The 57,671-nt window shown below is 69.8% G+C and carries 52 protein-coding genes and 2 pseudogenes (2 of these 54 cut by a window edge); 31 read left to right on the top strand and 23 right to left on the bottom strand.

Annotated features, from left to right (window positions below):
• On the bottom strand, positions 1-321 hold the 5' end (the start) of the coding sequence (locus tag Afe05nite_RS27190; RefSeq protein WP_239118225.1) for a peptide-N4-asparagine amidase. It extends 1,227 nt beyond the left edge of the window; 321 of the gene's 1,548 nt are visible here — the first part of the coding sequence; it begins with the start codon at positions 319-321; the stop codon falls past the left edge of the window.
• 40 nt (positions 322-361) lie between these two features.
• Positions 362-2,338 (bottom strand): threonine--tRNA ligase, encoded by a 1,977-nt coding sequence (gene thrS / locus Afe05nite_RS27185; protein WP_203820040.1) that lies wholly within the window; start codon positions 2,336-2,338, stop codon positions 362-364.
• Positions 2,339-2,587: 249 nt separating this feature from the next.
• Here thrS and Afe05nite_RS27180 point away from each other — a divergent pair, with 249 nt between their 5' ends.
• Complete coding sequence (locus tag Afe05nite_RS27180) at positions 2,588-3,103, top strand: SigE family RNA polymerase sigma factor (RefSeq protein WP_239118224.1); 516 nt, start codon at positions 2,588-2,590, stop codon at positions 3,101-3,103.
• Complete coding sequence (locus tag Afe05nite_RS27175; protein WP_203820038.1) at positions 3,093-3,815, top strand: hypothetical protein; 723 nt, start codon at positions 3,093-3,095, stop codon at positions 3,813-3,815. The genes Afe05nite_RS27180 and Afe05nite_RS27175 overlap by 11 nt, the downstream gene beginning before the upstream one ends.
• 62 nt (positions 3,816-3,877) lie before the next feature.
• Here Afe05nite_RS27175 and Afe05nite_RS27170 read toward each other — a convergent pair whose 3' ends face one another.
• A complete protein-coding gene (locus Afe05nite_RS27170) occupies positions 3,878-5,542 on the bottom strand; it encodes a CocE/NonD family hydrolase (RefSeq protein ID WP_203820037.1) in 1,665 nt (554 codons plus the stop codon).
• 610 nt (positions 5,543-6,152) lie between these two features.
• On the opposite strand from Afe05nite_RS27170, the gene Afe05nite_RS44045 reads away from it, so the two are divergent.
• On the top strand, positions 6,153-7,283 hold the full coding sequence (locus Afe05nite_RS44045) for a hypothetical protein (protein WP_239118223.1): 1,131 nt from the start codon (positions 6,153-6,155) through the stop codon (positions 7,281-7,283).
• 54 nt (positions 7,284-7,337) lie between these two features.
• Here Afe05nite_RS44045 and Afe05nite_RS27160 read toward each other — a convergent pair whose 3' ends face one another.
• From Afe05nite_RS27160 to Afe05nite_RS27150, 3 genes are all read right to left on the bottom strand, one after another.
• Positions 7,338-7,775: an acyl-CoA thioesterase gene (locus Afe05nite_RS27160; protein ID WP_203820036.1), complete on the bottom strand. Its 438-nt coding sequence runs from the start codon at positions 7,773-7,775 to the stop codon at positions 7,338-7,340.
• Positions 7,772-8,407, bottom strand: a complete 636-nt coding sequence (locus Afe05nite_RS27155; RefSeq protein WP_203820035.1) for a TetR/AcrR family transcriptional regulator — start codon at positions 8,405-8,407, stop codon at positions 7,772-7,774. Before Afe05nite_RS27155 ends, Afe05nite_RS27160 begins: the two co-directional genes overlap by 4 nt.
• A gap of 236 nt (positions 8,408-8,643) precedes the next feature.
• A complete protein-coding gene (locus Afe05nite_RS27150) occupies positions 8,644-8,784 on the bottom strand; it encodes a hypothetical protein (protein WP_203820034.1) in 141 nt (46 codons plus the stop codon).
• 266 nt (positions 8,785-9,050) lie between these two features.
• On the opposite strand from Afe05nite_RS27150, the gene Afe05nite_RS27145 reads away from it, so the two are divergent.
• From Afe05nite_RS27145 to Afe05nite_RS27105, 9 genes are all read left to right on the top strand, one after another.
• Positions 9,051-10,811 (top strand): sensor histidine kinase, encoded by a 1,761-nt coding sequence (locus tag Afe05nite_RS27145; RefSeq protein WP_203820033.1) that lies wholly within the window; start codon positions 9,051-9,053, stop codon positions 10,809-10,811.
• Positions 10,802-11,443: a response regulator transcription factor gene (locus Afe05nite_RS27140; RefSeq protein WP_203820032.1), complete on the top strand. Its 642-nt coding sequence runs from the start codon at positions 10,802-10,804 to the stop codon at positions 11,441-11,443. Before Afe05nite_RS27145 ends, Afe05nite_RS27140 begins: the two co-directional genes overlap by 10 nt.
• Before the next feature lie 21 nt (positions 11,444-11,464).
• Positions 11,465-11,677 (top strand): hypothetical protein, encoded by a 213-nt coding sequence (locus tag Afe05nite_RS27135; protein ID WP_203820031.1) that lies wholly within the window; start codon positions 11,465-11,467, stop codon positions 11,675-11,677.
• Between the two features lie 41 nt (positions 11,678-11,718).
• Entirely contained in the window at positions 11,719-12,945 is a 1,227-nt protein-coding gene (locus Afe05nite_RS27130; RefSeq protein WP_203820030.1) for an MFS transporter, read from the top strand.
• Between the two features lie 83 nt (positions 12,946-13,028).
• Positions 13,029-13,856, top strand: a complete 828-nt coding sequence (locus Afe05nite_RS27125) for an aquaporin (protein WP_203820029.1) — start codon at positions 13,029-13,031, stop codon at positions 13,854-13,856.
• Between the two features lie 187 nt (positions 13,857-14,043).
• Positions 14,044-14,382, top strand: coding sequence for an ArsR/SmtB family transcription factor (locus tag Afe05nite_RS27120; RefSeq protein ID WP_203820028.1), 339 nt, complete (start codon positions 14,044-14,046; stop codon positions 14,380-14,382).
• Positions 14,383-14,661 carry a hypothetical protein gene (locus tag Afe05nite_RS27115; RefSeq protein WP_203820027.1) on the top strand — a complete coding sequence of 93 codons (279 nt, stop codon included), beginning with the start codon at positions 14,383-14,385 and terminating at the stop codon, positions 14,659-14,661.
• 125 nt (positions 14,662-14,786) lie between these two features.
• On the top strand, positions 14,787-16,253 hold the full coding sequence (locus tag Afe05nite_RS27110; protein WP_203820026.1) for a serine hydrolase domain-containing protein: 1,467 nt from the start codon (positions 14,787-14,789) through the stop codon (positions 16,251-16,253).
• Between the two features lie 5 nt (positions 16,254-16,258).
• Positions 16,259-16,858, top strand: a complete 600-nt coding sequence (locus Afe05nite_RS27105; RefSeq protein ID WP_203820025.1) for a maleylpyruvate isomerase family mycothiol-dependent enzyme — start codon at positions 16,259-16,261, stop codon at positions 16,856-16,858.
• Positions 16,859-16,885: 27 nt separating this feature from the next.
• Here the strand turns inward: Afe05nite_RS27105 and Afe05nite_RS27100 are convergent, their stop codons facing one another.
• The 3 genes from Afe05nite_RS27100 to Afe05nite_RS27090 form a co-directional block, all read right to left on the bottom strand.
• Positions 16,886-17,842: a M20/M25/M40 family metallo-hydrolase gene (locus tag Afe05nite_RS27100; RefSeq protein WP_239118222.1), complete on the bottom strand. Its 957-nt coding sequence runs from the start codon at positions 17,840-17,842 to the stop codon at positions 16,886-16,888.
• Between the two features lie 76 nt (positions 17,843-17,918).
• The gene (locus Afe05nite_RS27095) at positions 17,919-19,820 is read right to left on the bottom strand and encodes an elongation factor G (protein WP_203820024.1); all 1,902 of its coding nucleotides are present in this window, start codon (positions 19,818-19,820) and stop codon (positions 17,919-17,921) included.
• Positions 19,821-20,069: 249 nt separating this feature from the next.
• Positions 20,070-21,242: a PucR family transcriptional regulator gene (locus Afe05nite_RS27090; protein WP_239118221.1), complete on the bottom strand. Its 1,173-nt coding sequence runs from the start codon at positions 21,240-21,242 to the stop codon at positions 20,070-20,072.
• A gap of 94 nt (positions 21,243-21,336) precedes the next feature.
• Here Afe05nite_RS27090 and Afe05nite_RS27085 point away from each other — a divergent pair, with 94 nt between their 5' ends.
• From Afe05nite_RS27085 to Afe05nite_RS27070, 4 genes are all read left to right on the top strand, one after another.
• Positions 21,337-23,553 carry an aminotransferase class III-fold pyridoxal phosphate-dependent enzyme gene (locus tag Afe05nite_RS27085; protein ID WP_203820023.1) on the top strand — a complete coding sequence of 739 codons (2,217 nt, stop codon included), beginning with the start codon at positions 21,337-21,339 and terminating at the stop codon, positions 23,551-23,553.
• Between the two features lies 1 nt (position 23,554).
• A complete protein-coding gene (locus Afe05nite_RS27080; RefSeq protein ID WP_203820022.1) occupies positions 23,555-25,144 on the top strand; it encodes a xylulokinase in 1,590 nt (529 codons plus the stop codon).
• A 493-nt stretch (positions 25,145-25,637) separates the two neighbouring features.
• On the top strand, positions 25,638-26,192 hold the full coding sequence (locus Afe05nite_RS27075; protein WP_203820067.1) for a pyridoxamine 5'-phosphate oxidase family protein: 555 nt from the start codon (positions 25,638-25,640) through the stop codon (positions 26,190-26,192).
• A gap of 71 nt (positions 26,193-26,263) precedes the next feature.
• Positions 26,264-27,139: an AraC family transcriptional regulator gene (locus Afe05nite_RS27070; RefSeq protein ID WP_203820021.1), complete on the top strand. Its 876-nt coding sequence runs from the start codon at positions 26,264-26,266 to the stop codon at positions 27,137-27,139.
• Positions 27,140-27,169: 30 nt separating this feature from the next.
• Here Afe05nite_RS27070 and Afe05nite_RS27065 read toward each other — a convergent pair whose 3' ends face one another.
• The 7 genes from Afe05nite_RS27065 to Afe05nite_RS27035 all read right to left on the bottom strand — a co-directional run bounded on the left by Afe05nite_RS27065 (position 27,170) and on the right by Afe05nite_RS27035 (position 34,386).
• Entirely contained in the window at positions 27,170-27,373 is a 204-nt protein-coding gene (locus tag Afe05nite_RS27065; RefSeq protein ID WP_239118220.1) for an ATP synthase subunit B family protein, read from the bottom strand.
• 73 nt (positions 27,374-27,446) lie between these two features.
• Positions 27,447-27,809, bottom strand: a complete 363-nt coding sequence (locus tag Afe05nite_RS27060) for a hypothetical protein (RefSeq protein ID WP_203820020.1) — start codon at positions 27,807-27,809, stop codon at positions 27,447-27,449.
• Between the two features lie 434 nt (positions 27,810-28,243).
• Positions 28,244-28,786 carry a hypothetical protein gene (locus tag Afe05nite_RS27055; RefSeq protein ID WP_239118219.1) on the bottom strand — a complete coding sequence of 181 codons (543 nt, stop codon included), beginning with the start codon at positions 28,784-28,786 and terminating at the stop codon, positions 28,244-28,246.
• Positions 28,787-28,897: 111 nt separating this feature from the next.
• Positions 28,898-29,743, bottom strand: coding sequence for an alpha/beta fold hydrolase (locus Afe05nite_RS27050; protein WP_203820019.1), 846 nt, complete (start codon positions 29,741-29,743; stop codon positions 28,898-28,900).
• Positions 29,744-29,796: 53 nt separating this feature from the next.
• A complete protein-coding gene (locus Afe05nite_RS27045; protein WP_203820018.1) occupies positions 29,797-30,630 on the bottom strand; it encodes an alpha/beta fold hydrolase in 834 nt (277 codons plus the stop codon).
• Positions 30,631-30,754: 124 nt separating this feature from the next.
• Positions 30,755-33,472 (bottom strand): ATP-binding protein, encoded by a 2,718-nt coding sequence (locus Afe05nite_RS27040; protein WP_203820017.1) that lies wholly within the window; start codon positions 33,470-33,472, stop codon positions 30,755-30,757.
• An 80-nt stretch (positions 33,473-33,552) separates the two neighbouring features.
• Entirely contained in the window at positions 33,553-34,386 is an 834-nt protein-coding gene (locus Afe05nite_RS27035; protein WP_203820016.1) for an SAM-dependent methyltransferase, read from the bottom strand.
• Between the two features lie 105 nt (positions 34,387-34,491).
• Here Afe05nite_RS27035 and Afe05nite_RS27030 point away from each other — a divergent pair, with 105 nt between their 5' ends.
• Together Afe05nite_RS27030 and Afe05nite_RS27025 are read left to right on the top strand one after the other, a co-directional pair.
• Positions 34,492-35,352 (top strand): NAD-dependent epimerase/dehydratase family protein, encoded by an 861-nt coding sequence (locus tag Afe05nite_RS27030; protein ID WP_203820015.1) that lies wholly within the window; start codon positions 34,492-34,494, stop codon positions 35,350-35,352.
• Between the two features lie 301 nt (positions 35,353-35,653).
• Positions 35,654-36,109, top strand: a complete 456-nt coding sequence (locus Afe05nite_RS27025; RefSeq protein ID WP_203820014.1) for a hypothetical protein — start codon at positions 35,654-35,656, stop codon at positions 36,107-36,109.
• Between the two features lie 26 nt (positions 36,110-36,135).
• Here Afe05nite_RS27025 and Afe05nite_RS27020 read toward each other — a convergent pair whose 3' ends face one another.
• From Afe05nite_RS27020 to fxsT, 4 genes and pseudogenes are all read right to left on the bottom strand, one after another.
• Positions 36,136-36,777 (bottom strand): hypothetical protein, encoded by a 642-nt coding sequence (locus tag Afe05nite_RS27020; protein ID WP_203820013.1) that lies wholly within the window; start codon positions 36,775-36,777, stop codon positions 36,136-36,138.
• 10 nt (positions 36,778-36,787) lie between these two features.
• Entirely contained in the window at positions 36,788-37,357 is a 570-nt protein-coding gene (locus Afe05nite_RS27015; protein WP_239118218.1) for a sigma-70 family RNA polymerase sigma factor, read from the bottom strand.
• 71 nt (positions 37,358-37,428) lie between these two features.
• Positions 37,429-37,928, bottom strand: a pseudogene (locus Afe05nite_RS27010) (IS701 family transposase); the annotation flags it as partial.
• Positions 37,929-38,131: 203 nt separating this feature from the next.
• Positions 38,132-41,125 carry an FxSxx-COOH system tetratricopeptide repeat protein gene (fxsT, locus tag Afe05nite_RS27005; protein WP_203820011.1) on the bottom strand — a complete coding sequence of 998 codons (2,994 nt, stop codon included), beginning with the start codon at positions 41,123-41,125 and terminating at the stop codon, positions 38,132-38,134.
• A 472-nt stretch (positions 41,126-41,597) separates the two neighbouring features.
• Here fxsT and Afe05nite_RS27000 point away from each other — a divergent pair, with 472 nt between their 5' ends.
• The 7 genes and pseudogenes from Afe05nite_RS27000 to Afe05nite_RS26970 form a co-directional block, all read left to right on the top strand.
• A complete protein-coding gene (locus Afe05nite_RS27000) occupies positions 41,598-42,053 on the top strand; it encodes a hypothetical protein (protein ID WP_203820010.1) in 456 nt (151 codons plus the stop codon).
• Positions 42,054-42,208: 155 nt separating this feature from the next.
• Positions 42,209-42,748, top strand: coding sequence for a DUF4240 domain-containing protein (locus tag Afe05nite_RS26995; protein ID WP_203820064.1), 540 nt, complete (start codon positions 42,209-42,211; stop codon positions 42,746-42,748).
• 397 nt (positions 42,749-43,145) lie between these two features.
• Complete coding sequence (locus Afe05nite_RS26990; protein ID WP_203820009.1) at positions 43,146-43,481, top strand: hypothetical protein; 336 nt, start codon at positions 43,146-43,148, stop codon at positions 43,479-43,481.
• Positions 43,482-44,675: 1,194 nt separating this feature from the next.
• On the top strand, positions 44,676-45,200 hold the full coding sequence (locus tag Afe05nite_RS26985; protein ID WP_203820008.1) for a PadR family transcriptional regulator: 525 nt from the start codon (positions 44,676-44,678) through the stop codon (positions 45,198-45,200).
• Complete coding sequence (locus Afe05nite_RS26980) at positions 45,197-45,874, top strand: ABC transporter ATP-binding protein (RefSeq protein ID WP_203820007.1); 678 nt, start codon at positions 45,197-45,199, stop codon at positions 45,872-45,874. The genes Afe05nite_RS26985 and Afe05nite_RS26980 overlap by 4 nt, the downstream gene beginning before the upstream one ends.
• Positions 45,875-45,879: 5 nt before the next feature.
• Entirely contained in the window at positions 45,880-48,129 is a 2,250-nt protein-coding gene (locus tag Afe05nite_RS26975) for an FtsX-like permease family protein (protein ID WP_203820006.1), read from the top strand.
• Positions 48,130-48,269: 140 nt separating this feature from the next.
• Positions 48,270-48,407: pseudogene (locus Afe05nite_RS26970) on the top strand (IS701 family transposase); the annotation flags it as partial.
• A 256-nt stretch (positions 48,408-48,663) separates the two neighbouring features.
• Here Afe05nite_RS26970 and Afe05nite_RS26965 read toward each other — a convergent pair.
• A complete protein-coding gene (locus Afe05nite_RS26965; RefSeq protein WP_203820005.1) occupies positions 48,664-49,881 on the bottom strand; it encodes an ROK family transcriptional regulator in 1,218 nt (405 codons plus the stop codon).
• Between the two features lie 132 nt (positions 49,882-50,013).
• On the opposite strand from Afe05nite_RS26965, the gene Afe05nite_RS26960 reads away from it, so the two are divergent.
• From Afe05nite_RS26960 to Afe05nite_RS26935, 6 genes are all read left to right on the top strand, one after another.
• Positions 50,014-51,027 carry a substrate-binding domain-containing protein gene (locus Afe05nite_RS26960; protein ID WP_203820004.1) on the top strand — a complete coding sequence of 338 codons (1,014 nt, stop codon included), beginning with the start codon at positions 50,014-50,016 and terminating at the stop codon, positions 51,025-51,027.
• Positions 51,024-52,025 carry an ABC transporter permease gene (locus tag Afe05nite_RS26955; protein ID WP_203820003.1) on the top strand — a complete coding sequence of 334 codons (1,002 nt, stop codon included), beginning with the start codon at positions 51,024-51,026 and terminating at the stop codon, positions 52,023-52,025. The genes Afe05nite_RS26960 and Afe05nite_RS26955 overlap by 4 nt, the downstream gene beginning before the upstream one ends.
• The gene (locus tag Afe05nite_RS26950) at positions 52,022-52,810 is read left to right on the top strand and encodes an ATP-binding cassette domain-containing protein (RefSeq protein WP_203820002.1); all 789 of its coding nucleotides are present in this window, start codon (positions 52,022-52,024) and stop codon (positions 52,808-52,810) included. Before Afe05nite_RS26955 ends, Afe05nite_RS26950 begins: the two co-directional genes overlap by 4 nt.
• On the top strand, positions 52,807-53,457 hold the full coding sequence (locus Afe05nite_RS26945) for a nucleoside/nucleotide kinase family protein (RefSeq protein WP_203820001.1): 651 nt from the start codon (positions 52,807-52,809) through the stop codon (positions 53,455-53,457). Before Afe05nite_RS26950 ends, Afe05nite_RS26945 begins: the two co-directional genes overlap by 4 nt.
• Complete coding sequence (locus Afe05nite_RS26940; RefSeq protein WP_203820000.1) at positions 53,454-54,221, top strand: SDR family NAD(P)-dependent oxidoreductase; 768 nt, start codon at positions 53,454-53,456, stop codon at positions 54,219-54,221. The genes Afe05nite_RS26945 and Afe05nite_RS26940 overlap by 4 nt, the downstream gene beginning before the upstream one ends.
• 347 nt (positions 54,222-54,568) lie before the next feature.
• Complete coding sequence (locus Afe05nite_RS26935) at positions 54,569-55,816, top strand: right-handed parallel beta-helix repeat-containing protein (RefSeq protein WP_203819999.1); 1,248 nt, start codon at positions 54,569-54,571, stop codon at positions 55,814-55,816.
• 1,037 nt (positions 55,817-56,853) lie between these two features.
• Here Afe05nite_RS26935 and Afe05nite_RS26930 read toward each other — a convergent pair.
• Together Afe05nite_RS26930 and Afe05nite_RS26925 are read right to left on the bottom strand one after the other, a co-directional pair.
• Entirely contained in the window at positions 56,854-57,321 is a 468-nt protein-coding gene (locus Afe05nite_RS26930) for a hypothetical protein (RefSeq protein WP_203819998.1), read from the bottom strand.
• Between the two features lie 157 nt (positions 57,322-57,478).
• Positions 57,479-57,671: the final stretch of a hypothetical protein gene (locus tag Afe05nite_RS26925; protein ID WP_203819997.1), read on the bottom strand. The gene runs 248 nt beyond the window's last position; only the last 193 of its 441 coding nucleotides appear in the window; the start codon falls outside the window, past its right edge; the stop codon is at positions 57,479-57,481.

The following is a 57,671-nucleotide window of genomic DNA, read 5'->3' as shown; positions in this document are numbered from 1 at the left end:
CCGGCCCTTGACGTTGCCGTCGAGGCGGAGCACCACCTTGCTCCACGGCCCGCGGCAGGTCGGCGCGTAGGAGCTGACGTAGGGGTCGTAGCCGGCGAAGGCGTGCTCGACGACGGTGGTCGTGCAGGAGCGCGTCGCCGGTTTGGCGATGGCCGGCGCGGCGGTGCGCGGATCGTCCCAGTCGGATCCGAACTCCGCGGGCGGCTCGGCGCGTCCCGAGGTGACGGCGGACGGCTCGGCGAGGGACGAGCCGGCGGCCCGCGCCGGGGCGGCGGAGGTGAGCACGAGCCCGGCGGCGGCCAGGATGATCAATTTACGCACATCGATCACCTTGCCACCGCCGGGCATCGGCGGCAATGCATCAGGCCGCGGACGGCCCCACGTTGGTGCGCGAGCGGACGATCTCGGCCACGTGCGCGACGGCCTCGTCGATCGAGACGCCGTTGCGCTGCGACCCGTCGCGGTAGCGGAACGAGACGGTGCCGGCGGCCACGTCGTCGTCACCGGCGATCGCCATGAACGGGATCTTCTGCTGCTGGGCGGTGCGGATCTTCTTCTGCATCCGGTCGGTGGAGTAGTCGACCTCGGCCCGGATGCCCTCCTTCTTCAGGCGCGCGACGAAGTCGGCCAGGTAGTCGGCGTGGTCGTCGCGGATCGGGATGCCGACCACCTGCACCGGCGCCAGCCAGGCCGGGAACGCGCCCGCGTAGTGCTCGACAAGCACGCCGAAGAACCGCTCGATCGACCCGAACTTGGCCGAGTGGATCATCACCGGTTCCTGGCGGGTGCCGTCGGCGGCCTGATACTCGAGGCCGAACCGGGCCGGCTGGTTGAAGTCGTACTGGATCGTCGACATCTGCCAGGTGCGGCCGATCGCGTCCTTGGCCTGCACCGAGATCTTCGGGCCGTAGAAGGCCGCGCCACCCGGGTCGAGCACGAGGTCCAGCCCCGACTCGGTAGCGACGTCCTGCAGAACGCGAGTGGCCTTCTCCCACTGCTCGTCCGAGCCGATGAACTTGTCGCTCTTCGGGTCGCGGGTCGACAGCTCCAGGTAGTAGTCGTCCAGGCCGAAGTCGTCGAGCAGCGAGCGTACGAAGGCAAGAAGGTGTTTGATCTCGCCCGGCGCCTGCTCGGCGGTGACGTAGGAGTGCGAGTCGTCCTGGGTCAGGCCCCGCACGCGGGTGAGGCCGTGCACCACGCCCGACTTCTCGTAGCGGTAGACCGTGCCGAACTCGAACAGGCGCATCGGCAGCTCACGGTAGGACCGCCCACGCGACCTGAAGATCAGGTTGTGCATCGGGCAGTTCATCGCCTTGAGGTAGTAGTTCGCCCCCTCGAGCTCCATCGGGGGGAACATCGTGTCCTTGTAGTAGGGCAGGTGCCCGGAGGTGTGGAACAGCCCCTCCTTGGTGATGTGCGGCGACCCGACGTACTGGAAGCCCTCCTCGATGTGCCGGGCCCGGACGTAGTCCTCCATCTCCCGCTTGATCACCCCACCCTTCGGGTGGAAGACCACCAGACCCGACCCGATCTCGTCGGGGAAGGAGAACAGGTCGAGCTCGGTGCCCAGCTTGCGGTGGTCGCGGCGCTCGGCTTCGGCAAGCCGGTTGAGGTACGCCTTGAGCTCGTCCCGGGACGGCCACGCCGTACCGTAGATGCGCTGCAGTTGGGGGTTCTTCTCGCTTCCGCGCCAGTAGGCGGCGGCCGAGCGCATCAGCTTGAACGCCGGGATGAAGCGGGTCGACGGCAGGTGCGGGCCGCGGCACAGGTCGCCCCAGACGCGCTTGCCGTCCTTGTCGACGTTGTCGTAGTGGGTCAGCTCGCCCGCGCCGGTCGCCTTCGCCTCCTCGTCGACGTCACCCTTGATGTCGACGAGCTCGAGCTTGAACGGCTCGGCCGCCAGCTCGGCCTTGGCCTCGTCCAGCGAGCTGTATTCCCGGCGGCGGAACGTCTGGCCGGCCTTGACGATCTCCTGCATGCGCTTCTCGAGCTTGCCGAGGTCGTCGGGCTGGAACGGCTTCTCGACGTCGAAGTCGTAGTAGAAGCCGTCGGTGATCGGCGGGCCGATGCCGAGCTTGGCCTCCGGGAAAATGTCCTGCACGGCCTGGGCGAGCACGTGCGCGGCCGAGTGGCGCAGCACGTTGAGGCCGTCCGGCTCGTCGATCGCCACCGGCGTCACGTCGGTCTCCGACTCGGGCGCCCAGTCGAGGTCATGGAGCCGGCCGGACGCGTCACGGACGACCACGATCGCTTTCGGGCCCGAGGTCGGCAGGCCGGCCTTGGCCACCGCGTCGGAGGCCGTCGTCCCGGCCGGGAGGACTAGAGGAGCGGCGGACACGGTGGTTCTCCTTCGATGGTGGAACTTGGGCCGCTGCTGATGCTATCCGCCCGAAAAATTCCGCGATGAACGAGCAACCTTTCCCGGCGTGGCGAGCACTGACAGGTTGAGTCCGGTCGCCCCCGATTGATGGACTCCGCCCGGTCGGCCGGTACCCACGAGCCGGCCGACCGGGTGGTCACATCGAACCCGGCCCCGCCGCGTCCCGTATGGAAAGAAAGAGCATGTAGACCTGATGGGAACCACCGCGTGAGCGAATCCGAACGCGTCTTCCGGCGCTTCTTCGAACTGCATCATGCGGATTTGTCCAGACTTGCCTACTTGCTCACCGGGGAATCGGGAGTCGCTGACGACCTCGCCGCGGACGCCTTCGTGGAGGTGTGGCGGCACTGGGCGCGCGTCTCGGCGGCGGACAGTCCACTCGCGTACGCCCGGGGGATCGTCGCCAACCTGGCCCGGCACTGGATCAAGAAGCAGACCCGGGAGCGGCTCGGCCTGCGGGGCCTGAGCCTGCTCCGCCGCCCCGGCGAAGCCGACCCCACAGCGGTGCTCGACGTGCGGGCGGCATTGCGCCGGCTCCCGCCGCGCCGGCGCGAGTGCGTGGTGCTGCGGTACGCGTTCGACGTGCCGGAACGTGAAGTGGCGGAAATCCTCGGCATCTCGGTGGGCGCGGTCAAGAGCCAGGCCTCCCGGGGCGCCGCCCAGCTCAGCGAATATCTGACCGACCTACCGGTAGCGACAGGAGGTGGAACACGTGCCCGATGACCGTGACCTCCGAAGTGCGCTGCACTCCGAGGCCGAGCGGCATCTCCCCGATCGGGACGCGATGCTCGACCGGATCAACAAACGGCGCAATTCCGCCCCGAACCGGCTGAGGTCCTTGTTTCGCCCCGTCGCGCCGGGACCGCGGCGCGTCCTGACCGCGGCCCGCCCGGTGGCGGCCGCCGTCGCGGTGGCCGGGCTGCTGGTGGCCGGCATCACCGGCATCAACCTGGCCGGCCGGACCCCGGCACCCGACCCGCAGGTGGCCGCGTCGCCCGACCCGGCGGCCATCACCGCCGCACCCACGAAACCGCCGCCGAAGTCACCCACGGCGCCCGGCGCCTTCCTCACCGCCATCGGCTCGCCCAACTCCCACTCGATCCCCAACTGGACCCAGAGCGACCTGGTGCTGACCACCACCGGCACGATCACCGCCCTCGACGTCACGGTGCGGATCGCGAAGACCGCCGACGTGAACTCCACCGGCCGCTGGACCTCGGTGCCCGAGAGCATGATGACGATCACCGTGAGCAGCAGCGGCAAGGCACTTGTCTACCGCTTCACGCTGAACGCGGGAGCGACCCTGGCCCCCGGCCACTACACCTTCGCGGCGCAGTACAACCACGCCACCCACCGGTCGGTGGCCGCCGACTCCTACGACGCGACCGCGACCGCCGGCACCACGGTGCACCTGAAGGGCGGTTACACCGGGTAGCCCGGGAGACCTCGCTTGTCATCCAGCACCCCCTCGCCTGTCATCCAGCACCCCCTCGCCTGTCATCCAGCACCCGGAGCCGGGCTCGCCGGCGGCGGCGAAACCGGCGCGGCGGTCGGCAGCACCAGCCTGGACGGGCCCAGGGTGAGGCGATGGCGGGCCGGCACCAGGGTGGTTCCGGTGCCGGGATTCTCGGCCGTGCCCAGATTCCGGGTGAACTGCGGGTAGCAGCCGCCCGCGATCAGCAACCGGATGCGGGAGCCGGCGGCGAAACGGTGCGCGACCGGCATCAACGGGATGCGTACGAGCGTCGACTGGTCACGCGCCGGGTCGAGGCGGCGGTAACCCTCGCACACGTTGCGCGAACGACCGGCCGGGTCGACCTCACTGACCCGCACGAACAGGTCGACGTGCGGGTTGTCGCTGCGATGCGCCAACTCGACCTCGGGCACGCCGTGCACCTCCACGGCGGCGGCCAGCGGTTCGCCGGTGAAGGCGAGCACATCCGGCCGGGCGGCCAGCCCACCGTCGTCGACATAACCGCCGTTCTCGAGCAGCGGCCCGCCGAACGCCGGCGTCGGGCGCGCCGGATCGAAGGTGAAACCGGCCTCCGACCCGGCCGGCGCGTCGCCGAGAGCCGCGCCGGGGCGCGGAAAAAGGACGAGCGGAGTGCATGGTGGCGGCCATTCGTCCAGCTCACGCCACTCGTCGGTGCCGGTCACCCGCAGGTGTACGGGCGTCCGCCGCGCCAGTGGCCGCCCCGCCAGCTTGGCCCCGAGCCAGTCGAGGGTCTCCGGGATCAGCCGGGAGCCGCCGTCCTGAATGACCCCCCGATGCGTCCACGGCCCGACCGTGAGCGCCACATCCAGTCCGCGGGCCGACAGCCGCTGGTACTGCTCGAAGGTCTGCGCCAGAAACAGGTCCTGCCAGCCCGAGTGCAGCAGAATCGGGATCTCCGCCTTCTCCAGGGCGGCCGCGAACCGCATCGGCTCCCAATAGGCGTCGCCGTCGATGTCCGGCCGGGTGACCCGGTCGCGGAACCAGCGCGCCCCGCCCGCATAGTGCCGCTCCCCGGCATCGGCGAGCGGCAGGTCGGTGAAGACCGGTCGCAGCGCCCGCGCCTGGCGGGGGGCCGCGACCGCCTGCTTGAGCTGACCCCGCACCAGCCCCGGCGACCGGTCGCCGCGCGGCTGCCGGTTCATCATGTCGCTCCACCCGACCAGGTCCAGGTTCATCGCCCCGGTCCCCCACGAGTGTTTCGCGAAGTCGTGCGGTCCCACCGTGACCACCGCGGCCGCCATCTCCGGCGGCGGGTCCATCAACAGCGCCCACTGGGTGAACCCGAGGTACGACGGCCCGACCGTGGCGAACCGCCCGGTGAACCACGGCTGCGCCACCATCCAGGCGACCACGTCGCGCCCGTCGGCCAATTCCGTACGCATCGGGTCGAAGTCGCCGCCCGACGCCGCCGTCCCCCGGCTGGCCACGAAAAGCACGTGATAGCCCCGAGCCGCATAGGGTCGCGCATAGAGCAGGTCGAACGGCGCCCCGAGCCCGTACGGCCCCCGGACAAGAATCGTCCCGGCCGGCTCACCTTGCGGCGCATAGTGAGCCGCCGCCAACTCGACGCCGTCGCTCATCGGCACCCGCAGACCCCGGTCGACCCGATAGGGCGCCGGCGCGCTGGGCAGCTTGAGGATCCGGGTGACCAAGCGGTCCAGCAGCATCGGTGGCCTCCACAGCGCCTCGGTCCGTCGATCCCCCACTCTGCCGGTCCCAACCACCACACGCCAGACCGCCCACCCACCAACCACCCGGTCCCCGCTCCGCCTACCTCCCCCGCGCCCTCCTGCCCTGCCCACCTCCGCCCCACACCACGCCGCCCCACGCCGCCCCGCCCCGGGCCGTCCCGCCCCGTCCCGCCCCACGTCGTCCGGCCCGCGCGGTGGCCCGAGATCCGGGCATTTTCCTGGAAAGAGGGGTCTCCGGAGCGGCGGAGGCCCTCTTTCAATGAAGATGTGCCGCTCCGCTCCGCCGGAATTCAGCGGGCTTCGAAACTCCACAAGATCGACCCGTGAATTTCAGGTCTCGGGTACGCGCCGGTTTAGCTGCGGCCTCAGCGGGGACTCGACCTCGGACGTGGCCTCGCCCCACGACCGGAATACGCCTCGCCGAAATGCCGCGAAATGGCCTTTCGGCAGACTCCTTCTATTCCATTGTGCGATTACTTCGCAACCCCTTTCGTCACATTCGCAGCAATTCTGCTGACCTGCCAAAATGATCAGGAACCGCGTGTTCTGCTGACTTCGACGAGCCATCTAGAGAAAAGGCCTGGAAATGAAGAAGGCAGCGCGGAATCTTTTCATCGCCGGCACCGGCCTGATCGCCGGTATGACGCTGGGCGCCGCCCCGGCACTGGCCGACCCGACGCCCCCCGAACCCATCCAACTGACCCTCACCACCTGGGACTGGGGCGAACGGCTCGCGATCCCCACCGCTACCGCGGGCATGCCGATGAACCCTCAGCACGTCCTGATCGTCGCCATGGGCGACGACCCGTGGCTGCTGCGAGTCCTCGACCACATCGCCAAGCCCACCGACGCGGTCCAGCCCAGCACGGACCAGCCCGCGTCCGGCCAGCCCGCGTCCGGCCAGCCCGCGTCCGGCCAGCCCGCGGACGCCGGCACCAGAACCGGCGCGACCGGCACTTCCGCAACCGGCACCGGCAGCACCGGCACGACTGGCACCACCGGGAGCGACACCGACGCTGGTAGCACCGGCACGACCGGACCCGGCACCGCTGATACCGGCACGGGAGCCGGCGGCACCACCGGAACCGATACTGGTGCGACCGGGACCGGTACGACCGACACCACGGGGACCACCGGCATGCCGGACGCCGGCGCTGGATCCACAGGAGCCACCGATTCGGCCGGTGCGGACACCGGAACTACTGGCACGGACGCCGGAGCCACCGGTGCTACCGGCACGACCGCTGGTACGGGGACCGCCGGCGGCGAAACGACCGGCGGGGGAACTACCGGAGCGGGAACGACGGCTACCGGGACGACCGGGGCTGACACCGCGAGCACGACCGGAGCCGGAACTACAGGGACCGGGACTGCGGGTGCGGGCGACACCGGGACCGCAGGTACCGGCACCGCGGACCTCGGGACCGTTGGCACTGGGACTGCAGGTAACGCAACGGCGGACCTCGGGACCGTAGGCACCCCGACCGCAGGCACCGGCAGCGCGGACCTCGGGACCGCAGGGACTCAGACCGCAGGCACCGGCAGCACGGACCTTCTGACCGTCGGCACCGCGACCGCCGGCGCTGGGACCGCCGCCGCTGGGACTGACGGCGCTGGGACTGACGGCGCTGGGACTGACGGCGCTGGGACTGACGGCACCGAGGTGACTGGTGCGGGAGTTGGGGCCGGCGGTGGGGACGCGGTCATCGCGTACTGATCGTGGAAGGACCGGGTCGGGCGTTGCGGGTGGGGCCGCGACGCCCGGCCCGAGTCAGGTGCGCAGGAGGGTTTCGGCCAGGGCGCGGCCCTCGGCGGTCCACGGGGCGGGGCGCATCGTGGCGGGGTCCAGACGGACGTTGACTCGTCTGCCTTCGGCGTGCACCAGGGTGCCGTCGACCGAGGTGACCCGGAAACTGTAGGCGGCGCTGCTCGAACCCAGTTTGTCCAGCCAGAAGTGCACGGCGATGTCGCCGGTGCCACGGACGGGCGCGTGGAAGGTGATGGCGTATTCGCGGACCACGTTGAACGCGTCGGGGGTGGTGGGTGCGCCGCCGGCGAACGAGACGCCACGGTCGGACCACCAGTTCGTCAGGGCCCGTTCGATCAGTACGGCGTAGCGGGCGTTGTGCAGCACACCCAGGGCGTCGAGGTCGTCGAAGTGGACCGGCACGCGCGTGGCATGCCCGTACTCGACAGTGGTGGCAGTCATGGCAGCTCCGGGAGAATCGTCGGGGTGAGGGTGAGCGCCGTCAGGCGCTCGTGCAGGGCGTGCCGGGCGTGTTGGAAGGTCACCGGACCGAGGACGGGGGCCTGCATGACGGCGCAGACGCCCAGTGATTCGATCTCGTAGGCCAGGCCGGCCGGGTCGGTGGCCGGGGGCAGGTCGCCGGTGGTGATCGCGTCGGCGGTGAGGCCGGTCAGGAAGGTCATCCAGTCGGCCAGTTCGGCGGCCAGGCGGTCGCGGATGGGGCCGGGGCGGGCGTTGAACTCGAAGTGGGCGTTGGCGAAGAAGCAGCCGCCGGGCAGCCGGCCCTGTTCGTAGAAAGCGAGCCGGGTGTCGTGCACGGCCCACAGACGGCGTACGCCTCGGGGCGCGGCGGCCATGGCGGGGCGGATCACTTCGTCGGTCCACTGGCGGCGGGCGTGGTCGATGACCGCGAGTTGCAGTGCTTCCTTGGAGCGCCAGTGCGCGAACAGGCCGGACTTGCTGATGCCGAGCGTGTCGGCGAGCCGGCCGAGGGACAGGCCGTCGAGTCCGGTGGTGGTGGCCAGCGGAAGGGCGTGGTCGAGCACGGCGGTACGGGTTCGCTCGCCGCGGCGGAGCCGGCCGTCCTCGGTCATGCCTACGACGCTACAAAACGACCGACCGTTCGTAAATAAATCGTGGCGCCGGTCACGACCGGGTGCGCCACCGGGAGCGGACGAGGCGTTCGAACGGGCCGCTCAGGAACATCAGGAACGCCAGAAATTGGTGGTGCCGGCGAAGACGCAGCCGACGATCGTGGCGAGCACCTGGGTGAGGAAGATGCTCTCGTAGCCGAGCACCTTCTCGCGCGGCATGGGCGGGCGGCCCTCGGTCAGGCCGGGACGCGGCGCGCGAACCAGGCAAGTACGGCCGGCGAGCCCGAGCACAGCACGAGGGTGGCGCCGTAGAACAGGACGGTGCCGGTCGACGGGGAGAACGCCGAGACGACCGCGGTCGGGCTCGGGAGCCGCACGATGCCGGGACACGTGGTGGAACAGGGAGATCATCCGGGAAGGCGGGCGGCTGGCGCGGGTTGCCGCACCCGCACCAGCCGCGAGACCGCTCCGGCCGCCACCGGCTCGGTCCGCCTTCGCCCCGGATCCGCCGGGGCGGATCGGGAGCATCCAGCAATGACCATGAATCGGGATGGTGGCTCCACCTTAAGAGCCGGTTCTCGCCGGGAGTAGCAGGGAAAACCCCCACTCACCGCCTTGGCACACCGCAAAGGTGACTGCCACCATGTCCACCATGACTTCCGCGCTGCCGGTGCCGGGAAGACTGCCGGTTCGGGTGGTGGCGCTCGTGTCGCTGCTCGCGGCGACCACCGCGGTTCTCTCGTGGATCCCGATGTGGTCGCAGGATTTCGCGCTCGGCACGATCTACGTTTTCGTGGTCACCTCGTTCGCGGCCAGCGGCGTCTTCCTGCTCTCCGATCGCAGCACCGGCCGCACCGGCTGGGCGATGATCGTAGCCGCGTTCTGCTACGAGGCGTCCTGGTGGTGGACGTGGCCGCCGGAATGGGAGATCGGGCCGGTCGCGCTGATCTCGTTCCTGTTCGGATACTGGTGGTTCGCGGTCGGCGGCCTGGCCCTGTTGCGTTACCCGGAGCCGGTGCTGAGCCGCCGGTACGAGCGCTGGTATTTCAGCTCCTTCGCGATCTGGGTCGTCGGGGTGAAGCTGTTCATCGCGGCGGTGTCGAGACCCGGGTGGGCCGGCTGGAACCCGGATGCCTGGTGGCTGACCGTGGCCCCGAACCGCCGGCTGTTCGACACCGCGTCCGCCATCTTCAAGATCGGCATCATCGTGCTGGCCCTCGGGCTGATCGTGCTGCTGCTTCTGAAGATCCGCCGGAGCCGGGGCCTGGAACGTGCGGACAGCCTGCCGGCCACGGCGGCCGGCATCGCGATCGGTTTCCTGGGCAGCTTCTACATCGCCGCGCAGCTGCTCCACCTGTCCAAACCGGTCACCGACGCGCTGCGTACGATCACCGCGCTGACCGCCCTGATCGCCCCGATCGCCTTCGTCATCAGCCTCATGCAGCGCCGGCTCGCCCGGTCCAGCGTCGCCGACCTGGTCGTCCGGCTCGCCGACTGCGCCTCCCTCAAGGACGTGCAGTCCGCGCTGCGGGAGGTGCTCGGCGACCCGACCATGGTGCTCGCCGTGCCGGCCGGCCCGTCGCGCTACGTGAGCTGTGAGGGCTACCCGCTGACCGACGGTGAGATGGCCCGCTGGCGGGTGTCGATGCCGTCCGGCACCGGGCGCTCGATCGCGCTGCTGCTCGTCGACCCGGCCCTGCACCGCCGTTCCGACCTGGTCCGCAGCGCCGCCGTCGCGGGTGGACTGGTGCTGGAGAACGGCCTGCTCCGCGACGACCTGGCCACCCAGCTCGAGCAGGTGCAGGCGTCCCGCCGCCGGATCGCCGAGGCCGGCCTGGCCGAGCGGCGCCGCATCGAGCGCAACCTGCACGACGGCGCCCAGCAACTGCTGCTGCGGGTGATGAGCAGCCTGAGCCTGGCCCGGCACCGGGCGCAGCGCGGCCGCGATCCGAGCGATGCCCTCGCCACCGCCGGCAGCGACCTCGACGAGGCCCTCGCCGAGCTGCGCAACCTCGCCCGCGGCATCCACCCGGCGGTGCTCGGCGAGATGGGTCTGCGACCGGCGCTGGAGGGCGTCGCCGACCGGCTGAACATCCCGGTGGCGGTCGACGTCGGCGCCGAACGGCTGCCCGACCCGGTCGAGGAGACCCTCTACTTCGTGATCTGCGAGCTGCTCACCAACGTCATCCGGCACGCCGCGGCGAGCCGGGCCGAGGTGCGGGTGACCCTGCACGACGGCACGGCGGTCGCCCGGGTCACCGACGACGGGCGCGGCGGGGCCGGCTTTCGCGGCGGGTCCGGCCTGGCCGGGCTGCGCGACCGGGTGGAGTCGCTGCGCGGGGACATGACCATCGCCACCGGCGGTAACGGCACGACGGTCACGGTGGTGGTCCCGTGCGGGTAGCGCTCACCGACGACACGGTCCTGTTCCGGGAGGGGCTGGCCGCGCTGCTGCGCGAACTCGGCATCGAGGTCACCCACCAGGCGAGCAACGAGCGCGAGCTGCTCGACGGCATCGTGAACGACCCACCCGACGTGGTGATCATGGACATTCGCCTCTCGGCGCACGGCGCCGAGGGCCTGCACGCGGCCGAGAGCATCCGGCGGCGGCATCCGCGGGTGGGCATCCTGCTGCTCTCGGCGTACGCGGAGACGGCGTACGCGGTACGCCTGCTCGAGGGCGGCGCGTCCGGGGTCGGCTACCTCGTGAAGGACCGGGTGGGCCGGATCGAGGTGCTCGAGGACGCGCTGCGGCGGGTCGCCGAGGGGCAGACCGCGATCGACCCCGAGATCGTCCAGCGCCTGATGGACCGGCCGAGTCGGCAACGCCCCCTCGACCTGCTCAGCGGCCAGGAACGCAAGGTGCTCCAGCACATGGCCGAGGGCCGGTCCAACAACGGCGTGGCCGAGGCGATGTTCCTGGCCCCGAAAACGGTCGAGAAACACATCCTGAGCATCTTCAAGAAACTCGGCCTGGAACAGCAGGAGCAGGACAACCGCCGGGTGCTCGCGGTCCTGCACTGGCTTCAAGGCTGATCTGCGGGGTAATCGGGTGTCATGAGCACTCAGCGCAGCGACTCCGGCGAGTTCGAGGATCGGGCCGTCACCGGCGCCGGCTCCGAGACCGACCAGCACATCACCGGGTCGAAGGAGACCGGCGACTTCCTGACCGACCAGCCGCCCGGCTACACGCCGGCGAACGGCAGCAGCAACGTCGGCATCAACGAGCGGCGCGCGAACCGCGAACAGCCGGACGAGAACGCCGGATAATTCTGTCGCGTGCTGATTGTGGTGGGACATAAAGTCTCGCCGTGCCCACCGTTGCCGAACACGTGCTGCCCGCCCGGCTCGGCAGTTCGTTCCGGTGGTTGCTCGCGTCGTCGTGGGTGTCCAACCTCGGTGACGGCATCGCGGTCGCGGCCGGCCCGCTGCTCGTCGCCGGGCTCACCGACGACCCGTTCCTGATCTCGATGGCGGCCCTGCTCCGCTGGCTGCCGCCGCTGCTGTTCGGCCTGCACGCGGGCGTGCTCTCGGACCGGCACGACCGGCGCCGCATCGTCATGTTCGCCGACGGCAGCCGCGTCGTCGTGCTGGCGGCACTGGTCGCGGCGCTCGCCACCGACCGGCTGACCGCGGCCGGCGCCCTGGTCGCGCTCGGCCTGATCGCCTCCGCCGAGGTCTATGCCGACAACACCGGATCGACGCTCGCGCCGATGCTGGTGCACCGCGACGACCTGGCGCTCGCCAACGCGCGCATGCAGTTCGGCTTCCTCACGCTCAACCAGCTGGCCGGGCCGCCGATCGGGGCGTTCCTGTTCGCGGCCGGATATGTGTGGCCGTTCCTCACCCAGGGCGTGCTGGTCCTCGCCGGGGTGCTCCTGGTCGCCCGGGTGCGCCTGCCCCCGCCGTCGACCGCCGCCGCCGAGCCCGCCGGGGCCTGGCGTGAGGTCCGCGAAGGCGTCGCCTGGACGGTGCGGCACCCCGCCGTGCGTACGCTGGTCCTGACGATCTTGATCTTCAATTTCACCTTCGGCGCCGCCTGGTCCGTGCTCGTGATCTACGCATCCGAACGGCTCGGTCTGGGCCCCACCGGGTTCGGCCTGCTCACCACCGTGTCGGCGGTGGGTGGCCTGCTCGGCACCGGTCTCTACGGCTGGATCACCGCCCGGGTGAGCCTCGGTAACGTGATGCGCGTCGGCCTGATCATCGAGACTGTGACCCATCTGGCCCTGGCCCTGACCACGACGCCGTGGGTGGCGATGCCGGTGTTCTTCGTCTTCGGCGCGCACGCGTTCATCTGGGGCACCACGTCGGTGACGGTGCGGCAACGAGCGGTGCCGACCGCCCTGCAGGGCCGGGTGAGCAGCGTCAACACGATAGGCGTCTTCGGCGGCCTGGTGGTCGGCTCGACCATCGGCGGCACCCTGGCCTCGCACTGGGGCGTGACGGCCCCGTTCTGGTTCGCGTTCGGCGGCTCAGCCGTCTTCCTGGTGCTGCTGTGGCCCCAGCTGACCCGCATCGCCCACGGCGACGCCTGAGCTGACGGCACTGCGCCCCGGCCGGTCGCGGAGGGGGTCCATCGGCCCTGCTCGGCCGCGCGTCGGCAAGACATGATCGGGGCATGAAGATCGACCGGCGCCGGACCGGAGCCGACCTGCAGGCCGCGCTTGTCGAGTTCGTGCTCACCACGTTCTTCTTCTGGACTGTCTTCAGCCTGGTGCGCTGGGGCATCGCGGCGGACCACCAGCGGCTCCGGGTGGTGGTCGTGTCGATGCTCGTCGGCCTGGTGATCGTCGGTTTCGCGAGGTCGCGGCCGGGGCGTTTCACCGGCTGTCACATGAACCCGGCGATCACCGTGGGCCTGTACGCCTTCGGCACCTTCCCGGGCCGCCGGGTGCTGCCCTACCTGGTCGCCCAGTCGGCCGGCTCACTGGCGGCGGCCGCGCTGACCTGGCTGGCGTGGGGGCCGGCGGCGGCGAGTTCGGTGGTCCAGCCGGGGGCCGGCTGGGGTGGCCCGGCGGTGTTCGTGGCCGAGGCGGCGACCCTGGCCGTCATCGTGACGACGATGTGCTGGATGTCGGCACGCCGCCCGGCCTGGACGTGGCCCGGACCGTGGATCGTCGGCATGCAGTTCGGCGTGCAGGGGGCATTGCTCGGCACGCTCACCGGCGGCTCCGCCAACCCGTTGCGGCAGTTCGGCCCGGCCGTCCTCGCCGGCCAGTTCCACCTGCTCGCGGTCTATCTTCTGGCGCCGATCGCCGGGGCGCTGCTCGCCGGCGTCCTCGCCCGACGCGGCCGGCCGGTCCGACCGCCGGCGCAGCAGCCGGGCCGGCAACCGGCGCTCCCCCACCGGGTGGCCCGCTGGGTTCTGCTCGACCGGGCCGCGCAGCGCGGGTCGCGCGCGGTCACCGGCGCCGCTCAGCATCGGCTCGGGAGCCGCATCGGGTAGTCCGGCCGACACCGCCCTGGAACGGGTCGCCGCCGGGGGCACGGCGCTCGACCCCGAGGTCGGCAGCGCCGGGTGGCGAGGGCCGGCGGGCGGGTTGACACCGCGATCACCCCCCTGTCAGACTTCCCTGACATAGGGGGGTGTCATGCTTTTATGACCCCCCCCATCGCGGAGGGTGAGGTCCCAGATGAGCGGCACTCCGCCCACCGGCGACGAGCTGGTTGTCGTGCTGGGCGCGCTGGCCAGTCCGCACCGGCTGCGGATCCTCGGCGCCCTGGCGTCGGGACGCACCTATGTCAGCGAGTTGGCGCGGCGACTGGAGATGAACCGGCCGCTGCTCTACATGCACCTGCAGAAGTTGGAAGCGGCCGGCCTGGTGACCGGCGAACTGGTCACCGCCCGCGACGGCAGCTCGGTGAAGTACATCGAGGCCGTGCCGTTCGCCCTGGCGTTGGACCTGGACGCGATCGCGCTGGCCGCGCACACCCTGACCGGCCCGGCGCCGGCGACCGAACGGGAGAAGTAGATGACGCAACGCCAGTTGGCCGCGGACATGGCCCAGACCTCCACCATCGCGTTCGCGGTGATCCTCGGGGCGGCGATCCTCATGGCGGGCCTCGTCGGGATCGGCATCTATCGCGCCCGCTACGCCGCGGCCCGCGAGGAGGGCTACCGGACGCTGGCCGGGCGCAGCGCCGACGGCTCGCAGGCCACCGCCGAGGAGCTGAAGGGCGTGCGGGCCGAACTCGGCGAGGTGCGACAACGCCTGGCCGCGCTGGAGAAACTGCTCAGCCAGATCGGCTGACTGTCCACAATAGACGGGGGAACGTCATGAAGCTCGCGAACCGGTGGAGATGGGCGCGAATACCAGCCGTGGCGGCGGCCTGCACCGTGGCGGCGGCAATCGGTACAGCCGCGGCTGCACCGGCGGTGGCCGCTCCCGCCGTGGCCGTACCGGCGGTGGCGTCCGCTGATCAGCTCGCCGTCGGCGAGGCCTACATGCGCCGGTACATGGAGCGGACCAAGGCGCCGGGGATGGCGTACGCGGTCGTGCGGGGCGACCAGGTGCTGAGGCAGGGCGCCTGGGGCGTCGACGGCGACGGCCGCTCGATGACCGCGCAGACGCCGTTCCTGCTCGGATCCACCAGCAAGTCGTTCACCGCACTCGCGGTGACGCAGCTCGCCCGGGCCGGCCGGATCGCCTTGGACGACCCGGCGCGCACCTACCTGCCGTGGCTGCGGCTGGGTGCCGAGGACACGGCCCGCACGGTGACGGTGCGGCAGCTGCTGACACATACCAGCGGACTGCCGGCCGTGTCGAACTCCACGCTGACCGACCGCTACGACAACAGTCCCGGCGGGCTCGCCCGGTCGGTGCGCGACCTGGCCGCCGTGCGTCCCGTCGCCGCGGTCGGGCAGGGCTATCGGTACAGCGACGCCAATTACATGATCCTGGGGGCACTTGTCGAGAACGTCACCGGGGAGACGTTCGGCGGGTACCTGCGCCGCCACGTCCTGGACCCGCTTGCGATGACGCGTTCCGCGGCCACCACCGAAGAGGCCGAAGCCGTGGACGTGCCGGCTGGGCACCGCTACTACCTGGGTCGCCCGCAGCGGCACGACACCCCGTTCGACACCGCCGGGGTGCCGTACGGGTTCCTCGCCGCCGGCCTCGACGACCTCACCCACTACGCGAGCGCCCAGCTCGGCGGCGGCCGCTACAAGGACGCGCGGGTCCTCGACGCCGACGCAGTGCGGCAGATGCACACCGGAACCGCGAACACCGGTCACGGCGGCCGCTACGGCCTGGGGTGGAAGAACAACACCCTCGACGGCGCCGGCGTCGGCATCGTCTGGCACTCCGGCGCCACCCCGAACTACTTCAGCCACGTCGTGCTCGTGCCGCGGTCGAACCTGGCGGTGGTCGTGCTGACCAACGTCTACGCGCTGCCCATGGACGCGGCGTTCAACGCCGGAGCGTTCGACCTCGTCCGGATCCTGCACGGCCACGCCCCCGCGGCGGCCGCCGCCGAGGACCCGCTCTTCCCGCGGGTCCTGGCCGGGCTGCTGACCATCGCGGCCGGGCTGCTCGCCCTGCTGGTGACCACATTTGTCGGGTTCCCGCGCGCCCGCCGGCGGGACCCGGCCCGCTCGCGCCGCCGGACCGTCGCCACCACCGCCGCGTGGCTCGGTGGATGCGCCCTCGCCGCGGCCGCCGCCGCCTGGCTGGTACCCACCTTGTGGGGGGCCGGCTTCGCCAAGGTGCACATGTGGGCCCCCGACATCGGCGATGCCATCGTCGCCGTGGTGGCCCTGGCCGGTGTCCTCGCGCTGACCCGAATCGGCATCTGCGCGCACGCCCTGCGCGGAACTCGGAGGTCGAGTTTGCTTAGGTAGTGAGCATGGTCTGGACTGTTGTTCAGCAGGAACGCGCGGCTCTCGCCCGTGACCTGGCCACCCTCTGCGCCGAGCAGTGGTCGGCCCCCACCGCCTGCCCCGGGTGGGACGTCCAGGACGTGGTGGCGCACCTCGTCGACTCGGCCAAGACGACACGGCTCGGCTTCGTCCGCGACATGGTCGCCGCCCGTTTCGACTTCGACCGGCAGAACGCCCGCGGGGTGGCCCGGGAGCGCCGGGCCGACCCGCACGAGGTCCTGGCGGAATTGCGGGCCGTCACCGACCGCACCAGCACACCGCCGGCCCCGCTCGCGACCCGGCTCGTCGAGGCGTTCGTGCACGGCGACGACATCCGGCGGGCGGTCGGTCTGCGCGGCGACTACCCGCCGGAGTCGGTGGTGGAGGCGCTGAAGTTCCAGCTCCGTACCTCGGTGCGGATGGGTGGTGGCAAGGAGCGCGCCGCCGGTCTGCGCCTGACCGCCTCGGACATCGCGTTCGACGCCGGCGCCGGGCCGGTGGTACGCGGCCCGGCCCTGGCACTCCTGCTCGCGGTTTCCGGCCGGCCGGTGGAGCCGGGCGAACTCTCCCGGGACCTCCGGCCGTGAGGCCGGGCCGACGCCTCGACGGGACGGTCAGCCGGCGAGCGACCACACCGCGTTGGCGATGGCGTTCGAGGCCAGCGTGACGCTGTTGCTGTCGACGTCGCTGAGGTTGTCGCACGCCTTGTGGTAACACGCGCCCAGCTCGTTGAGGCTGCGCACGGAGCTCACCCCGGTCACCTTCACCCCGGCGTTCTTGAAGGCGGCGTGGTCGGAACGGTCGTCGGTGTCCAGCGACGCGTTGACGGTGATGCCCTTCGCGCTGAAGTAGGACTTGAACGGCGCGTTCAGGCCGTTCGACTGGCCCTCCACGTACAGGCTCCAGCCGACCGCCTTGCCGTTCTCCGCCTTGTTGCCGACCATGTCGAAGTTCAGGTAGGCGTCGATCTTCTTGGCCTCGCCGCCGGCCAGGTGCGACACGTAGTAGCTGGAGCCGACGTCACCCTGCTCCTCGGCGCCCCAGAAGCCGAAGCGGATGCGCTTGGCCGGCCGCAGGGCGGACTGGGAGATGGCGGCGGCGTTCGCGAGCAGCGCGGCCACCCCGGAGCCGTTGTCGTTGATGCCGGGGCCGGCCGCGACCGAGTCGGAGTGCGCGCCCGCCATGATCACGTGGGTGGCGTCGCCGTACGGCCATTCGGCGATGACGTTGGTGGCCGTCTTGCCGCGGGTGGTGAAACTCTGCGTGGTCACCGTCCAGCCGCTCGCGGTGAGCTGCGACTTGACGTAGTTGACCGTCGACGTGAAGCCGGCACTGCCGATGACACGGGTGTTGTTGCTGGCCGACGCGAAGCTCATCAGCTGGGTCAGATGGGCCATCGGCGCGGTCGAGCTGATGACCGGCGGTGCGACCGCAACCGGCGCGACGGCCGCGCCGGCGTAGGTGGAGCCGCTGACCGTGAGGGTGGCGGTCACGGCGACGGCGACGCCGGCGAGGGCGAACTTGCGAACCCGCATCATTCCTCCTGGGGTGAGGAGGCGAACGTTACGCATCGGCCCACGATGCGGATAGATAGCAACAGGTCTATATCTTGCGTGCCGGGCCCGGCACGAGGCCGGGCCCGGTACTTCAGCCGGCCGGGCGATATCCGGCCGGGCGGGTGGTGAAGGTCGCCCTTCCTTGCGTACGGCTACGCAGTCGCGTCGCGTACCCGAAGAGCTCGGCCAACGGCACCACCGCCGTCACCGACCCGGCACCGGAACCAGTGACCTGGCCGCGCCGGGCCGCCAGGTCGCCGAGCACCGCACCCAGTGCGTCCGCCGGCGCCGAGACCGTGACCTCGGCGACCGGTTCGAGCCGCACCGTCTCGCACGCCGCGAGCGCCGCCCGCAGGCCGAGCCGGCCGGCCCGGCGGAAGGCCAGTTCGGACGAGTCCTTCGGATGGGTCGCCCCGTCGGTGAGCGTGACGCGCAGCCCGACCACCGGATGGACCCCGTCGCCGAGGGCTTCCCGGCAGCCGGCCTCGACCGCCCGTACGTAATCGGCCGGCACCCGCCCGCCGATCACGGTGCAGGCGAACGCGAAGCCGTCGGGCGCGGGGGCGACGTCGAGCACGACGTGCGCGAACTGCCCCGGCCCGCCGTCCTGCTTGACGTGCCGGTAGAGGACCCCGCTGACCCCCCGCACGACGGTCTCCCGATAGGCGACCTGCGGCCGTCCGGTGGTCACCGCCAGGCCGGCCTCCCGCAGCCTGGTCACCGCCACCTCCAGCTGCAGTTCGCCCTGCCCGGACAGCAGGGTCTGGCCGGACTCCGGGTCGACGCGCGTCGACAACGACGGGTGCTGCTCGACCAGCGCACCGAGCGCGGCCGCGAGCCGCTGCCCGTCCGCCCGGGTGCGCGCCTCGACCGCGACCGACACCAGTGGCTCGGCCGGGTGCGGCGCCTCGAGCAGCACCGGATGCGCCCGGCTGCACAGCGTCGTGCCGGCCCGCGCCGCTTTCGGCCCGGCCACCGCGACGATGTCTCCGGCCACCGCGCGCTCGACGTCGGTGTGCCGGTCGGCCTGCACCCGCAGGACGCGCCCGACCCGCTCGGCCCGCTGCGCGACCGGATCCCACACGGTGTCACCGGCGGTGACGCTGCCGTCGTAGACCCGCAGGAACGTCAGCCGCCCGTGGCGGTCGGTGTGCACCTTGAACACCAGTGCGGCGAGCGGTGCCGCCGGATCGCCGGCGGGCGCGGGGAGGTAGTCGACCACCGCGTCCAGCAACGGTTCCACCCCCTTGTCCCGATAGGCCGATCCACCCAGCACCACCACTGCCGTACCGCCGAGGGTCAGGTCGCGCAGGGCCGCCCGCAGCGTCTCGTCGCGCATCGCCCCGAGTTCCTCGAGGGCCGCCGGGTGCAGCTCGGCGACGGCCTCTTCGAGGCGCGCCCGCGCCCGCCTCGCGGCGACACCTTCGGCCGGTCGCTCCTCGCGTTTCCCGTCGGCCCACCCGATCTCCTTCATCGAGACCAGATCGAGTACGCCGTGGAAATGCTCCTGCGTCCCGAGAGGCACCTGCACGACGAGGGGTACGACCCCGAGCCGCTCCCGGATCGAGCGGACCGCCGCGTCGAGGTCGGCCCCGGCCCGGTCGAGCTTGTTGACGAACGCGATCCGCGGCACCCGATAGCGGTCGGCCTGCCGCCACACCGCCTCGCTCTGCGGTTCGACCCCGGCGACCGCGTCGAACACGACCACGGCCCCATCGAGGATGCGCAGCGACCGTTCGACCTCGTCGGCGAAGTCGACGTGCCCCGGCGTGTCGATCAGGCTGAGCCGATGGCCGGCCCACTCGCAGCTGACCGCCGCGGCGAAGATGGTGATGCCGCGCCGGCGTTCCTGCGGGTCGAAATCGGTGACCGTGTTGCCGTCGTGCACCTCACCCTGCTTGTAGGTGGCCCCGGTGCGGAACAGGATGCGTTCGGTCAGAGTGGTCTTGCCGGCGTCGACGTGCGCCAGGATGCCAATGTTGCGTACACGCATGATGGGTTTGTCTTTTCGAGAAGTTCCGACGGTGGACAGCGCCCACCTGACCGCGCGCGATGGCGGTCAGAAACGTCCAGCTCCGGTGGCGCAGCCGAAGCCGGGCACCCCAGACACCAGGATCAACTCGAATCGGGACGAGGGCACGACGACGCGGTAACGCATGACGCCCACCCCTTCCAGCCACGATCGACCAGGCAAAGTTACGTCGCCCCGGGGCCTCGGTAAACCGAATAACCCGGCCGGCGGTCAGGCTGCCGGGCGGTAGGCCAGCACCAGTTGCAGCTCGAAGCGGGCGGTGGGGTCGTCCAGGGCCGGGCCGAGCAGGTCGCGCAGGCGGTTCAGGCGGTAGCTCACGGTCTGCGGGTGCACGAACAGTTCGGCGGCCACCGCGGTGCGCGAGCCCCAGTGGCGCAACCAGGCCTCCAGGGTGACCAGGAGTTGTGCACGCTGGGCCGGGCGGAGGCCGGTCAGCGGGGCGAGCCGGCGGGTGGACAGCGCCGCCAGCGCGCCCGGCTCGCCGCGCAGCGCGAGGGCCGCGAAGTGATCCTCGACGAAGATCGGCGCGACCGGCCCGGGGGTGGCCGCGGGGGTGGGGCGGGACAGCTCGGCGGCTCGTTCGGCCAGGCGCAGGGCGGTCGGCACCTCCGGCCACGGGACCGCGGGGCCGATCACCGCCTCGCCGAACGTGCCGCTCAGAGCCTCGGTCAGGAACGGGCGGCCGGTTCGGGAGCCGGCGCGCAACAGCAGCACGGCGTCCCGGGGGCGCTCGGCCACCACGCCGTCGGCGGCGAACCGGAACTGGGCCTCGCGGGCCAGGTCGGGCGGGAGCAGCACCGGGACTATCCGGTCGAGGGTGGGCCAGCCGATCGCGGTCACCGCCGCCCGTGCGGTCTCCGGCGGGGCGCCGCCGTGCAGCAGCAGATCGGCCGCCCGGCGCCGGCGCCGGTCGCCCTCGCCGGCCTGTTCGCGCAGTTGGCGGGCCAGGCCGTCGGTGCACGCGGCGGCCAGCTCGTCGACGAAGGCGCTGGTGGCGTCGGACAGGTCGATGATCTCCTCGACCGTCACCGGGCGGGAATCGGCGAGCGACTGCGACGCGGTGCGAAGCAGCAGCCGGGCCGCCGTGCGCAGAGCGCCCAGCAGCAGCTCGGGGCCGTGGTTCTCGCGGGCCTCGGCGGCGCCCAGGGCGACGAAGACCTCGCGGATCCGCGGCGGCAGGGCGGGCTCGTCGGTGCCGGCCAGGTCGAGGAAACGGTCCAGGGCCACCTGCACGGCGGTGTGCACGTCGCGCTCGAACTTCGCGCCGGTGATCTCCGGGTTCAGCCCGGCCACCGCACCGGCGATGGCCGGCACGGTGTCGGGCAGGCGAGGGCGCATGGCGGCGGCCAGATCGGAAGGTACGCGCTGCCAAGGGGTTGTCACCCGCCGATTTTGTCACCCCGTGATAACACCCCGGCGGCAGATTGCTGGCCCGGTAATGGTGTCTCATACCCGGGCGATGGGTGACGATGACAACATGAAGCATCTGATGTCCCGTCGCCACGTCGTCGAGATGTGCCGGACGATGCTCGAGCGCGGCTACCTGAAAGCGACCGAGGGCAACGTCTCGGTCCGCATCCCGGGTCACGAGCTCTACGCCGTCACGCCCAGCAACTACGACTACGACAAGATGCGTGCCGAGGACGTCTGCATCGTCGACTTCCAGGGCAAACACGTGCCCGACGAGGGTGGCGCGGGCGGGCTCGTACCGTCGATCGAATGTGGGATGCACGCCAACATCTACCGCGAGCGGCCCGACGTCAACGCGATCGTGCACACCCATCAGCCGTACGCGTCAGCTCTGGCCTTCCTGCGCAAGCCGATCCCCGCGCTCACCGATGAGCAGGTGCGTTTCCTCGGCAAAGAGGTCGCGATCATCGACTACGCGCCCAGCGGCACCGGTTTCCTCGCCAAGAACGTGCAGAAGAAGGTGGCGAGCGGGGACAACGCGTTCATCATCGCCAACCACGGCGTGGTCGCGGTCGGCACCGACCCGACCCGCGCGGTGTTCAACATGGCGCTGCTGGAAAAGGTGTCGATCGCCTATCTGATGGCGCTGACCACCGAGGCCGGCAAGGTCTACACGATCCCGAACACCATTCGCGAGATCGCCTTCAGCAAGCTGCGCAAGGACGAGAAGCGGATCGCCGCGCAGATCACCGAGGCGGTCGAGCCGATCCGGGTGCCCGAGGACGAAGTGCTCCCGGCCGTCGCCAGGACCGACGACGCGGAAGTGTCCGAGGAGCCGAGCGGCTACATGATCGGCGAGTACCTCGACGTCCCGGACACCATGCGCCGCCTGAAGGCCCTGGTCGCCCAGCCGATCCGCGGGCTGCGGCACGACGCCCTGCTGGACACGCTCAACTACTTCGAGACCAAGTGCACGGCCAGCAAGGAGATCACCGAGCGGGCCAAGAAGCGCATCCCCGGCGGCGTGCAGCACAACCTGGCCTTCAACTATCCGTTCCCGCTGGCGATCGACCGGGCGCACGGCGCCCACCTGACCGACCGCGACGGCAACGTCTACATCGACTTCCTGCAGGCCGGCGGCCCGACGATCCTGGGCAGCAACTACGGCCCGGTCAACGAGCAGGTCGCCGCGGTGATCAAAGAGAGCGGTCCGGTGACGGGCCTCTTCCACGAGTACGAGCTGAAGCTCGCCGAGATCATCAACCGCTACATGCCGCACATCGAGATGTACCGCTCGCTCGGCTCCGGCACCGAAGCGGTGATGGCGGCGGTCCGGGCGGCCCGCGCGCACACCGGCAAGAAGATGGTGATCAAGGTCGGCGGCGCCTATCACGGCTGGTCCGACACCATGGTGTACGGCCTGCGCGTCCCCGGGAGCTTCCGGATGAACGCCAAGGGCATCCCGTGGGGCGCCACCGAGCGGACCCGCGAGGCGTTCCCGCACGACCTCGGCACCCTCAAGCGCAAGCTCGTCGAGAACCGCCTCCGGGGCGGCACCGCCGCGGTCATCGTCGAGCCGCTCGGCCCCGAGTCCGGCACCCGCCCGGTGCCCAAGGACTACAACGCGGCCGTCCGCGAGCTGTGCGACGAGTACGGCGCACTGCTGGTCTTCGACGAGGTGGTGACCGGTTTCCGCACCGGCATGGGTGGCGCCGCCGGCTACTTCGGCGTGAAGCCCGACCTGACCGTCTTCGGCAAGGCCGTCTCCGGTGGCTACCCGATGGCCGGCGGCGTCGGCGGCAGCGCCGAGGTGATGAGCGTGTTCGGCTCCGGCCTCGACGGCAAGAGCGGGGCGCACATCCAGGTCGGCGGCACCCTGTCGGCCAACCCGCTGTCGTGCGCGGCCGGCTACTTCGCCATCCAGGAGATGGCGCGCACCAACGCGCCGGTGATCGCGGGCCGGGCCGGCGATCGGCTCACCCGCGGCCTGCAGAAGCTCATCGACAAGTACGGGCTGCCCTACGTGGCGTACAACCAGGGGTCGATCGTGCACCTGGAGAGCAGCGGCGTGATGCTGCTGAGCATGCGGGACCCGATCAAGCTGCTCAAGGAGAACAAGGCCCGCAAGACCCTGATGGAGCAGATGGGCGCGGCGTACGCGGCACACGGCATCATCACGCTCGCCGGCTCCCGGATGTACACGTCGATGGCCGACACCGACGAGGTCATCGACGACGCGCTGTCCCGTTTCGACCAGGTGTTCGCGCTGGTCGAGGGGGTCTGAGTTGGCCCTGCCGCCGCAGATCCTGGCGATCGACCTCGGCACCTCCGGGATGAAGGCCGCCCTGGTGGCCGCGGACGGGACCGTGACCGGCTGGGCCGAGCGCGCGGTGCCGTTGCGCGTGCTGCCCGGCGGGGGTGCCGAGCAGGACCCGGTGGCCTGGTGGGACGCCCTCGCCGAGGTCGTCGCCGACCTCGGGCGGGGCTTCCCCGACCACCTGCGCGCGGTGACCACGATCTGCTCGTCGACGCAGGGCGAGGGCACGATCGCGGTCGACGCCGGGGGCGAGCCGCTCACCCAGTGCATCAGCTGGCTGGACATGCGCGGGGCGGGTCATCTGCGACGTCAGTTCGGCGGCTTCCCGTCGTACTCCGGAATGTCGGTGTGGAAAATCGCTCGATGGCTGCGCCTGACCGGTGGCATGCCGTCGGTCACCGGCAAGGACCCGGCGGCACACATGTTGCTGGTGCGCGACCAGATGCCGGCCGTGTACGCCCGGACGAAGACGTTCCTGAACGTCCTGGACTGGATCAACCTGAAGCTGACCGGGCGCACGGTGGCGACGGTCGACTCGATCCTCACCTCGTGGGTCACCGACAACCGGGTCGCGACCGACATCAAGTACTCCCCCGCCCTGGTCGCCGCGAGCGGCATCGACGCGGACAAGTTCCCGCCGATCGTCAAGTGCACCGAGGTGATCGGCAATCTGTCCCCCCACGCTGCCGATCACCTCGGGCTCCCCTCGTCGGTGCGGGTGGTCGCGGGCGCGGTCGACAACACCGCCGCGGCGATCGGGGCCGGCACGGTCCGCGACAACGAGCCGCACCTCTACCTCGGCACGTCGTCGTGGATCTGCGCCCACGTGCCGGCCAAGAAGACCGACGTGACAAGCGGCATCGCGTCGATTCCGTGCGCGCTGCCGGACCGCTACCTGATGACCGCGCTGCAGGCCACCGCGGGCGCGAACCTGACCTGGCTGCGCGACAAGATCGTCGAGTGGGACGACCCGCTGCTGACGGCCGGGCACATCAGCCGCGACGAGGGCACCATCTTCGACGCCTTCGACAAGATCATCCCGGGCGTGCCGGCCGGCTCCGACGGCGTCCTCTACATGCCCTGGCTCTACGGCGAACGCGCCCCGGTCGACGACCCCCACCTGCGGGCCGGCTTCCTCAACATCTCCCTCGAGACCACCCGCTCCGACCTGCTCCGCGCGGTCTTCGAGGGAGTCGCCCTCAACACCCGGTGGATGACCAAGTCGGTCGACAAGTTCCTGGGCAGCCCGATGCGATCCATGGTGATCACGGGCGGCGCGGCCCGCTCGAACTCGTGGTGCCAGATCTTCGCCGACGTGCTCGGCATCGAGATCCGCCGCGACGCCGACCCGATCGCGGTGAACGCGCGCGGCGCCGGCTGGATCGGTGCGGTCGGCGCCGGCCTGATCGACTTCGCCGACATCTCCGGCCTGGCCCGGGCCGACCACGTCTTCGAGCCCGGCCCGGACCACCGCCTCTACAGCGAGATCTACGAGACCTACACCAGCCTGCACAAACAGCTCGCCCCCATCTACAAGCGACTCAACCAGGGGCGTTGACCACGATCGTCGGCAAAATTCCGCTGAACCGATTCCCGCGGCGTCCGTAGAGAGGTGCACACGCCGACCTAGGGAGCAGGGCATGGCCGCGAACGACAATCTCGACGTACGCACCGAAGTCCTGGCACGGGACTACTTCCACGGCTTCATGGGACAGGTCGGCGAGATCGCGCGAACGCTGAAGGCCGAGCTCGAGGCGCACCCCGCGTTCAAGGCGGGCCGGGTGGCGACCGGCGAGGCCGCGCCACGCACCCTGGAGGCGTTCGACCGGGCCCGCGGCGGGATGCTGCGCATCGACGAGGCCTACCCGCTGGCGCCGCCGAACGCCCGCAACGACTTCGGCCGGGAGGCGATCGACACGCTCGTCAAGCTGATGGAGGACCACCGCGACGAGGCCGTGGTGATATCGCCTGAGCACGCTGACCGCGCCGGTGCGGCGCCCGGAATGGGAAACCACTGGCCTGCCCCGGGGCGACGGGGCAGGCTCGAGGGCATGAAGGTGCATGAACGGATCGACACGCGTCTGCGGGAGTTCATCGCGGCCCAGCCGATGTTCTTCGTGGCCACCGCGCCCAGCGGCCCGGGTGGCCACGTCAACATGTCGCCCAAGGGCATGGCCGGCACGTTCGTGGTGCTCGGTGACCACCGGGTCGCCTACCTCGACTACCACGGCAGCGGCGCCGAGACGATCGCCCACCTCGACGACAACGGCCGGATCACGCTGATGTTCTGCGCGTTCCAGGGCCCGCCGAACATCGTCCGGCTGCACGGTCGAGGCCGCGCGGTCCCGGTCACCGAGCCGGAGTTCGCCGAGCTGCTGCGGCTGTTCCCGGCACCGCCGGACACCCATGGCGTACGGTCGATCATCGAGGTCACCGTCGATCGGGTCAGCGACTCCTGCGGGTACGCGGTACCGCTGATGTCCTACGAAGGCGACCGTGACCTGCTGCTGCGCTCTCACGGCCGGCGCAGCGACGCGGACCTGGCCGAATACCGCCGGGTGAAGAACGCGGTGAGCATCGACGGCCGGCCGATCTTCGCACCCTGACCGATCGCGTCCGATACTGTCGGGCGCCGCCGCGGCCCGGTCGGCCAGGGTTGAGGTCGAAAGGGGGCCACGTGATCTCGGCACTCAACCGGCTCGTCGACCTCGTCGAGGAGCACCTCGCTCGCGGCGCCGAACTCGACCTCGCCGACCTGGCCAAGACGCTCGGCACGACCGAATACCACCTCCGGCGGATGTTCTCCTCACTGGCCGCCATGCCACTGTCGGAATATGTTCGCCGGCGCCGGATGACGGTCGCCGCCGCTGCCGTCGTGCGGGGCGAGAGCGACCTGCTGAGCCTCGCGGTACGGCACGGCTACAGCTCGGTCGAGGCGTTCGGGCGGGCGTTCCGCGCGGTCCACGGCGCCGGCCCGGGAGACGTACGCCGGGACGGTGGCCCCCTTCGATCACAACCGCGGCTCAGGTTCCGCCTGAGCGTCGAAGGGAGCATCCCCATGGACACCCGCATCGTCGACCGCCCCGCGTTCCGCCTGATCGGCCACGCCGCCCGGGTCCCGCTTGTCCACCAGGGCGTGAACACGCACATCCAGCAGCTCATCGCCGCACTGCCGGCCACGGAACACGCTCGCCTGAAATCGTTGAGCGACGGCGAACCGGCCGGCCTCCTGCAGATCTGCGACGACCTCGACCCCGACCGGACCGAGGGCAGCGAGCTCACCTACATGCACGGGGTGGCGGTTCCGCGGACCACCGCGGCGCCCGCCGACCTGGACACCATCGAGGTGGCCCCGGGCCGGTGGGCGGTCTTCCACACGTCCGGCCCGCAGCCTGAGGCCCTGCAGAACGCGTGGGCCGCGACCGCCACCGAGTGGTTCCCGTCGAACCCCTGGCGTCTGCGTCCCGGCCCGGAGATCGTCGCGACCCTCACCCGCTCCCCCGACTTCACCACCGCCACCTGCGAACTGTGGCTGCCCATCGAGCCGGCCTGACCCGGCGGCCCTGACCCCGGCGGCCCCGGCTCAGGCGGCGCGGCGCTCCCGGCGGCGCACCAGGTAGGGCCGGGTGAACAGGTAAAGACCGGTGAAGAACAGCACAGCCAGCGGGAAAAGCGGAACATAGGAGACCCAGACGATCGGGTCCTCCTGGGCGAGCGCGACGAACGTGACGACGACGGTGGCCGTGAAGACCATGGACGTCCAGCGGTGGATCTGCCTGAGGTTCATGCCGATCACGCTAGAAAGGCCCGTGCCTGCCGCGCTTCTCGAAAACTGACCGATCGCCGCCTCGGCGGCGGTCTTACCTGCGAGTACGTCGGGGGCCGGGCCGCCGGCCGCCGCCACCCGTGGGCCCGGAACCGCGGTTTCGGCTGGGCTGCTCGGCCGGCCCGTCGACGGCTCCCGGGCTGGAGAACGACACCGAGGGCACCGCCGGCCGGGAAGACTGGGGTGGGGGCCATTGCGACGCCACGATCTGCGCACCGGTGACCGGCAGCGGGGGCGAGAGCTGGTCCAGCAAACGCTGCGCCACAGCGGCGTCGACCTCGAGGTCGGCACTGATGCGCACATCGGCGGCGGTCGCCAGGTCCACGACGTCGTCGCTGGTGAACGCACCCGCTCCGAGAGAGCTCAGCCGCCGCGCGAACTCTTGCATATTGATCATCCGCAGCCTCATCCTCGAATTGCTAATGATCCACCGTAACCGCTCGGCCGACCGTTCCCGCACCCGTTTCCCGCCGGTCCGCAGCTCCTGGGTGAGCTGATCGAGCGCGGACACCTGCCGGGTACGTACCACCTTATCCCGGCACCAAACGCGGATCTGCCGACGATACCTTCATGCTCCTCGGCGCGCTGCTCCATCACGCCGGTGGCCACGAACGAAGTTCCGCGAAACCGGCCCGCACCCTCCCCCGGTCGACCTCTCGGCGCGCCGCCGACCGCTGCTCGATCCAGCCGCTGCGCCCGGTGTGCTCCGTCCGCGGCCCCGCCGGATCCAGGTCGCCTTCCAGTCCGGATCCAGGTCGCCTTGCAGTTCAGTGACACGCTCGTCCATCGCCGCGCAGAACCGCCGCCACGGGCACCGGCTCGGCCGACCGATCACTCATCACCTCGATCGGCGTCTTCCGCGCGTGCTCGCCGCCACGCCTCCTCGAAATCTCGCGCACTGATTTCCCACTGCGGTAAATCGGGGTCGTGAAGATCGGTCGGCGGGTTGAACAGCCAGTCGTCGGGGCCGGTCCGGATCGCGGTCCCGTCGGCGTACACCTCGACCTGCCGCAACCGTCGCCCGTCCGGCCCGAGGTGCTCGTAATAGATTTGCGGCTCGGTGTCGTCGGCTTCCGCCCACGGGCGCCGCAGAAAGACGGCCTCGCGGCCGACGAGTGCCCCGAAGCCGGGCCGATCGCGGTGCGCCCGCCGTTCGTCACGCAGATCGGCGAGACCGGGCGGCATGGTCTCGTCATCGATGTCGACCTCGTCCAGCTCGCCGTCCGGGAACCGGGCCCACGCCGCCGGATCGACGATGACCTCGACCTCGGCGAACTCCCGCGCGATCTCCCCCTCCGACCGGGCGTGGATCCACCACCACAAACCGCCCATGCCATAGTCGTGCAGCACCAGGAAACGCTTCTTGAGCTGCACGACTATGCGCTCTGGACGTTGATCGCAGGCGTCGGCGATTCGAGCATCAGGAAATCATAATGAACTTCCCGGCGAGACGCCTGTGGACGACGCGGGCGAGGTCGAGCCGGGTCAGTCGGTGGCCCGGGCCGCCGATTCGATCTGGCCGGTGACCACGCCCGGGGCGGTGAGCATGACCAGGTGCGGGCCGTTGACCTCGAGGGTGTGCGCCTTGGCCCGCTTGGCCATGACGACCTGTTCCGCCGGCGGGATGACCGCGTCCTGCTTGCCGATCACCGACCACGAGGGAATGGTGCTCCAGGCCGGCTCGCCGGACGGCTCGAAAAGGGCGTTCGAGGCCAGCGGCCGCTGCCGCGCGGTCAGCACCGCCACGTCCTTGGCGGGAATGCTCTTGTCGGCGAACGCTTTGCCGAAGACCGACGGCTTCACGTAGAAGTTGGCAACCTGGTTCGCCCCCGGAATCGGGACCTGGTCGAACACGGTGGACGGGTCGGCCGCGAACACCGAGCCCGGCAGGGCCGAGGTGAGCGAGAACACGGTGTCATCCTTGGCCGGGAGGTACGCATCGACGTACACCAGGGCCTTGACCTGCTTGTCGCCCAGCGCGGCGGTGGTGATGACCATGCCGCCGTAGGAGTGCCCGACGAGGACGATCGGCCCGCTGATGGTGTCCAGGTAGGCGCGCAGGTTCGCGGCGTCGTTACGCACGCCCGACAGCAGGTTCGGCGGCGTGGCGACCTGATAGCCGTCGCTCTGGAGCTTGGCTGCCACCTTGTCCCAGCTGGAGCCGTCGGCCCACGCGCCGTGCACGAGGACGACGGTCGGCTTGTGCGTTCCGGCGTGCCGGACGTCGGCTCCGGCAACAGCCGGGCCGGCGATCCCGGTCAGGGCGACCAGCGCGCCGAGGCCGGCCGCTCCTAGCACCAGTCGGGAGGCCTTCTTCGACCGAGAGAACATGGTGTTCCTTTCGTCAGTTCTGGGTTCGTTGTCGAGCAGGGGGACGGGCCGGGTCAGCGGGCGAGGAAGTCGAGCAGCGCCGCGTTGAACTGGTCGGCGTGCGAGACGTTGAGGCCGTGCGGGCCGCCCTCGATCAGGACCAGTTCGCTGCCGCTGATCGTTGCGGCCGACCTGCGGCCGCTGACGTGGAAGGGCACGACCGCGTCGGAGTCTCCGTGGAGGACAAGCGTCGGCACGTCGAACTTGGCCAGGTCGGGTCGGAAGTCGGTGCGTCCGAACTGCGAGGGACCCGTGAGAGTGGCCCGCATCGAGGCGAGGTTGGCCAGGTCACGCCCGAAGAGGCGCTGCGCCTCGCTGACCGAGGACGTACCGCCGGCGGAATAGAGAAGCGTGAGGAACTGGTCGACGAAACCCGGCCGGTCGGCTCGGATGCCGGCCTCGAAATGCGCGATCGTGCCGTCGTCGAGCCCGCCCTCCGGGTTGCCCTCGGTGACGTGCAGGAAGGGCGTGACCGAACTGGCGAGGACTGCTTTGGCGACTCGGGCGGTGCCGTGGTTGAGGATGTAGCGCGCGACCGCGCCGCCACCGGCGGAGAAGCCGACCAGCGTCGCACCGGACAGGTCGAGATGAGTGAGGAGGGCGTGCAGGTCCGACGCGATGGTGTCGTAGTCGTGACCGTCCCAGGTCGGGGTCGAGTGCCCGAATCCACGGCGATCGTAGGTGACGGCCTGGTAACCGGCTTCGACCAGAGCGGTCACCTGACTGTCCCAGGACCGGCCGCTCAACGGCCATCCGTGGATCAGCACGACCGGCACGCCACTTCCCTGAACTTCGTAGTGCAGCTCCACCGGTGCGCCGTTCTCGGCGCCAACCGTGATCTTGGGCATCGTCTTCTCGGATCCGTCCCTCGAGGTGATGGCCGGACGGCGCCAGGGACATCAGCGCCGGCCCGGGGCTGTTGCTCACCCCACCCTCGCGACAAAGCGCGCGGTCGCCGTCCGTCGAATGACTTCACCTACTGACGTACGTACTCATCTCGCCGCTCTGCCCGCCGGCCAACGCGTCGCGCAGAGCGGCCCGCGAGGTGACGCCAAGCTTGGGGAAGGTGCGATAGAGGTGGGTCGCCACCGTGCGTGGAGACAGGTACAGCTGAGCGCCGATCTGCCGGTTGGTCAGCCCGGACGCGGCGAGCTCGGCGATGCGCAGCTCCTGCGCGGTCAAGCGGGTGAGGTCGGCGCCGGCTGCTCCCGCCAACGAGAGCTCGTGCGAGGCGCGCTCCGTCCACGGCGGGCTGCCCAGGTCCTCGAAGAGGTCGACGGCACGCTTGAGGGCGATGCGGGCGCCCGCCAGGTCTCGCCGGCGCCGCAGCCACCGGCCGTACGCGAGGCTGATCCGCGCGTGGTCGAACGGGAAGACGGGTGCGGCCGGGTGACCGGTCGCGACCTCGAACAGCCGACCGGCCTCAGCGGTGGCGTCGGTGATCGCCAAGGCCGCCGTGCACAGCATGTCCATCCTGGGCGACACGGCACTCACGTGCTGAGCGACCGCCGCCTCGGCGTGCCGGCGCGCCTCGTCGACGTGGCCGCTGGCCATCCCGGCCTCGACGACGTCGAGCACGCACCGGAACGACTCGTGCGCGTAGGGCCGGAACGAGCCGGGTGAGATGAGTCCCAGCGCGTGGGTCCACGCCGTGTCGTAGGCACCGACCGCGAGCGATCCGGCGAGCGCGGCCACCTCGACGTGCTGGACCAGCACCCCCAGTCCTCGGGGGCGCGCCCAGAGGTCCACCGCCAGGCCCAGCTCGCGGGCACCCGTGACGTCACCGCGCTGAGCCAGGACCCGCGCGTAGAAGGCGCGGTAGAGGTAACTGAACATCTCGTTCCCGAGGCGGGCGCTCAGTTCCAGACCGCGAGCGACGGTCTTGGCCGCATCGTCCCAGCGGCCCCGCACAGTTTCGTCGAGGAGGATCAGGTGCAGCAAGGTCATCACGTCGGTCAGGGACCCGGCCTCAGCCTCGCGCTCCACCATCCTGTCCACGAGCGGGCGGTGCTCGCCGAGGGAATCGACGAAGTAGGCGCAGAGCGCCAGGAGGGTCACATCGAAGGTGGTGCTGCCGGACCAGGTGAACGCCTCGGCCACGCGGTCCCGGGCCCCGGCCGCATGCCGCAGCAGATCACCCCCGACGTCGCGGACCAGCAGGGTCACCGGCGTGAGCCGGTCGGCGTACTCGTCGATCATCGGCTCGGTCCGCTCCCAGAGGTCCGGATCGGCCGAGTACATGCAGAGCGGCAGCAGCAGCGCGACGAGGCGGCGGAGCGTCTCGTCGTCGAGGTCGTGACCGCGCCGCCGGACCATGTCCAGGACCGCGCGGTGCGTCGGCCCGACCGCGCCATGGCGGTAGAGCTGCAACGTGCCGTCGGTGAGCAACGTCGACGGGGCGACCAGGTCGCCGTGGAGCCGGTCCAGCCGCCCCACCAACGCGGCGGCCTCATCGAGCAGGCCGGCATGGGTGGCGACGAAGGCAGCGTCGGCAAGGCGACGCTCACGCCGGTCCGCCCGCTCACTGAGCGCCGCCGCTCGGACGAGCAGCTGCATCGCGACGGCGGCTCCACCGCGATGAATTGCGTGCTCGGCACCCAGCTGCACCTCGTGCGCGATGGTCTCGTCCGGTACGTCGGTGGCGCCCGCGAGGTGGTGAGCCCGTCTCAGCGGATCGCCCGCCCGGACCTCGGCGAGCTTCAGGTGCGCCGCCCGCGCCTGCTCCGGCCGGGCGGAGCCGACTACGGCGGAGAGCACCAGTGGATGCCGGAACGAAGCCCGGCTGCCGGGCCGCCGGCGGTCCACCAGTCCGGCGGCCTCGGCCGCGGGGAGCGGGTGCGGGAGCCCGTGCGCCCCGTCGGCGTCGATGACGCCGTCGAGCGCCAGCAGCAGCAGGGCGAACCTCTCGTCCTCGGGCAGCCGGTCGAGTCGCTGCGCGTAGACCTGCTCGAGCCTTCGCGGCAACGGCAGTTCCGACCTCGAAGCCGTCGGCGAACGGGCCGCCAGCGACGCCGGCAACTCGGTGAGGGCGAGCGGATTGCCCACCGCCCACCGCAGCGCCTCGGCCCGCACTTCGGCGGACAGGCCGGGATGACGGGTGTCGAGGAGCTCGGCCGCGCTCGCCGGGTCGAGGGGGCGCAGATCCAGATGTTCGATGCCGGCGACTTCGAGGTCGGTCGGCTCGCCGGCGCGCACGCCGAGCAGGACGCACACCGGCGCCCCACCGAGCCGGCGAGCCACGAACATGAGCACCTGACCGCTCGCGGAGTCCATCCAGTGCGCGTCGTCGACGATCACCGCCCGGGGGCAGTCGTCGCTCGCACGCACGAGAAGACCGAGGACCGCGGTGCCGAGGGCCATCACGGCGGGAGCCTCACCGACGGTACGCCCGAGGACGATGTCCACGGCCCGGCGCTGATGGTCGGCCAGCGCATCGACGCAGTCCGCCAGCGGGCGCAGGATCTGGTCCAGCGTCGCGTACGGGAAGTCCCGCTCCGCCTCCACGCACTGGTACCGGGCGACCGACCAACCTGCGGCCTGGACCCGTCGCCCGAAATCGTCGAGCAGAGCGGTCTTGCCGACCCCCGCGTCACCCTCGACCACCAGGGCTCGAAGGTCACCGGTAAGCACACCGTCGAGCCGGCCGGTCTCCCGCGACCGGCCGACTAGCTCGCTGGTGGGGCCGCCCATAGCCGAGACTTTAGCCCGGGGCGCGTTCCGTCCGGCTCGTCAGCATCCGTCTCGGCGCGGACACGTGCGCCGGGGTCAGGTCACGGTTTGCGGGCGACCGCGCCATAGACCGAGACCTGCGCATCCGACGGCGCCGGCCGGCCCGTGGCCTCGCCGAGGTCGGGCCGCCACGCGGGCAGGATCTGCAGTCCGGGTTCCACCAGTTCCAGGCCGGTGAAGAAGCGTTCGATCTGCTCTTTGGAGCGGACCTTCATGGTGACGCCCTGCTTGCGGTAGACCTCGGCCACCTGCTCCCACGCCTCCGGCCGGAAGTCGCCGGTCAGGTGGGACAACGCCAGATAGCTGCCGGGCGGCAGCGCGGCCAGGAGCCGGTCGACGAGGCTCCACGGGTCGTGCTCGTCGCCGACGAAGTGCAGGATCGCGATCAACAGCAATCCGACCGGACGGTTCAGGTCGAGGGTGTCGGCCAGCGCGGCCGAGCGCAGGATGGTTTCGACGTCGCGCAGGTCCGCGTCGATGTAGTCGGTCCGGCCGTCCGGATGGCTGGTCAGCAGCGCGCGGGCGTGGGCGAGCACGATCGGGTCGTTGTCCACGTAGACGATCCGTGATCGTGGATTGATCCCCTGGGCGACATGGTGGACATTCGGTGCACTCGGGATCCCGGTGCCGATGTCGAGGAACTGATCGATGCCCTGCTCGGCCAGATAACGCACCGCCCGGCCCAGGAACAGCCGGTTCTCCCGGGGTGGGATCCGGCTGTCCGGATTGGCCTGCAGGCCCCGGTGCGCGGCCTCACGGTCGGCGGCGAAGTTGTCCTTGCCGCCGAGGAGGTAGTCGTACACCCGGGCCGGATGCGGGCGATCGGTGTGCAGGTCCACCCGGGGTGCGAGATACGGCTCCGGCTGATCGGCCATCGGTGACAACTCCTTCGACTGAAGTCCCGGACGCGGAACCGGCTATCGCGAGATTCTAGAGATCGTCTACAACCGAGGTCGTCCACGCAACGGTCAAAATCATCTATGCATGAAAAGCGAATCGAACTGCCGGCGACCCGGGTCGCGACGGTCACCGGGACCTCGGGCCGGGTGGGCGCGGCGATCGCGGACGCCCTTCATTCGGGTGGCTGGTCCATTCGAGGGGTCGACCGGGTGCCCGGCCGGTGGACCGGCCTCCTCGGGGACCTCCGGCACTCGGAGGTACGCCGTACCGCGCTCCAGCGGTCGGACCTCCTGGTCCACGCCGCGGCCCTGCACGCGCCCCACGTCGGCCGGGTGGACGACCGCGAGTTCCGGGCCGTCAACGTCGACGCCACCGAGGCGCTGCTCGAGGAGGCCGACCGGATCGGTGTCCGGCGCGTCGTGTACATCAGCAGCACCAGCGTCTACGGGCACGCCCTGGTCCCGGCGGAACAGGCGGTGTGGGTCGACGAGGCACTGGAGCCGCGGCCCCGGGACATCTACGACGAGACGAAACTGGCCGCTGAGCGACTCGTCGCCGCGGCGGCCACACCGTCGGTCGTCTTGCGCGTCGCCCGCTGCTTCCCGGAGCCGTTGCCCGTGCTGGCCACCCACTTCCTGCACCGAGCCGTGGCGCTGGATGATGTCGCGACGGCCGTCGCGCGCCTCACCGAGCAGCCCGCCACAGTCGGCACGTTCAACATCGCCGGGCCATACCCCTTCACTCGTACGGACTGCCCGGCTCTGCTCGACGACGCGGCCGGCCTGATCGCGGCCCGGCTTCCGGAGGTCGCCGCGGCGTTCCGCGCACGAAACTGGCCACTCCCGCGCACCCTCGATCGGGTCTACGACTCCCGCGCCGCCGCCGACGCTTTCGGCTTCCGCCCCAGTCACGGAATCCGTGCGCTGTTGGGCCTACCGTGAAACACCTGCGCCGGCCAGGTGGGCGTGCTCTCGGGCGGGAAGCCGGGGCCGGCATCCCGTACGTAGGATCCGATCCCGCTGCTCCCGGTCGCGCAGCTGTACGCCCGCGACATCCCGGGACCATGCCGGTCCGGACGGCCCCGACCTGCTCCAGGTGCTGTGGTGCCCGGGGGACCACTCGGACCGGCACTACAGCCCTCGCGTCCCCCTCTACCGGCGCGACAGCTCCGCCATCGGCCCGCCGCTCGCAGCGCCGCCCGAGCCGCCGGTGATCAGCGACAGGTAGGTGAAGGTTCCGTGCGTGGTGCAGTCCGAACAGGTACGCGAGTATCAATATGCCGATCTGCTCCCGGACGACCTGCGCGACCGGCTCGACGCGTGGGACCCGGACGACGAGGACGACGACCGTCCTGACTGTCAGAATGATCTGTCACTCGCGCCGGGCTGGAAGGTCGGCGGGTTCGCGAACTGGTCACTTACCGACCCGTACCCCATGAATTGGGCTTTTTGTGGCACCGGGAAGATTTTGACCTTCACGGCGGCGTCGGCCGATGGGAACGGTACGGATTGCAGCTGGCGCCCGCTGGAGGAGGACCCGGACTCGTCTCCGGACACCGTCGGCGTGCAGCTCGGGCGCGGCTACTCGCTGGATACCTTCCGCTGCCCCGAATCCTTCGATCATCCCCGGCCACCGCTATGCGGTAGCCCAGCCGATCAGTGCGCCCGAACCCACCGGGCCCGAGCCACGCTCGCGTGACTCGGGCCCATCGTTTGCGGCTGGAGTCAGCCCCTGGTGCGGCACGCCATCGGGGCGCCCTTGGTGACCAGGTACCGGCTGAACTTGTTGTAGCTGTCGCCCTTCTTGATGGCGAAGACGCTGAAGTAGACCTCGCTGTTTTCCGGCATCTTCGCCGCGTTGATGACGAGGCGGTACTCGGGCGATCCGTCGCTTGTGACGGCGGTCTTGTCGATGCCGAAGACCTCTTCGGCCTCGGGCAACCCGGTGCCCTTCGGCTTGCAGAGGACGCCGGCCTTGACCACGGCCGGGATGCCCGCGCCGGCCAGCGCCTTCTCCAGGGCGGCGGGGTCGAGCAGCTTCTTCGGGTTCAAGGTCAGCTTCACCGAGCCGTTGGCCTGTTTGACCAGCGTGAACGCCGCCTGCGTCATCGTCGGCGCGTTGCCGGTGGCGCTACTGCCCACGAGCGGTTCGGTGGTCGTCGTGGTCGTTTTGGACTGGTGATAGGCCATCGGCAGGACCACCGCGAGAGCGGCGGCGACGGCGAGGCCGCCACCGGCCACCGCGCCGGCCAGGGTGCGGTTGCGCCGCCGGGCCCGGCCGCGCTCCTCGATCACCTCGACCGGCCGATCCATGTGTACGTCGGACAGGGTGTTCCGCACAGCGCTCAGCACCTCGTCGTCATTCATGATTGATTCCCTAACTGGCTACCGGCGTGAGATGCGCCCGTAGGGTGGCAATGGCGCGAGACAGATGGACAGCCACGGTCGAGGCGGAAATTCCCAGCTCATCGGCCACGGACTGGGTGTCCAGGTCGAGCCAGATGCGCAACACGACAACTTCACGTTGCCGCCGGGGCAGTCGGTGGACGGCATTCAGCAGAGCGCCGTCCGTGCCCACGTTGTCCCGGTCCAGGCGTTCCTGGTCATGGTTGTCCAGTGCGACTTCGCGTCGGCGTCGCCGCCACCAGGACACCCGCAGGTTGAGGGCAGTGCGCACCACCCACGCCGCCGGCGCCGGATGCCGGCTCACCTTCGGCCAGGAGGACCAAGCCCGCGCGAACGCCTCTGCCACCAGATCCTCAGCCAGCGCGCGATCGCCCGTACCACCGAGTACGGCGCGCAGGCAGTTGTCCCTGGACCGCTGGTAGAAGTCCGCGAAGTCGGCCCGTTCTCGTTCCACACCTGGCTTACGCATCAGCGCCTTGATCCCTTTACCGCCGGCCGAAAAATCTTCCGACGGAGGCCGAGCGCGCGTTCCGCGGGACATCCAGCCAGGGGTCTCTCCGCCCCCGTCCTGGCGTGAATCAAGAACACACCCTGGGCCAGGAACTCACAAGACATGGCCAGGCCTTGGGCGGGCTTGGTCGGGAACTTCACCTTCTCGTCGATGCCGGCCTCGGCGCGCCGGGCTGGATTGTCGTTCCAGCGCTGTGGCAGGTAGCCCTCTCGATCGATCAGGGCTCGTCCTTTGTTGCTGGCGTAGGCGAGAAACACCCCGAGCTGGCAGTTCTCGATTCGCCGGCCGTGCCGGAATACTGCGGCTGGACCCCGGCGGACTTGACGCCTTTCTTCAGGAATCCGGTCTCGTCGACGATTAACACGCCGTTGTCGTCGCCGAGGTGTTCGATGACGTAGTCGCGCAGATCATCACGGACAGCGTCCGCGTCCCAACCGGTACGGTTGAGCAGACGCTGCATGCCGTCGGGCGTGGCATCGCCGGCCGCTTCGGCGATCGTCCCGCCGTTCTTGCCGGCCAGAGGCGACAACAAGCCGAGCAGGTAACCCCGTACCCGGCGGCGTGGTTCGACCCGTCCGAACCGAGCCGCGATGCGGGCCATCACATCGTCCAGGCCCACCGTCCAGCCTGACACAAGATCCACCGACACGAGGTCGGGAGTCTACATAGCACGATCGGCGTCGTGGCGGCGCCGCCATCAATACTGGGCGGGAACCAGCCACTACCTGCGCAGACTCCAGGCCTGAAAGTGCGGCTGGAGTACTAGGGCGACTCGCCATCTTGTCGTTTGCGTACAACCGCCATTTACTGTTCGAATGACGTCGCGTCATCGTCACGTCCCTGCGCACGCTGGGCGCGTCGATACTCACGATACAGATGTTCTGTGGTCGGATCCTGAGCGCTGGATCGCGACAGCCACTCGCGTAGCGCTTCTTGTGCGAGGTCACCGGCGGCGAGATGCTGACCGCTGCAGTTCAGGTATGTCACCGTATCGAGAACGAGCTTCCGGACGGCCGGAATCGCTGACCGGAGGCTCCCGGGTGGCCTAAGGTGCGGGAGCAATGCCTCGAAGGTTGGCCAATTGTCGGCAGCTTCTGGGTGTCCACGTTCCGCTGCTGCCAGTATGGCTTGGGCTTGGTCTTGCCGCTCTCGTCGTTGTTCCGGGTCCATGCTCGAGTGGATGATGTCCTGGGTCAGGCGGTGTAGCACCAAGGCGCTGTTTTCCGAGTCGATCCGAGCTAGCGAGTGTCGGGCGATCTGGCTATACAAGGTGCGTTGCAGCAGGGGGTCATGCATCCGAGGATCGATGGAGGCCAGGATGTCGGTGAGCACTTGGCCGAGGATCAGCCGGATCGGGATGGGTTCCGGCGCGAGCTCAGCGCACAACTCCAGAACCACGGCAGCGGCCGGATCGTGAAGAAGCAAGGCTTGATGGGCGAGTCTGACGGTCGAAAACAAGGTCACCTGATGGTCGACTGGAGCGCCTTCGTCCATCAGCCGCGCGGTGTTCTCGCTCAGCAAGCGGAGATATTCATCGACGACCATGGCGGTCTCGAATAGCCAAGTGCGGGCTTGCTCGAGAGCGAGCGGCAGATCGCCCAGCGTGGCGGCGAGCTCGTCCGCCCGTTCGAGCGAGACACCGGCGGTACGTCTGCCCAGCAGTTCCACACTATCGACCCGGTCGAAGACATCGACGTCGACGACCGACGCGATGTCGTTCCACTGGGGGTTGCGAGAAGTGATCAGGACGTGCCCGGACCCGAACGGTAAGAGGTCGTGGAGTTCGCGCGGTGAGTCCGCGTTGTCGAGCACGATCAGCCACCTGCCAACGCGATCTCCCCGGCGCAAGGCCTCGAGCGCCCCAGCGACGAGTTCCTCGTCATCGCCCGGTATTTCGAGCGTTCGGGCGAGATCGACCAGAGCCATCCGGACTCGGTCCGGTTGCGCGGCGTTGATCCACCACACCGTCTCGTAGGCCGCGCCGAAGCGATAGGCATACTCGAGCGCGATCTGTGTTTTTCCGATGCCCGGCAGGCCGACCAGAGCCATCCGGCCCCCGCCAGCACCTGCGTTCTGGAACCAATCGCGGATCTGTTCCATCAGGGCGGCGCGGCCGATGAAGCGTGGATTCCGGACGAGGTAGATTCGCCACGAGGCGGGCAGCCTGTCGTTCGGGTAGCTGACCGCGGTCCCGGTTCCCGAGGCACCAGGAGCGCGCTGATCGTCGAATGGCACCTCAAGAGCGGCGAAGATCTGCTCCAATGCCCTGGTTTCGCCAACCCCCATAACGTCCAGCACGGGGTTGCCCCACACCGGCTGCGAGGAGGCGTCGACGCGCAGCGTGGGCAACGAGGGCGCGGAACCTGGTCCTGACCCGTCTGCCGGGCCCGTAATCGTGCGCACGTCTAGCATGCGTTCTGCAAGATCACGGGAGTAGACCACAAAGACCTGACCAAAGTCGCCGGGCGTCGACGTGGACGTCTGCACACAGTGCAGAACAGTTTGGAGCCCGGCGGCGGTTAACCAGCCGCGCAGCCACTCGGCCCAGATCCGGTCCCGCGCTGCGTACACGATGACGATCGGGGACGTCGCCTTGATCGGCATGGGTCGGATGACCACGGTGACGTGACCATCGTGCTCGACGACGACAGGGCGCGGCGCCCCCACGCGATCGCACTCATCGACAGCCGTCGGAATGCCGCTGCCTTCGCCCTCGACCAGGGAGATCCATGTCAGAGTGCTGGCAAGACGGAAATTCCGGCGTCGAGACTCCCCTGCCAGGTCCGCGAGGCTCTTCGGCTCGTTGTCGGCAAGCTCCCGCCACCCCCAGGAGCCCGGACTGGTCACCTCCAGCCGGTCGGTAAACAACCGCACGTGCACGCACATGTCTGACGCCTGATAGTCACGGTGTACCAACGCGTTCGCGATCACCTCGCGCACCGCAAGCATCGGGTATCGATACACCGCCTCGGCATATGGACCCGACGAGGTCGGCTGCTCCCCGTCCCTCACCCGGTCAGCGACGAACTGCCACGCACCGACGATCTGACGCTGAATGTTCTGGTCCAGGTCAGGAATCTTGTCACGGCGGGCCGTCCGCTCCGTCCCGTAGAACTGCGTGCACTGCACCACCGCGGATGGCAGCGCATCGCGCGGCCGCGCACCGAACAGCAGCAGCCCGGTTCGAGTCAGCCGATCGCCGACGATCACACCGGCCGCACGCAGAAGCGCCGGCGGCGTGGGCACACCAGTGAACTGGGCCGCGGCGACAGCCGGCCGCAGCCGCTGAATGAAGTCATCGACGGCACGCCGGTTGAAGCCGCCGGCCGTGGTGGCCTCGAGAAAGTCAACCGGCCCGTCCGGCTCCCGACCAGCAACCTCAGCAGACCCCACGGGAGCCTGCGACGGCTGCGGGAAACACGCGTCCAACGCTCGCTTGAGGCGCAGGAACGCGGCATCGGGGTCCTCCCAGTACGGCGCCACGGCGTTGGTCAGCGACAGATGATCGAGGTCCATGTCCGGTTCCATCTGGACCACGAAGACCTGCGCACCCGGCCGGGTGTTCGCGGCGTTCGACAGCGACTTGACCAGTCTCGAGACCGCGGCGCGGGGAGTACCGCAGATGACTACAGGAAGGCCGCGGCTCAGCAGCGACGATGCCACGGCCAGCGGAGAGTCGCCCACCCTGACCATGCCGTGATGCATCGGTTCGAACTCAGCGTCTCGTAACCTGCGGGCGAGCTCCTCGACGGGGGCGGAATCGTCAGGATGCGACAGAAGGAATACCTCGCGGCGCATCTCACGACCCGGTCGCGCATCGGAACTTGGCCGCGGCACTGCGCGGTGTGGGGACGTCCAGCGTGCCGGCCTGAGCCGTATGCCGGCAGGACAGTGAGCCGCGACGGCACAAGGCGCTGGCGGGTCGGGCGCCGGCATGGCTGTCGAGGATGGAAGGTAGCGCCATATCCTCAACGTACCGCCCGCCGGTGAGCTGGCCATCTTCGGCGCCGCCTGCGACGGCTCGGGCGAATACTCAATGACGCTTCTCCCGGCACGGTACGGCGGCGTCCTCACCGAACACGGAGGACGCGGCCGGAAGCCGGACACCGGGTTGCTCGTCCCGGCCCGAAGTAAGACGTATCGGGTCACCGTCAGGTCGTACACCGAGCTCGACGACTCAAGCTGCTTCGCTCGCTGGCTGCTGACCTCGATACAACCGGGCACTTGATGACCAGTGCGGTCAACGCACGACGGGCATGAGCCAAGAAGCGTGGCCGAGTTGGTGGGTCGTTTGATCGCCGGCAAGCGGCCGAACGATCTGGTGTTCACGGCGCCTGAAGGGGGTCCGTGGGATGCGAACGACTTCCGGTGGTGGTACTGGCTGGTATGCCGTGTAGGCGGCGCAGCCGTGCGCGGAGCACCCACCGAAGTCGATCATCGCCTGTTCCGGGCCACGGATGGCTCGGTAGGCAGGGTCGCGTTGCCGGTTCTCGTAGCTGAGAGTGGCCTCGGCATAAACGTCCACTTCGGCAGGGCCGGTGAAACCTTGCCTGTTCATGTGATGACCGCTGTACCGGGCTGCCGCAATCTGTTCTGGCGTAACAAAACCGCTGGTTCGACCAACAGTCCGGCCACGAAGTCCCGGACCCGCCGCCGCGGTTCCGGCTGGGCGAAGCGTGCCTCGATCGGGTCCGTCAACGTCTCGAACAGCTCAACCCATCGCTGAGCATCGACTCTTTAAGCGGCAGCCACCGACAAAACCACACCGTCACCACAGCTCAGAACGGATCTTTGGTTGCTGCCGCCGCTGCTGGTTCTGGCGTTCACAGGATGCGGGTCCTCCTCGGCCGCTGATCGCCCGATCCGTCCGCAAGCGTCACCATCGACCACAACAACAAGCGTGGAGACGCGGAGCAGAACTCGTTCTGGCAGATCATCGAAGGAGCCGGCAAACACGCTGCCCGCGACCCGGCCACGATGGCCGAGTTGCTTGAAGACCGCTTCGCCGACGCTGGCGATGATGCGCTACGCGGATTCCAGCAGCAGCAGCTGGTGGCGGCCAGCACCCGGCTCTACAGCTGGCGGCATGCCGCCGCGGCCGACATGGCGTGCGGGCCTGTCGACGACGACGGGTTCACCGATTGGCGATCGTGGGTCATCACCTTGGGACGCGAGTCTTTCGAGCGCATCGCGGCCGATCCCGACAATCTCGCCGACATCGACGACCTGACGGCGGGCTGCGCGGGGGCGGGCGAGTTGTTCGGCGCAGCCGTCAGCGGAATCTACTACGCGCGACATGGCGACCAGGACGACACCTTCCCCGTCCTCGAGCCGGGCGATAGCGCGCCGCCCAGCGGCTACCCGCTCAACGGCACAGAGCCACTGGAGGTCACCCTGCCCAGGCCGGCCAAACGCACCTGACCATCGCCGCTCAAGACGTCTTTTCGGCCGGACGCGTCACCGCAACAACATGCGACTCGTTCAACTGAGCCTACGTGTTATCTGCGGCAATCCGGATAGTCGACTGTCGTCCGGCGATTGCCTGACATCGATAACGAAAATCTGACAACATGAATAACATCGGGCCCGCCGGAATCGACCGGCACAATGGCAACATCGCGCGATGTATCAGCTGTTATAAGTTCCGCTACTGCTCGGACGTACCAGGCGACGACGATCGGGCGCTGAAGCTCAACTATGGTGCCGCCGATAATTGACCAATAGTACTAGCCACCAGTCTTCTAAGCGGCACCACCGAGGGGCATACAATCTCTGTGTAAACAGGCGGCAGGAGGCGTGGAACGTGCGGTTGCGTTGGGTGGCAGTACTGGCGATCGTCGCGCTGTGCCGGGCCATGACCAGCAGTGCGGCGGCGGCTGACGACGGCACGGCCGACGGCCGACAGGGGCCGGCCGCAGAACCGACGACTCCACGTCAGGGACGTAATCTCTACCCCTTGAAAAGCGTTCCGCTAAACGGCAAGACATTCGAAGAATTCGTGGCGGAAGGCAACGGTTCGATGACATCTGAGGAAGCCGCCGCCGCCGTCGCGGAGTCCGAACGCAATTCGTCGTCTACCGTTCACTTCTATCCGGATGCTCCGGACGATCCACGAGTGGATCCGCCAGCGCTCGACGATAACGGCGATGACTGACAGGAAACCCGCGGAGACGTCGAATCCGTAGGCGGCTAAAGCCGCGGTCGCCGTCGGTAGTGCAGCAAGACCGACAAGCCAGACCAATCCATCGATCCTCAGAACCCACATCCGCTCATCGGCAAATCCGTGTGTTCAGGCGGGCAAGCTCGCCAGTATCCGCCCTCGCCACCAATGATCGTTACCGCCTTGCATCTCCGGTGACGCTCCGTAGTTTGTGCCGCCGCGCGGACGCTGTAGCGGACGTCAGAGGCAAGGACATTCAGCAGCTCGTCCACGTCTTTCGGGTGCTCGCTTTGGGCGCGCGCTGCAGCTTCGGCCAGCACGCGTCGTACACGTGGGTTGGTGTCTTTGGCTGGGCCCAGAGCGGTTGACTTGAACCGTTCCGGGTGGCGGACGCATAGGTGCGCGCTCAGTTGTTGCACGGTCGGGCGGCGGTGGGCGGCGAGTAGGTGGGCATCTAGCTCGATGGTGACGGGCGCCATCGCCGCCAGCACGAGAGCTGCCTTTTTGCACGAGGGCGTCTTCGTCGGGACCGGCCCATCCGCTCAGCTTCCTACGCGGCTACTTCGTCGTCGTAAGCGCTGCCGTCCTGCTGTCCGGTGACGAAAGGCATGCTTCGTTGGAAGGCATCCTGTCGGGCCGACGACGTTGCCGTTGACGTTCGGTGGCGAGGCGCGCGGCTTCCCGAGCGGCGGGCTCGTCGGGTGCCAATTCGTGGCGCAGCGTCTGTAATAGTGGTGACTGGCCGGCCGCGAGCCGTAGCGCAGCTGACTTGAGTACGTCTCGCTGTTCGGTGCTCAGCACCGGCAGGATCGGGCCGTTGATTCCCGCTCTGCCTTTGATCAAGTACAGCACACGATCGTCGGTCGTCAGGGCAACGGCTTTGTTGGCGCCATGACCGGCGAGGTCAAAGCCGGGTGAACGCTGGCACCGCCAAGGTGGGGTGAGCGATCGCGATCTCAACGCAGGCGGCGGCATTCGCGTCGACGCTGGCCTGGTGGTATTCGGTGCTGAGATACGAGGTGCAAGCGCTGTAGGCCGTGACGCCTGGCTGTAGGACGCCAGCGCCATGCTCGCTCCGCACAGGCCCACCTTCACCGCCGTCGTGCGGGGCTGCATACCCGCGGATTCCCGGGCCGTCACATCGGGAACTGTCGAACGACTAGGTATGGGTGTATATAGTGCTCGGCCATGACGATGAGATCGACGTTCCTGGCTTTGCTGGAAGGGCAGGCGCAACACGGGTACGACCTCAAGCGCGCCTATGATCAGCACTTCGGCCGGTCCCGGCCGGTGGCCTACGGGCAGGTCTACACGGCTCTGGCGAAACTGCTGCGCGGTGGGTTCGTCACGGTGGAACCGGGGGAAGGGGACGGTGGTCCCGACCGGAAGATCTACAAGATCACCGAGGCTGGGGTCACCGACGTCCAGCGGTGGCTCGACGAGCCGGAGGACCCCGAGCAGTACCTGCAGAGCAGCCTCTACGCGAAGGTGATCTCCGCGCTGCTGACCGGGCGGTCCGCGGCCGCCGTGCTCGACGTGCAACGCGAGAAGCACCTCGAGGCCATGCGCGAGCTGACCCGGCGCAAGCGCACCGGTGACCTGGCCGACCGGATCATCTGCGACCACGCGTTGTTCCATCTGGACGCCGACCTGCGCTGGCTGGAACACACCGCGACGGTGCTGCACGAGTTGGCCGGGCAGGTGCGCCGATGAGCGCCCTGCTGGTCGCCGAGGGACTGCACAAGGCGTACGGGAAGACGGTGGCACTGGCCGCGGCCGACCTGGCCGTCCGGGCCGGCGAGATCGTGTCGGTCATGGGCCCGTCCGGTTCCGGGAAATCCACCTTGCTGCACTGCGCGGCCGGCCTGACCCGGCCCGGCGCGGGTCTTGTCCGGTACGCCGGGCAGGACCTCGCGCAGTTGACCGACGTCCGCCGCAGCGCGCTGCGCCGCCGCGAGTTCGGCTTCGTCTTCCAGTTCGGTCAGCTGGTGCCGGAGCTGACCGCGGTCCAGAACGTGGCACTGCCGCTGCGGCTGGACGGCGTCTCCCGGCGCGCCGCCGAGCGCCGGGCCGCCGGCTGGATGGACCGGCTCGGTCTGGCCGACAAGGCAGCGGCCCGGCCCGGGGAACTGTCCGGCGGCGAGCAGCAGCGGGTGGCGGTGGCCCGGGCCCTGGTCGGCGGCCCGAAGGTGATCTTCGCCGACGAGCCGACCGGCGCGCTCGACTCGGTCGCCGGGGAGCAGGTGATGGACCTGCTGAACGACGCGGCGCGGGACACCGGGGCCGCGGTCGTCCTGGTCACCCACGACTCGCGGGTCGCGGCGTACGCCGACCGCGGCATCGTGGTCCGCGACGGCCGCAGCTTCGACCCGGCCGGTGTCCGGTGAGGCGGTTGCGTACCGAGCTGGCGCTCGGGTTCCGGCTGGCGTTCGCCGGCGGCCGCCACGGTGCGGTACGGATCGCGATGGTCGCCTCCGCAGTCGCCATCGGCACCGCGGCGCTCCTGCTCGCGGCATCGGTCCCGACCATGCTCGACGCACGCCAGTCCCGCTCCGAAGCCCGGGGCGACAACACGGCCGGCGAGGACCGGCCGGCCGGGCGCACCGTCGTCGTCGCCGCGGTGGAGGCCGGGTGGCACGGCGACGACATCCGGGGACGTCTGCTCTGGCCGGACGCTCCCGGCGCGCCACGACCGCCCGGCGTACCCGCCTTCCCCGGCGACCACCAGATGTACGCCTCACCCGCTCTGCAGGCCGCCCTCGCGGGCCCGGACGGCGGCACGCTGCGCCGGCAGATGCCCTACCGGGTGGTCGGCACGATCGGCCCGGACGGCCTGTCCGGACCGCGCGAGTTGGCGTACTACGCCGGCTACCCCCGGGTCCGGGACAGGCTCGGCCAGGGCTCCTGGCGGGTGGACCGATTCGGTTACCCCGCCGTCGAAGAGATCGGCGACGGCCCGTACATCCTCTCGGTGACCGTTCTGGTCACCCTGCTGCTGCCGATCGTGATCCTCCTCGGCGCCGCGCTGCGGTTCGGTACCGACCGCCGCGACCGTCGGCTCGCCGCCATCCGGCTGATCGGCGCGGACCATCGGGCGGTGCTGCGCATCGCTCTCGGCGAGAGCCTGGTGGCGACCGGATTTGGGCTGGCCGGCGGCGTAGCGCTCTACTTGTCGGCGCGCGAGCGGGCCGCCGCTTTCGACCTGCTCGGCTTCAGCGTCTACCCGGCCGACGTCCGTCCGGTTCCGGTCCTGGCGCTCGCCACCGTGGTGGGCGTCCTGGCGCTGTCGGCCGCGATGGCCGTGCTGGGTTTCCGTGGCGTCAGCATCGAACCGCTGGGCGTCTTCCGCCAGGCGGCGCACTGGCGTGGCCGACTCTGGTGGCGGCTCATCCTGCCGGTCGCCGGCGTGGCGCTGCTCTACCCGGCGATTCTCGGTCTTCCGGACGTGCCCGAGGACCGGACCGGTCTCGGCGTCCTGCTGCTGCTGGTGTCGCTGATCCCGATCCTGCCGTACCTGGTGCCGGCGGTCGCCCGGCTGCTGCCGCACGGTCCGGCGTCCTGGCAGCTGGCGTCCGAGCAGCTGCGCCGCAACCCGGCCGGGTCGACCCGGGCGGTCACCGGCATCGTCGTCGCGGTCGCCGGAGCGATCGCCCTGCAGACGTTCTTCGCCGCGGCCGCGAATCGTGCCGTCGACTCGGACGATCCCGGCGGCCCGGCCTTCCTCGTTCAGTTCACCGGCCGGCAGACGCCGGCCGCCATGCGCCACCGCAGCGCCTTGTTCGAACAGGTCGGCGGCGTGACCGCGGGCACCGTGGCGCAATACGTCGTGTACGACCCGGGCAACCCGGTGCCCGAGTTCGTCATCGTCGGCGACTGCGCCGCGTTGAGCCAGGTCGCCGCCCTGTCCCGGTGCGCCGACGGCGACGCCTTCACCACCGGCGGTCCGCGCCGCTCGGTCACTCTGGACGCGGGCGGTTCGGATCCGGCCCCGGGCGCGCGGATCGCCGTCCCGCACGACGCCCGCCGGGCCGCCCTGATCGGCCCCTATCTGGCAAACGCGGGCCCCAGCGTCCTGCTGACTCCGGCCGCCGCCACCGCGGTGCCGCCCGACGTCGATCCCGAGTTCGTCGACACCGGCATCTTCACCTCGAAGGAGCCCGCGGCCGTGGCCGGGCAGCTTCGCGGCGTCGCGGCCGAGATCGATCCGCTGGCCCTGTTCACTTCTCTCGCCCCGGAGACCGACTTCTATGCCCCGCTGGGGTCCGCGCTCACCGTCGGCCTGGCGCTGCTGCTGCTGATGATGGCGGTCGGTCTCCTGCTGGACGTGGCGGCCCGTCTGGGTGAGCGGCGCCGCGTGCTCGGCGTCCTCGCGGCCATCGGCGCGCGGCGCTCGACGGTGGTCTGGTCCGTCCTGCTCCAGGCGATCGCTCCGGTGCTCAGCGGTCTCGCGCTGGCGAGCGGGGTCGGCGCCGGCCTGGGCGCGCTGCTCATGCGGATGTCCGCGGTGCCGGTCCGGTTCGATGCCCCGGCGATCCTCGGTCCGGCCGCCGCCGGCGCCGGCCTGGCCCTGGCCACCACGGTCGTCGTCCTGCTGCCGGCCGCCGGCTGGGTCACCCGGACCGACAAGCTGCGGTACGAGTAGGTACACCCCCGGTGGTCGGGGACTTTCCCAAGATCGGTGTTTTCGGCTCTTCGGTTAGTAGGTCTCGGCGGCCGGCCGGCGGTCGGGCGAACGTCGGTTCAGTACATCGCGTCACGGCCAGGAGTCGGACAGCGTGTTTTCTGCCGGCACGATCCTGGCGGCGGCTGTCGTGCGGGGACGGTGCCCATGGCCCCCGGGTTTACGACTGGGTGCGAACACCGATCCGGCCCTGGTGGGCGACCGGACGAGGCCACTGGCTACTCGCTCGGCGCAGCGTCCCCGAAGCCCGCCGCCTGATCGCGGCACTGCTCAACGGCCCTCGCCCGGACAACGAGCACATCATCGCCTGGTCACGCTTCCGATGCCGCCGCCCGTGGCAATCACAGCAATCCCACTGGCGACGACGATCAACTTAAGTGCCGCGAGATCATGCGCAGCCTCAAGCGCTACCTCAGCAGACCACTCTTCCGGACCCTGAACAGCGCCAATCTGGCCCCCAGCACCACTTGACAGCTATAGAAGCATTTCACTAATTCAGCTACCGGCACCGGCACCGGCAAAGGGGGATTTACCGACCGCCAGGCAGGCGTCCAGGACGGCCGGGCTCAGCACGTGGTCGCGGACCAGATAGCCCGCGCCCGCGATGCCGGCCCTCGACTTGTAGCGGGTGGAGACGATGCGCAGCTGGCGGGTGGCCAAGGGCAGCGAGCGCTGATAGACGACCTGTCGGATGCCGGCCAGCAGGTCGTCGCCGGTGGTGGCAAGCAGCCCGCCGAGCACGATCACGTCCGGGTTGAGCAGGCTGGTGGCGTACGCGATCGACTCGCCCATGATGCGCCCGGCCTGGCGCAGCCCGGTGACCGCGGCCGAGTCGCCGCGGCGTAGCCGGTCGGCGACGTCGCGGGCGTCGTGCCCCTCGCGCAGGTCGCGGGCGAGGGCCCAGCCACCGGCCAGCGACTCCAGGCAGCCCGCGTTGCCGCATCGGCACTGCGGGTCACCGAAGCCGGCCACGTGCGCGTGGCCGATGTCGCCGGCCGCGCCCTGGGCGCCCCGGTTGATCGCGCCGTCGATGACCATGCCGCTGCCGATGCCCGTACCGGCCTTGACGAAGAACAGGTGCCGCTGGCCGGGCCAGTACCGGCGGTGCTCGGCCAGGGTGAGCAGGTTGACGTCGTTGTCGATGAGGATCGGCACCGGCCAGCTGCGCCGTAGGTGACGGCGGATGTCGTAGCCCTCCCAGCCCGACATGATCGACCAGCCCTGCACCCGGCCGGCCTCATAGTCGACCGGCGCGGGCAGGCCGAGCCCGAGCCCGGCCACCGCGGTCTGGTCCAACCCGAGGTGATCGATCAGCTCGCGGAGCACCGCGGTGATCCGGTCGAGCAGTATCTCGGGGCCGTCGCCGAGGGCGAGCCGGGCGACCCGGTCGCCCAGGATGGCCATGTTGAGGTCGAGCACCGCCATGCGGGTGCGTTCCTCGCCGACGTCGACCGAGAGCAGCACGCCGGCCCGTGGGTTGAGTTCGAGCGCCCGCGACGGGCGGCCCCGCGAGGGCACGTTGTCGCTGCTCTCCTGGATCAGCTGGGCGTCGAAGAGCGTGTCCAGCCGCTGGCCCACGGTTGATCGGGACAGGCCCGTGATCTGCGCAATCCCGGTACGGGTGCGGGCCGATCCATTGATGATCAATTCGAGGATGCGGCCGGGGCCGTCCTCGGCGCGAGCGGGGGTGGCGGTGGTCACGGCGTCAGTCAACCACAGTACTTATGTCGGCTACAACGCATAAGACGCAATCTTGTGGTTGACAGTCAACGTAATCAAACTCACGATGAGCCGTAACGCGATGGACTTCAGTAGGACCCTCGATCGAACAGCCGGAGGACACATATGCACACCATTCGCCGCGCGGCAGCCTCGATACTGGCTACCAGCCTGCTGATCGGGACGGCTGCCTGTGGGAGCAGCGATGACGACGCCGGTTCGGGCTCCGGATCGAGCGACGTCACCATCGGCATCGTCGAGCTCAACCTGTCCAACCCGTTCTTCGGCACGCTCGAGAAGGCGACCGAGGCGGCTGCCACGGCCAAGGGCTGGAAGGTGATGAAGTCCGAGGCCAAGGTGCCCGGCGACTCGGCCACCCAGGTGACGGCGATCGAGAACATGATCGCCCGCAAAGTGAAGGCGATCGTGCTCGACCCGGCCAACCCGACCGCCCTGGTCGACGTGGTCAAGAAGGCTCGGGACAAGGGCATCCTGGTGGTCACGGTCAACGCCACGGTGACCCCGGTCGACGCCGCCGACGCGACCTTCGCCACCGACAACACCGCCGCGGGCAAGCTGATCGGTCAGTGGGCCAAGGCGTCCGCCCCACCGTCTCCCCGCATCGCGCTGCTCGACTTCGACCTGTCCGACGGGCCGGCCGGCGGGCGGCACAACGGCTTCCTCGAGGGCTTCGGCATCACCGACAAGGACCCCCAGATCGCCGGCGAGGCGCTGACCAAGGGCACCGTCGAGACCGGTCAGTCGGCCATGGAGAACCTGCTCTCGGCCCACCCCGACATCAACCTCGTCTACACGATCAACGAGCCGGTCGCCCACGGCGCGTACACGGCGCTCAAGAACAAAGGCCTCCAGGGCAAGGCGACCATGGTGTCGGTGGACGGCGCCTGCTCCGGCGTCCAGGACGTCAAGGACGGCATCATCGGCGCGACCGCGATGCAGTTCCCCAGCAAGATGGGTGAGCTGGCGGTGGCCGCGGCAGCCGAGTACATCGCCAACGGCACCAAGCCCAAGCCCGGCCTGACCGACTCCGGCACCGTTCTGATCACCGACAAGCCGGTGGCCGGGCTCACGTCCCAGACCTCCGAGTGGGGGCTGCAGAACTGCTGGGGCGAAAAATGACGAACACCGCCGACGCGGCCCTCCTCGAGAAGGAGGAGGACCACGGCGGTCCGCTGCGCACCTTCATCGGCAGCCAGATCGCCGGGCCGCTGGCGGCGCTGATCCTCGCGATCGTCGTGTTCGGCGTCACGACCAGCACGTTCCTCAACGCCGACAACCTGTCGCTGATCGCCACCCAGTCGGTCGTGGTCGGCACGCTCGCTCTGGGTCAGACGCTGATCATCCTGACCGCGGGCATCGACCTGGCCAACGGCGCGATCATGGTGCTGGCCGCGGTGGTCATCGGCAAGCTGGCCACCGACGGCAACGCGCTCTGGGCCCTGGTCGTCGGCACCCTCGTCTGCCTGGTGATGGGCGGCCTCAACGGCGTACTCATCTCGCGGTTCTCGTTGCCGCCGTTCATCGTCACGCTGGGCGTGCTCTCGGTGCTGACCGCGGCCGCCCGCCTCTACACCGACTCGCAGTCCTACCCGATCAGTTCCGACCTGCTGACGATCCTCAACGACGGCCCCACGGTCGGCGGGATCAGCATCACGTACGGCGTGCTGCTCTGGATCGCGCTGACCGCGGTGCTCGGCTACGCCCTGACCCAGACGGCCTGGGGGGTACGCGTCTACGCCGTCGGCGACAACCGGGCTGCCGCCGCGCTCACCGGCATCAAGGTGCGGCGGGTCCTGCTCAGCGTCTATCTGACCGCAGCCGTGGTGTACGCGTTCGCCGCGTGGCAGGCCCTCGGTCGCACCCCCACGGCCGACCCGAGCGGCTACTCCACCGCCAACCTCGACAGCATCACCGCCGTGGTGATCGGCGGGACCAGCCTGTTCGGCGGGCGCGGCGGCGTGGTCGGCACCTTCATCGGCGCGCTGATCGTGACCGTGCTGGCCAACGGGCTCACCCAGGCCGGCATCGACTCGCTCTACCAGCAGGTGGCGACGGGCATCCTGGTCGTGATCGCGGTCGCCGTCGACCACTTCGTCCGGACGAGGCAGACGCGATGACCGAGACTGTTGTTCTGCGAGCGCGCGGGCTCACCAAGCACTACGGCCAGGTGGTCGCCCTGGACGACTGCGACTTCGACCTGCGGGCCGACGAGATCCTGGCGGTGATCGGCGACAACGGCGCCGGCAAGTCCACCCTGATCAAGGCGCTCACCGGTGCGGTCGTCCCCGACTCGGGAACCATCTCGCTCAAGGGCGAACAGGTGCACTTCCGCAGCGCCCTCGACGCGCGTCGGGTCGGCATCGAGACCGTCTATCAGGAGCTCGGTGTGGCCCCCGCGCTCGACATCACCCAGAACCTCTATCTGGGCCGCGAGCAAAGACGCAAAGGCCTTCTGGGTACGGTCTTCCGCAAGCTCGACAAGCCGGCCATGCGGCACGGGTCGGCCCGCCAGATGGCCGACCTGGGCATCCGCATCCAGTCGATCCGGCAGAAGGTCGAGACCCTGTCGGGCGGCCAGCGGCAGGCGGTCGCGGTGGCCCGGGTGGCCGCCTGGGCCACCAGCGTCGTGATCATGGACGAGCCGACCGCGGCGCTCGGCGTCCGCGAAACCAACCAGGTGCTCGGCCTGATCGAACGGGTCCGCGAGAACGGCCTGCCCGTCGTGCTGATCAGCCACAACATGCCCAACGTGTTCCAGGTCGCCGACCGCATCCACATCCACCGGCTCGGGCGGCGCATCGCCCTGGTCGACCCCCGCAACACCACGATGGAGGAGGCGGTAGCTGTGATGACCGGCGCCAAATCACCCGAGTCCCTGCACCTCGAGGGGGGAACCGCGTGACCGGCCCCGAGCAGGTCGACCTGGCCACCCTGGTGGCCGCGGCCCGCGATCTCGTGGCCGGCGGCCAACGGCGGATCCTCGGCATCACCGGCGCGCCCGGGGCCGGCAAGTCCACCCTGGCCCGCGATCTCGTCGACGCGCTCGGCGACCGGGCCGTGCTGGTCGGCCTGGACAGCTTCCACCTCTCCAACGCCGAACTGCACCGGCTCGGCCGGCACGACCGCAAGGGCGCCGCCGACACCTTCGACGCCGCCGGCTATCAGGCCCTGCTGCGCCGGCTGCGGCCGCAGACCGACGAGATCGTGTACGGCGCCGAGTTCGACCGGTCGATCGAGGAATCCATCGCCTGCGTCGTGCCGGTGCACCGCGACACGCCCCTGGTCGTCACCGAGGGCAACTACCTGCTCGTCGACGACGACCGGTGGCGGGCCACGGCCGCGCTGATCGACCAGGTCTGGTACGTCGAACCAGGCGAGGAGGTGCGCATGCGGCGGCTCATCGACCGGCACATGCGCTTCGGGCGCAGCCCCCAGGAGGCGCACGACCGCTCGTACGGCTCGGATCAGGTGAACGCGGAGCTGATCGCCTCGACCCGGCCGCATGCCCACCGCATCGTCCAGATCATGACTGAGAAGGAGCCCGCATGAGCGTCCTCGACCTGTTCCGGCTCGACGGCAAGGTGGCCGTGGTGACCGGCGGCAACCGTGGCATCGGCAAGGCGATCGCGGTCGCCCTGGCCGAGGCCGGCGCCTCCGTGGTGGTGGCCGCCCGCGACGCCGAACGCAACGAGCAGACCGTCGCCGAACTGGCCAAGGTCGGCCCGGCCGCGCTGGCCGTGACCACCGACGTGACCGATCGGGCCGCGCTGGTGGCTATGCGCGAGACGGTCACCGAGCAGCTCGGCCCGATCGACGTACTGATCAACAACGCCGGCGTGGGCATCCACGGCGAGTCGCTGACTCTGGACGACGAGGGCTGGCAGCGCGTGATGGCCACCAATCTGGACGCGGTCTGGAAGGCCAGCCAGGTCGTGGGCGAACAGATGGTCGCCCGCCGCTCGGGCTCGATCGTCAACATCGGCTCCATGTCCGGCTTGATCATCAACCGGCCGCAGTGGCATGCCCCGTACGCGGTGTCGAAGGCCGGCGTGCACCACCTGACCCGGTCGCTGGCCGCCGAGTGGGCGCCGCACGGCGTACGGGTCAACGCCCTCGCGCCGGGCTACACCAAGACCGAGATTTCCGACATCGACGACCCCAAATGGCGGCACTACTGGATCGATGAGGTTCCCATGCAGCGCTACGCCCAGGCAGCCGAGATCGCACCTTCCGCGCTCTACCTGGCCGCCGACGCCTCGTCCTTCGTCACCGGCTCGGTGCTGGTCATCGACGGCGGCTACACACTGTGGTAATCGATCGGCTACACCGCACCCGAGATCCGACGCCTGCTCGCCGCGCTGATCGTCCGTCTTGTAGTGGCTGAGTCGGGCTTGGTACAGGCGTCTGCGGGCAGTACTAGGCCGTTCAGTTAAGGCGGCCACCCATACGCCGAACCCGTCGGGGTCCGGCCCGCGGTGTCGACAGGGTGATCCGGCTCCGTGGGTGAGGTCATCCATGATCGCCGCGGGTCCGGAGCCGAATTCATTGACATGTACGGATGGACATCCTTATCTTGTCAGGAAAGCGCTTTCCTGACGGGTTCAGCCCCCGCCTTCGGGGCGCGGTCACGGCCGGTCCGGCCCTCCCGGAGGAGAATTTCATGCACTTTCGTCGCGGACGATCAAGGGCGCTGCCCGGCGCGGTGGTCGGCGCAGTCGCCCTGGCAGTCGCCGGTCTTCCCACGCTTGCCTCCGCGGCCAGCCTTCCGCCGGCTTCCGGCGTCACCCTGCCCGCCTTGGCCGCCACGACGACTCTCTACGTCGCGACCAACGGCAATGACACCAACCCGGGCACCCTGGCCGCCCCGTTCGCCACCGTGCAGAAGGCGGTCGGCCTGGTCAAGGCGGGCGGCACCGTTGCGGTCCGCGGCGGCACGTACCAGCTGGCCGGCAACATCCAGATCACCAAGAGCGGCACCGCCGCCGCGCCGATCACCCTGACCAACTACGGCACCGAGAAGGTCGTCCTCGACGGGGAAGCGCTGGCGTACACGCCCGGCGCGGTCGGCTCCACCATCCCCAGCGCCCAGCGCGGGGTCATCCACATGGAGGCGTCCCGCTGGAAGCTGGTGGGCCTGGAGATCGCCCACGGACCGTACGGCGTCTACTGCAACGCCTGCACCGACAACACGTTCGAGCGGCTCGTCACCCGCGACAACTACGAGACCGGCTTCCAACTGCAGGGCGCTTCCTCGAACAACCTGATCCTCAACCTGGACAGCTACGGCAATCACGACCCGCGCAAGAACGGCGAGAGCGCCGACGGGCTCGGCATCAAGGAAGGCAGCGGTACCGGCAACGTGGTCCGCGGTGCCCGGCTGTGGAACAACGTCGACGACGGCTTCGACGCCTGGACCTTCAGCTCGCCGATCACCATCCAGGACACCCTCGCGTACGGGAACGGCTACAACCGGTGGAACATCCCGAACTTCTCCGGTGACGGCAACGGGTTCAAACTCGGCGGGAGCAGCGGTACCGGCCCCGCCGCCGGACACACCGTCACCAACGCCATGGCGTTCGGCAACGCGGCCAGCGGGTTCACCGACAACGGCAACACCGGGGCGATCACGATCGACCACAGCACCGCCTACCAGAACGCCCGGACCGGCTTCGACGTCGACGGCGGGTCCAAGTCCCGGCTCACTGCCGATCTCGCCATCGGCAACAAGACGGCCGTGACGCTCGGCTCCTCGACCGCGTCCGGAAACTCGTGGAATCTCGGCGGCACCTGGACGCTGCGCAGCACCGACCCGTCGACCGCCACCGGACCCCGCAACTCAGACGGCTCGATCCGGTCGTCCACCTTCCTGGTGCCGGCCAACGGCTCCAGCGTGGGCGCCCGAACCTGAAAGGACTCCTGCCCTGCCCCGTCACCCTTGACGACGAGAAGACCCACCTGATCGACATCTACGCGAACTCGACCTCGGCAACCGCGCGGCCGCGGTTGCCGACCCGGGCGGCAGACGGTGGTGTTGTGTCAGGTCCTGGCCGGACTAGGTGGCGTCAGCAAAAACGGCCAGTTCAGCTTTCGGCGCGAGAAGTCCCCGGCATGGCCGCGTTCACGGATTCGGGCTGCATGCGACGCAGGAGCGTTGTGGTCCGTGGTGCTCCGGTGCTACGGATCAGAAGGTCAGGGGTTCGAGTCCCTTCGGGCGCACAAGATCATTTAGGTTCTGAGCTGCAGGAATGCGGTTCAGGCCGGTGCTGCTGTCTGGGCGTTGTGGACGGTGGCGGTCACGTGGGCGCGATGTGGGTGCCAGCGCTGAAACAGCGTCGTTCGGGGCTGACGGCTGGCTGACCGGGGGCTTCGCGGACGGCTTGCGTTGGATCGGGGTGGAAGCACCTGTTTTCGGTTTCGCCGGGGTGGGACCGGTGGTTTTCGGGCCGCGGTCGGGTGCCGGCGATGGCCGCGAACACCGTCCGCAAGACTTGAGCGTCGCGGTCGGCGAGACGGTAGCGGCCGAGGTGTGGGATCAGGACGGTGTCGACGTCCCGGGTGTAGTGGAACCGGGTCGTCTTCCGGATATGAGTTCGCGAGTCGAGCCAGTATCGCAGCCGGCGTTCGACCGTCCAGCCTTCAGCGGTGCGGTCGGCGACGCTCGCGGCCAGGAACTCGTCGCGGGCCTGACGGGCCGCCGTCTGTCAGGGGTAGCCGCCGCGGCGTGCCCGTTCGCGGCGGCCGAGCAGGTTCGTGGTCGAGCAGTGGAAGTACCAGCTGCCGTGGCCGCGCTCGCCGAGACGGGGACACGATTGCTCGAGCCGGCGTATCTGATCGTCCCGGCATCCACACCTTTTGAAGATCACGCCCTGAGATGTCATCACTCGCCACCGCCTCACGGGTCACCGTCGTGGTCTCCACGGTGAACCCATCGCGCGGGGATGACAGTCATCCACCAGAGTGACCTACGGCCACTGCCACGGTCCAAGTGGTGTAGTACTTGAGCCAGAAGGCGCTCTCATGTGTGCCGCGCTGCGCTATTACCGTGTGGTCGGCGTTGCCGATCAGTCCGTCTTGCAACATCACCCACGCCGAGACGGTGAACGACTGATCCGTACGCAACACCGGCCGGTCCTGCCAGACCGTCACGTCGTTGCCGTCGCCGTCAGTGGTCGTGCCGTTCTTGACCGCGGTGCGGCCGTACTCGTCGGAGGATTCGGTGTTGCCTTCGTCGGGGAAGTACTGGTTGTCCAGCCACAGGGCGGACTGGCCCGCCACGTGACCGGCGCCGACGGCTGACCCCCGGGCAAGTGCCTGCCAGTGGCCGAACTTCGTGGTGGTGTCCGGCGATCGCCCACCACAGGCCACCACCGACCTCGCCCGCATGTCCACCGAACTCAGCAGCCTCGTTGCCACGTTCCGCATCTAACCGCGGGGCGCATGCTGGCGGAGACCCCGTCGGGGCGATCTTGTGTGGTACTCGATCGAACCCGACGGGGTCTTCCTATGTGGACATGCTTAACTTGGGGCGATTACGGATATAACTTCCGGCCACCTGCTACAAACGGCAAGCTCAGAGCGCTGCCCGCGCGTAGAGGTCGACGTCCGAGCCGACCGAGGAGGCGTTGCGGATGGTCGCGCAGTACGTCCAGCCGTAGTTCAGCCGGTTTTCCAGATCCGTGCTGACCGTCGTCAAGATCACGTTGAACGTCCGGGCGCCGGCCGACACCGCCACCGCGCCCTGGTTGGCGTGGCTGAAATGGAAG

The sequence above is a fragment of the Paractinoplanes ferrugineus genome (genome assembly GCF_016862195.1).
GTDB classification, from domain to species: Bacteria; Actinomycetota; Actinomycetes; order Mycobacteriales; family Micromonosporaceae; genus Actinoplanes; species Actinoplanes ferrugineus.
This window is presented reverse-complemented; position numbering and strand designations above follow the sequence as displayed.

Excerpts from the sequence above, each read along its gene's own strand:
- Afe05nite_RS27170 (WP_203820037.1), bottom strand. The coding sequence starts at position 5,542 with ATGCTGCTGGACCGCTTGGTCACCCGGATCCTCAAGCTGCCCAGCGCG.
- Afe05nite_RS44045 (WP_239118223.1), top strand. The coding sequence starts at position 6,153 with ATGAAGAAGGCAGCGCGGAATCTTTTCATCGCCGGCACCGGCCTGATC.
- Afe05nite_RS27160 (WP_203820036.1), bottom strand. The coding sequence starts at position 7,775 with ATGACTGCCACCACTGTCGAGTACGGGCATGCCACGCGCGTGCCGGTC.
- Afe05nite_RS27155 (WP_203820035.1), bottom strand. The coding sequence starts at position 8,407 with ATGACCGAGGACGGCCGGCTCCGCCGCGGCGAGCGAACCCGTACCGCC.
- Afe05nite_RS27145 (WP_203820033.1), top strand. The coding sequence starts at position 9,051 with ATGTCCACCATGACTTCCGCGCTGCCGGTGCCGGGAAGACTGCCGGTT.
- Afe05nite_RS27135 (WP_203820031.1), top strand. The coding sequence starts at position 11,465 with ATGAGCACTCAGCGCAGCGACTCCGGCGAGTTCGAGGATCGGGCCGTC.
- Afe05nite_RS27125 (WP_203820029.1), top strand. The coding sequence starts at position 13,029 with ATGAAGATCGACCGGCGCCGGACCGGAGCCGACCTGCAGGCCGCGCTT.
- Afe05nite_RS27120 (WP_203820028.1), top strand. The coding sequence starts at position 14,044 with ATGAGCGGCACTCCGCCCACCGGCGACGAGCTGGTTGTCGTGCTGGGC.
- Afe05nite_RS27115 (WP_203820027.1), top strand. The coding sequence starts at position 14,383 with ATGACGCAACGCCAGTTGGCCGCGGACATGGCCCAGACCTCCACCATC.
- Afe05nite_RS27105 (WP_203820025.1), top strand. The coding sequence starts at position 16,259 with ATGGTCTGGACTGTTGTTCAGCAGGAACGCGCGGCTCTCGCCCGTGAC.
- Afe05nite_RS27100 (WP_239118222.1), bottom strand. The coding sequence starts at position 17,842 with ATGCGTAACGTTCGCCTCCTCACCCCAGGAGGAATGATGCGGGTTCGC.
- Afe05nite_RS27095 (WP_203820024.1), bottom strand. The coding sequence starts at position 19,820 with ATGCGTGTACGCAACATTGGCATCCTGGCGCACGTCGACGCCGGCAAG.
- Afe05nite_RS27085 (WP_203820023.1), top strand. The coding sequence starts at position 21,337 with ATGAAGCATCTGATGTCCCGTCGCCACGTCGTCGAGATGTGCCGGACG.
- Afe05nite_RS27075 (WP_203820067.1), top strand. The coding sequence starts at position 25,638 with ATGAAGGTGCATGAACGGATCGACACGCGTCTGCGGGAGTTCATCGCG.
- Afe05nite_RS27065 (WP_239118220.1), bottom strand. The coding sequence starts at position 27,373 with ATGAACCTCAGGCAGATCCACCGCTGGACGTCCATGGTCTTCACGGCC.
- Afe05nite_RS27060 (WP_203820020.1), bottom strand. The coding sequence starts at position 27,809 with ATGATCAATATGCAAGAGTTCGCGCGGCGGCTGAGCTCTCTCGGAGCG.
- Afe05nite_RS27050 (WP_203820019.1), bottom strand. The coding sequence starts at position 29,743 with ATGTTCTCTCGGTCGAAGAAGGCCTCCCGACTGGTGCTAGGAGCGGCC.
- Afe05nite_RS27045 (WP_203820018.1), bottom strand. The coding sequence starts at position 30,630 with ATGCCCAAGATCACGGTTGGCGCCGAGAACGGCGCACCGGTGGAGCTG.
- Afe05nite_RS27040 (WP_203820017.1), bottom strand. The coding sequence starts at position 33,472 with ATGGGCGGCCCCACCAGCGAGCTAGTCGGCCGGTCGCGGGAGACCGGC.
- Afe05nite_RS27035 (WP_203820016.1), bottom strand. The coding sequence starts at position 34,386 with ATGGCCGATCAGCCGGAGCCGTATCTCGCACCCCGGGTGGACCTGCAC.
- Afe05nite_RS27030 (WP_203820015.1), top strand. The coding sequence starts at position 34,492 with ATGCATGAAAAGCGAATCGAACTGCCGGCGACCCGGGTCGCGACGGTC.
- Afe05nite_RS27020 (WP_203820013.1), bottom strand. The coding sequence starts at position 36,777 with ATGAATGACGACGAGGTGCTGAGCGCTGTGCGGAACACCCTGTCCGAC.
- Afe05nite_RS27015 (WP_239118218.1), bottom strand. The coding sequence starts at position 37,357 with ATGTCCCGCGGAACGCGCGCTCGGCCTCCGTCGGAAGATTTTTCGGCC.
- fxsT (WP_203820011.1), bottom strand. The coding sequence starts at position 41,125 with ATGCGCCGCGAGGTATTCCTTCTGTCGCATCCTGACGATTCCGCCCCC.
- Afe05nite_RS26985 (WP_203820008.1), top strand. The coding sequence starts at position 44,676 with ATGACGATGAGATCGACGTTCCTGGCTTTGCTGGAAGGGCAGGCGCAA.
- Afe05nite_RS26980 (WP_203820007.1), top strand. The coding sequence starts at position 45,197 with ATGAGCGCCCTGCTGGTCGCCGAGGGACTGCACAAGGCGTACGGGAAG.
- Afe05nite_RS26960 (WP_203820004.1), top strand. The coding sequence starts at position 50,014 with ATGCACACCATTCGCCGCGCGGCAGCCTCGATACTGGCTACCAGCCTG.
- Afe05nite_RS26955 (WP_203820003.1), top strand. The coding sequence starts at position 51,024 with ATGACGAACACCGCCGACGCGGCCCTCCTCGAGAAGGAGGAGGACCAC.
- Afe05nite_RS26950 (WP_203820002.1), top strand. The coding sequence starts at position 52,022 with ATGACCGAGACTGTTGTTCTGCGAGCGCGCGGGCTCACCAAGCACTAC.
- Afe05nite_RS26940 (WP_203820000.1), top strand. The coding sequence starts at position 53,454 with ATGAGCGTCCTCGACCTGTTCCGGCTCGACGGCAAGGTGGCCGTGGTG.
- Afe05nite_RS26935 (WP_203819999.1), top strand. The coding sequence starts at position 54,569 with ATGCACTTTCGTCGCGGACGATCAAGGGCGCTGCCCGGCGCGGTGGTC.